Consider the following 47,825-nt stretch of genomic DNA (forward strand, 5'->3'; position numbering starts at 1 on the left):
TGCTAAAGTCAAAAGACCTTGAAAGGGCTGGCCGTAAGGGCGAAACCATAAGCCGCCGCTACCGCAGCAACGGATATGCCCACAAAGCCAAGATCAAAAGATCACAGCCTGCAGCCGCTCCCATTCGCCCATCGGCCCGCATCAATCAACGATACGGACTCTCCCGGGGCAGGCGCTGGGACAACTCATCGAGCAGCTTCTGCTCACGCTTGTCTTCCAGTTGCCGGGCCTCGTCGATGTAGCGCTGCACCAGCTTGCGCAAGCCTTCGACCCGGGCGTAGGCCTGTTGCCAGCCGTCGCGTGCCTGGTTGAGGTTGTTCTGATGCCAGGCCAGGCTTTGCCGCTGCTGGTCGATAGCCGTGCCCAGTTGCGCGAGGAAGCCCTGGTAACCCAGCAGCCATTGCCCAGACACCCCTTCGCGGCCGCGCTCGACCCAGCGCTCCAGGTACTCGAGGCGAAATCCGTCGAGGTCAGCCAGCTTGTTTTCGGCGAGCCTCACCTGGCCCTGGAAGTAGCCCAGGCGCTGGGCGGCGGTCTTCTCGGCCTTTTCCGCCATATCGACCACCGGCGCCAGGCGCGCTGCTCGGCTCTGGGCCATGGCCGCTTAGCCTCCGGCTGCCGGAGCGAAGATGGTTTCCAGGTGGGCGTGGCTTTCGCCCAGGCTGATGTTGTCGTTGAGGCCCTGGCGCAGGTAGCTGACCATGGTCGGCTGCAGGGCAATGGCCGTGTCGGTCTCGCGATCGCCCCCGGCCACATAGGCGCCGACGCTGATCAGGTCGCGACTCTGTTGATAACGCGACCAGAGCTGCTTGAAGTATTGGGCGCGGCGCATGTGCTCCGGCGAAACCACCGAGGGCATGACCCGGCTGATGGATGCTTCGATATCAATGGCCGGGTAGTGCCCCTCCTCAGCCAGGCGCCGGGACAACACGATGTGGCCGTCGAGCACACCCCGCGCCGAATCGGCGATCGGGTCCTGCTGGTCGTCGCCTTCCGACAGTACGGTATAGAACGCCGTGATCGAACCGCCGCCCGCCTCGGCATTGCCCGCGCGCTCCACCAGTTTCGGCAACTTGGCGAATACCGAGGGTGGATAACCCTTGGTCGCTGGCGGCTCGCCGATGGCCAGGGCGATTTCCCGCTGGGCCTGGGCAAAACGGGTCAGCGAGTCCATCAGCAACAGGACATTATTGCCCTTGTCGCGAAAATATTCGGCGATGCGCGTGCAGTACATTGCCGCGCGCATACGCATCAGCGGCGCATCATCGGCCGGCGACGCCACCACCACCGAGCGCTTGAGGCCCTCTTCACCGAGGATGTGCTCGATGAACTCCTTGACCTCCCGGCCCCGCTCCCCGATCAGCCCAACCACGATGATGTCGGCTTCGGTAAAGCGGGTCATCATGCCCAGCAGCACACTCTTACCCACCCCGGTACCGGCGAACAGGCCCAGGCGCTGGCCGCGGCCGACTGTGAGCAAGCCGTTGATCGAACGAATGCCGACGTCCAGCGGCACGCTGATGGGGTCGCGGTTGAGCGGGTTGATGGTCGGGCCGTCCATTGGCACCCAGTCTTCGGCCTTCATCCCGCCCTTGCCGTCCAGCGCCCGACCGGCACCGTCGAGCACCCGCCCGAGCATGCTCATGCCCATCGGCAGGCGGCCATTGTCCGCCAGCGGCACGACCCGCGCGCCCGGAGCGATCCCGGCGACGCTGCCCACCGGCATCAGGAATACTTTGTTGCCGGAAAAGCCCATGACCTCGGCTTCGACTTCGACCGGGTGGTAGCTGTCGTCGTTGATCACCCGACAGCGGCTGCCCATGGCTGCGCGCAAGCCTTCGGCCTCGAGCGTCAGGCCGACCATGCGCAACAGGCGCCCTTCGAGGACCGGCTGGCCCGGCAACTCCACCGCAGCGGCGTAGCTGCCCAGACGCTTGGCAAAGCTGGTGCGATCAAGGCGCATCAGGACTGACCGGCGGCGCAACGACAGACAGGTCCAGTTGTAAATCCGCTGGCGCCGGGTGCAGCGCCTGCTCGTGCAACTGGTCGAGCAACTGGGCCGTGGCCTGGGCGATGCGGGTTTCCACCGTCGCGTCGATCCGGCTGTGTTCGGTCTCGACCCGGCAACCACCGGGCAACAGCGCCTCGTCCTCGACGATGCGCCAGGTTTCCTCGTGGCGTTCGCGCAGGGCTTTGACCTGGGCAAAATCCTGCGGGTTGACGTACAGGCGTACGTTCGCAACCCCCAGCGGCAGCAGCTTGAGGGCTTCGCGCATGACGTGTTCGAGTTGGCTCGAGTCGATCGCCAGCTCGCGCTGGATCACCTGCCGGGTCACGTGCTGGACCAGCGCTACCAGGCTCTTTTCAATCTGCGTGTCCTGCTCGGCGATGGGCTCGAACAGGTTAACCATCAGCCGTTCCAGGCTGGCCAACTTGCCATTGAGGGCCACTTCGGCTTCCTGGCGAACCTTGAGCGTGGTGCTGTGAAAGCCTTCTTTTTCGCCGGTGGCAAACCCTTCGTTCCAGGCTTCCTGGCGAATGCTCTCGAGTTCTTCCAGGGTCAGTGGCTGGACTTCCTCCAGCGGCACTTCCTCCATCTCCGGCGGTTCTGGCTCGGGCTCAGGCTCGGGTTCCGGGACGTACGGGTCAAAACTGGGCAGCGCCCAGATATCGAGCCCGCTGACATCACGCGCACGAATCAGGTCGCTGGGCGACTCATCACTCTTGGCAGCCATAGGGTCAGATCATTTCTTCGCCGCCCTTCCCGCCGAGAACGATTTCTCCGGCTTCGGCCATACGGCGGGCAATGGTGAGGATTTCCTTTTGTGCCGTCTCGACATCACTGACGCGCACCGGGCCCTTGGCCTCGAGGTCGTCGCGCAGCAGTTCAGCAGCGCGCTTGGACATGTTCTTGAAGATCTTCTCCTTGACCCCTTCGTCCGAACCCTTGAGGGCCAGCACCAGCACGTCGGAGGAGACTTCGCGCAGCAACGCCTGGATCCCGCGGTCATCGACATCGGCCAGGTTGTTGAACACGAACATCAGGTCTTCGATCTGGCCGGACAGGTCTTCGTCGACTTCGCGGATCGAGTCCATGAGCTGGCCTTCGATCGAACTGTCGAGGAAGTTCATGATGTCGGCGGCACGCTTGATCCCACCCAGGGTGGTGCGCGAGGCGTTGGAATTGCCGGAGAACTGTTTCTCGAGAATCTGGTTGAGTTCCTTGAGCGCCGCCGGTTGCACGGTGTTCAACGACGACACGCGCAGGATGATGTCCAGGCGCACCTTGTGGTCGAAGTTGCCCAGCACTTCACCGGCCTGGTCGGGGTCCAGGTACGCCACCACAATGGCCTGGATCTGCGGGTGCTCATAGCGGATCACATCCGCTACCGCGCGCGGCTCCATCCACTTGAGGCTGTCCAGGCCGCTGGTGTTGCCGCCCAGCAGGATCCGGTCGATCAGGCCATTGGCCTTGTCTTCGCCCAGGGCCTGGGTGAGCATTTTGCGGATGTAGCCATCGGAGCCCACGCCCAGGCTGGTCTGGTCGCCGACGATGTCGACGAACTCGCTCATCACCTGCTCGACCTGCTCGCGGTGCACGTTGCCCATCTGCGCCATGGCCACGCCGACGCGCTGGACCTCTTTCGGGCCCATGTGGCGCAGCACTTGCGCGGCGTCGGTTTCGCCCAGAGACAGCAGCAGGATCGCGGCTTTGTCGACCCGGCTGAGTTTGGCGATCGAGGCTCGGTTATCACTCATCTGCGTTAATCCACTCTTTCACGACCTGAGCCACACGGCCCGGATCTTCGGCCACCAGGCTCTTGATTGCGTTCAACTGGGCGTCATAGCCTTCGCTCGGGCTTGGCAGCAGGATGCTTTGCGGGCCGCCGAGGCTGACCCGGTCATTGCCCAGCTCACCATCCAGCCCACCCATGCCGCCGAGCTCGGCATCGCTGCCGATCCCTGCCAGTTGCCGGCCTTTGCCACCACCGGTGATGTTGTTGAGTACCGGACGCAGCACGCCGAATACCAGCACCAGGATGAACAACACGCCGACCACTTGTTTCACCACATCCCAGAACCAGGGCTGGGAATAGAACGGAATCTCGGCAATCACTTCGCCGCGTTCGGCCGAGAACGGCACGTTGATCACGCTGACGCTGTCGCCACGGCTGGCGTCGAAGCCGACGGCGTCCTGCACCAGGCGGGTGAAGCGCGCCAACTCATCAGCGGTCCACGGCGCGCGGGAGGTTTCGCCATTGGCGGGATTGACCTTGACCTGGTCATCGACCACCACCGCCACCGACAACCGGTTCAAGCGGCCTTGCTGCTGCTTGGTGTGGCTGATGGAGCGGTCGAGTTCGAAGTTCCTGGTCGATTGCTGACGCTTGTCCGCCGGGTATGGGGCGAGCATCGGCTGGCCGGTGGCCGGGTCCATGATCTGCTGGCCGTTGGCATCCAGCAGAGGCTGGCCGGGCTGCACCATGCCGCCTGCAGCGGCAGCGCCACCGGTGGCTTGCGGCGCGGAAGCCGGTGCCGGCGGCTGGTTGCTCAGGGCCCCCGGTACGCCTTGCGGGCCATTGCTGGCGGTCCTCTGTTCGGAGGTCGATTGCTCGCTGCGCAGGGCCGGTTGATCCGGGTTGAACTGCTCGGAGGTCGACTCGACCGCACTGAAGTCGACGTCGGCGGACACTTCGGCCTTGTAGCGGTCATTGCCCAGCACCGGCTGCAGGATGTTGTGCACGCGCTGGGTGAGCATGCTTTCCATGCGGCGGCTGTAGTCGAACTGCTTGCCGGCCATGGTCAGTGCGGAGTTCTCCGCCTGATCGGACAGCAGGGTGCCCTTCTGGTCGACCACGGTAATCTGCGACTTGCTCAGTTCCGGGACGCTAGTCGCCACCAGGTTGACGATGGCCACCACCTGGCTCGGCTCCAGCGAACGGCCGGAGTACAGTTCCACCAGCACCGAGGCGCTAGGCTTGCGTTCGTCACGCACGAACACCGAGCTTTTCGGAATGGCCAGGTGCACGCGGGCACCCTTGACGTTGTTCAGGCTGGCAATGGTTCGCGCCAGCTCGCCTTCGAGGCCGCGACGGTACCGAGTCGCTTCCATGAACTGACTGGTGCCCAGGCCCTGGTCCTTGTCGAGAATCTCAAAACCGATGTTGCCGTCGGTCGGGGTTACCCCGGCGGCGGCCAGCTTGAGCCGCGCACGCGACAGGTCATCGGCCTTGACCAACAAGGCGCCGGAATTGGGTTCGACGGTGTAGGGAATGTCGGCGGTGGCCAGGGTCTCCATCACCTGCTTGGCGTCCATTCCGGCCAGGCTGCCGTACAACGGCCGGTAGTCCGGTTGCTGCGACCAGAGCACCACGGCAAAACCAATCGCCACACTCGCAGCCAGGCCAACCAGCAGGCCCACCTGCCGCAGCATGGTCATCTCGGAGAGGTTTTCCAGGAAGGACAGGCCGAACAGCGGCGGTTTGCCATCTGCAGCGGCGGCCTTGGCCGGAACGTTATTGGCGACTGCTTCTGCCATGACTCAATGTGTCCTTAAACCGGCATCTGCATGATGTCTTGGTAAGCCTGAACCAGCTTGTTGCGCACCTGGGTCAGTGCCTGGAAGGAGACGCCGGCTTTTTCCTTGGCGATCATCACGTCGGTCAGGTCGACTCCGCTTTTGCCGATTTCGAACGCGGTGGACAGCTGGGTCGACGCCTGCTGGGTGTCGTTGACCTTGTTCACGGCCTGGCCCAGCATGTCGGCAAAGCTGCTACCGGCTTCTTGCGGCGCGGCAACGGCCTTGGGTGCGGCCATGGCGTCCATTTGCATGGCGCGCATGTCCAGCATCAACCGGTTAAATTCAATTCCTTGGCTCATGACTGCTCTCTCTGACGACCCGCAATTTTTTGACGCTCACTCGGCGGATAGACTGGTGTTAGCAACAAGGGTGCCAGCTCCGCCCGGGCCCACTGATAAAAGCCCCCCGCAACAATTGCCGAGCAAGCATTGCTCAGGTGGCGAACAGGTGTCCTTCCACGTCCATCCCGGCATCGCGCATTTGCGCCAGTTTGTAACGCAGGGTGCGGGGGCTGATGCCCAGGCGTTCGGCGGCTTCCTTGCGGCGACCGCGTTCGGCGCGCAGGGTGTCGATGATCATCTGGAATTCCCGGCGACGCAGGTCGTCGCCCAGGGCGCCGGCCGACTCGCCGGGCGCAGTCTCGACCTCCACCGCGCGTGGCGTCGGGGCCTTTGGCGCCAGGCTCGGCAGCGGTGCGCAGGCCACTGGTCCCGACAAGCAGAAGTCCTGCGGCTCGATGACCCCACCTTGCTGCAGGATCAGCGCACGCTGGATCGCGTTGTCCAGCTCGCGCACGTTGCCCGGCCACGGATACCCCACCAGACAGGCCTGGGCCTGAGGCGATAACCGCGCAGCCGCGTGGTGCATTTTATTGACGTGCTTGGCCAGCAGGCGCTCGGCCAGCGGCAGAATATCGGCAGTGCGTTCGCGCAACGGACGCCAGGCCAGGGGGAATACCGACAGCCGATAGTACAAGTCTTCGCGAAACCGCCCCGCCGCCACTTCTGCGGCCAGGTCGCGGTTGGTGGTGGCTACCACCCGGATATCCAGCACGATCGGCTTGCGTGCGCCGACCCGCTCGACTTCACGTTCCTGCAGCACCCGCAGCAGCTTGGCCTGCAGCCCCAGGGGCATTTCGGAAATCTCGTCGAGCAGGATGGTGCCGCCATCCGCTTGCTCGAACTTGCCCGCCTGGGCGGCGATCGCTCCGGTGAAGGCGCCCTTCTCATGACCGAACAACGTGGCCTCGAGCATGTTGTCCGGGATCGCCGCGCAATTGATCGCAATGAACGGCTGACTGGCACGCCGCGAATGCTGATGGATGTAGCGCGCCAGCACTTCCTTGCCGGTGCCCGACTCACCAGAAATCAATACCGTCGAATCACTGCGCGCCACTCTTGCCGCCAGTTCCAGCAACTGGGCACTGGCCGGTTCGAACGCCACCGGCCCTTCGCCTTCGCCACCGCCCAGGCACCCCTGGGCATGGCGTGCCACCAGATCCAGCAGGGCCTTGGGCTCGAACGGCTTGACCAGATAGTCCGCCGCCCCCTGGCGCATCGCATCCACTGCGCGCTCCACCGCCCCGTGGGCCGTCATCAGCAACACCGGTAACTGGGGATGGCGCACCCGCAACAGACTCAACAACTGATGACCGTCCATGCCGGGCATGTTGACGTCGCTGACCACCAGGTTGAACGGCTCGCGCGCCGCCGCCTCCAGCGCCTCTTCGGCGCTACCGACGGCACGGTAGTCGTGACCGGCCAGCAGCAGCGTATCGGCCAACGCTTCGCGCAGCGCACGATCGTCTTCAACCAGCAGAACCTTGATTAGCATTGACCTCACTCCGTTTCCTGCGCGCTGCCAAACAACGGCAGCTCAAGCACCGCGCAGGTGCCACGGCCCGGGCGCGAGCGCAGTTGCAAGTGTCCCTGATGGGCCCGTGCCACCGCCTTGACCACGGTCAGGCCCAGGCCAGTGCCGTTGGTCTTGGTGGTGAAAAAAGGTTCGCCCAGGCGCTCCAGCACCGCGGCCTCGATCCCGGCACCGCTGTCACTGACGCACAGGCGCAAGGTGTTCTGCCGGGCATACAGGTGCACTTTCAGGCGCACTGCGCCGGCACTGGCCTGGATCGCGTTTTCAATCAGGTTCAGCAGCGCCCCCACCAGGGTGTCGCGGTTGCACAACAACTCACCGGCATGGGCATCGCACTGCCAACGGATCGGCACGCCCTGGACATGGGTCTGCGCCGCCGCTTGCAGCGATTGCAGCAGCAGCCTGGGGCTGACCCGATCGGTCAGCGGCAACTCGCCACGGGCGAACACCAGCATGTCGCGCACCTGATGCTCAAGCTCGTGCAGGCGCTCCTTCAGGCGTCCGGCAAATCGCTGCTGGGTCGCCACCGGCAACGCCTGCTCAGTCAGGTGACTGGCGTAGAGCAAGGCCGCGGACAAGGGCGTGCGGATCTGATGGGCCAGGGACGCGACCATCCGCCCCAGGGACGACAGGCGCTCGTGGCGCGCCAGTTGATCCTGCAGGTGGCGGGTTTCGGTCAGGTCGTTGAGCAGCACCAACTGCCCCGGCTCGGCATCCAGCGAACGGGTGGCAATCGACAGGCGCCGACCATCCTTCAGGGAAATTTCATGACCGTCGTCTTCACGGGGCGCAAAGCAGCGACCGATGACCTGGCGCCACAGCTCACCTTGCAGCGGCAGCCCCAGCAGCTCGCACGCCGCCGGGTTGGCTTCGCTGACGATGCCCTGGGCGTCGATCACGATGACACCGCCGGGCAACAGGTCGAGCAGGTTCTGCAGGCGATTGGCCAAGCGTTCTTTTTCCGCCAGCTCTTGCAGGCGCTGGGCACTGACCACTTCCAGCTCACCCTTGAGTTCACAGACCCGGGCTTCGAGACGGCTGTAGGAGTCAGTAAGTTGGCTCGACATCTGATTGAACAGGGCGAACGCCTGTTCCAGGCCAGGCCGGTTTGCCGGCTCTACGCCGGGCGCATCGGGGGCTGGAGACATCTGGGCGGCGTGGGGCATCGTGCACTCTCGCTTGGCTGACCGTCAGTTAAACGGAACGTTGCGAGGGATGTAGCAATACCCGTGCCTAAAAAAAACCGCCCATTATTCAAGGGCTTGAAAAACAGGCGTCAATCGTCCGCCTGTTCGTCGCCTTCGCGCCGGCTCATGCCGTACTTGCGCATCTTCTCCACCAGGGTGGTACGGCGAATGCGCAGGCGCTCGGCCGCACGGGCGACGATGCCGTTGGCATCATCCAGGGCCTGCTGGATCAAGCCCTGCTCCAGGCCACCGAGGTAGTCCTTGAGGTCCAGGCCTTCAGGCGGCAGCAAGGCATTGGCGGTGAAGTCCGGGGTATGGCCGTTGATGGCCACCCGCTCTTCGAGGTCACTGCGCAGGCTGTCGACCAGTTGTTCGTCTTCGTCGTCGACGTAGCGGAATTTCTTCGGCAGCTCGACCACGCCGATCACCCCGTACGGGTGCATGATCGCCATGCGCTCCACCAGGTTGGCCAGCTCGCGGACGTTGCCCGGCCAGCCGTGGCGACACAGCGACATGATCGCCGCCGAGTTGAAGCGGATCGAACCGCGTTTTTCGTGCTCCATGCGCGAGATCAGCTCGTTCATCAGCAACGGGATGTCTTCGACGCGCTCACGCAGCGGTGCCATTTCGATCGGGAAAACGTTCAAGCGGTAGTACAGGTCTTCGCGGAAGCTGCCGACCTCGATCATGCTTTCGAGATTCTTGTGGGTCGCGGCAATGATCCGCACGTCGACGCTCTGGGTCTTGTTGCTGCCCACGCGTTCGAAGGTGCGCTCCTGCAAAACCCGCAGCAGCTTGACCTGCATCGGCAGCGGCATGTCGCCGATCTCGTCGAGGAACAGGGTGCCGCCGTTGGCCAGCTCAAAACGCCCGGCACGGCTGGTGATCGCCCCGGTAAAGGCGCCCTTCTCGTGGCCGAACAATTCGCTTTCCAGCAACTCGGCCGGGATCGCGCCACAGTTGACCGGCACGAACGGCGCGTCACGGCGCTTGGAGTGATAGTGCAGGTTGCGCGCAACCACTTCCTTGCCGGTGCCCGACTCGCCGAGGATCAGTACGCTGGCGTCGGTGTCGGCCACTTGCTGCATCATCTGGCGCACGTGCTGGATCGCCCGGCTGGTGCCGACGAGGCTGCGGAACAGATTGGGTTCACGATGGCGACCGCGCTCGCGGGCCTGGTCGTACATCTCGCGATAGACCTGGGCACGGTGCAGCGAATCGAGCAATTTGCTGTAGCTGGGGGGCATTTCCAGGGTCGACAACACCCGGCGACGCTGGTCGTCGGGCAGATCCTGGGCACAATTATCGCCCATCAGCAAAACGGGAAGGAACTCATCCCAGGTTGCGAGTGTCTTTAACAGAGCCGACAACGAACCAGGTGCATTGACCGTCCCGATCAGGACACAGATGACTTCACGACTAGACGATAAAGAGCCGACAGCCTGCTGCCAGTCATAGCTTGCGCAGGGTAAGTTTTCTTCACCGAGAAAATTTAAAATCACCGCCAGGTCGCGGCGGCGGACGCTATCGTCATCAATCAGCAGAATTTTGGTTTCACGCCACATGCAATAGCAACTTCCCTAGTCAACTCAGTGCCCGAAAGAAAAAGGCAAGCTAGACGCCTGCAGGCACGTTAAGCCTGATAGACGTCTGAAATCTGCAAACAGCCACTAGTTAAGTCAAAAAACCGTGCATAGTCAAATTTATGGCGCATATACCCGGACAAGCTGATTAACCAAAGCGTCAACCGAACAGATGGTAAACCTTTGCCGCACCCTTCGCTTGCCTGATCTGAGCCATCTCGTTGACTATCGCCTGACGCTCGTCCATCGCCACGTCCAGCAGCCGCTTGTAGACCACCAGCAGGGCCTGCAGGTTCTCGCGCAGCGCCTGCTCATCCACCGGCACCTCACTGAGCACATCGTCGACACAGGTGCGGCAGGCGACGTCGAGCTCGCCGATGGCCTCCCAGTTGCGTTCAGCCAGCGCCTCGACCAGGGCCTCGCGGGTTTGCTCGATGCGTTGCAGGGCTTGGCTCATGACATCATCCTCAGGCCCACGGGCCTATTGCGCTAGCTCTTGTGAGGCGATCGCGTCCCAGCCGCTTTTCAGGGTGATCAGCAGGCGGGCGACTTCGTCGATCATCTCGACATCATTGGTACCGTTGGCCTCTACCAAGCGGTTACCCATGTACGCATACAAAGCATCCAGGCGTTGCACCGCAGCTGGATCCTCGGCCTTCTCTGGCTCCAAGCCATCTCGCAGACCGGAGATAATTTCAATCGCCTTGCCCAGCATCAACCCCTTCTGGGCAATATCACCCCGGCTCAATGCACCTTTGGCCTGCGCCATGCGATCAAGGCCGCCTTCCATCAGCATCTGCACCAGACGGTGCGGGCTGGCTTCGGAGATCTGCGCGTGGGAATTGACTTTCTGGTACGCACGCAGGGCTTTCATAGGATTCATGTTGCTACCTCGGTACAGGCCACAGGCGAATAGGTTTTATCTAACCAGTTTCTCGACTGCCACCAGGAAAACTTTAATCAGGCCCGCAGGCCCGGACCATCGCGCCCACCGTCACGGGGCGCTTGCGCGCCCCTGGCTATCAGTCCGACTTCGGATTGTTCAGCGAGTTGAGGGTGGTCATGATGCTGGCGCTGCTGGCGTTGATCTGGGCGATCATGGTGTCCATGGCCGTGTACTTGGCGCTCAGGGTTTTCTGCAGGCTCTCCATGCGCCGATCCAGGTCCGCCTGCTGGGTGGTGAGGTCGGTCAACTTGGTGTTGAGGTCGGTCACCCGGCTCGCCAGCGTCCCGGTGCTGCCCACGTAGGACTCGGTGGCCTTGGTCATGCGCGCCACCAGGCCGGTATCGCCGGTAAACATCTTGGCGATATCCCCCGCCCCCTTGACCACCGCCTTGTCCCAGGTCTTGTCATCCAGGCTGAGCAAACCGGTTTTCTGGTCAGTGGTGATACCCATCTGCGCCAGGCTGCTCATGGAGCCCGAGCCGGAACTGTTGACCAGTTCGTTGCGCAGGTTGTTGACCAGTTGCCGCATCGAAGCGTCGCCGGTCAGCGCGCCTGCGGTGGTGGTCGCCGAATCGCCAGTGGCGGTGACCTTGGTCTGGGTGTTGATGCTGGTCATCAGCGCGTTGTAGGCGGTGACGAAGGACTGCACCGAGGTCTTCAGGGTGTCGGTGTTGCTCGCCACATTGACAGTGATCGGCTTGTCCTTGTCCTTGGCCAGCAGCTCCAGGGTCACGCCACTGATGGCAGCAGTCACCTTGTTGCTGGTGGACTCCATCGCGATGCCATCGATGCTGTACTTGGCATTCTGCGCTGGCTGCCCCTTGTCATACCCCTGGACCAGGTCCGAATCGCCGCTGAGGGTGATATCGGTGTCGACACCGGTGGTGTTCGAGCCAATCACCAGGCGCCCACCATTGGCATCGGTCAAGACGTTGGCACTGATGCCCTGGGCCGACAGCTGGGTGTTGATCGACTCACGCACCTGTTGCAGGGTCGCGCCGCCCGGCACCAAGACGTCGTAACTCTTCTCTCCCTGGTTGATGGTCAGGGTCTGGACTTCGTCGGTGGCGTTGGCCTTGCCCGACGCCCCGCCCTCGAACACCTTGCTGGTGACTTTCGAGGCGGTTGCCAATTGGTCGACCACCACCAGGTACTTGCCGCTGGAGGCGCCATCACCGAGGGTGACCTTGATGTTTTTGTCTTCGGACGAGGTAGCAGCGAGGCCGTTGAACGCGGCCACGTTGTTCAACTTGGCGATTGCCGCCCGATAGGACTCCAGCGAGCTCTTCACCGTGCCGACCGCCGACAGCTTGATGGTCGTGTCTTTTTGCTGATCGGTGATCTGGGCTTGCTTGGGCGCCTTTTCGGCCCCCACCAGCGCCTTGACGATGGCCTGGGTGTCGTAGCCCGAACCCGGGCCGGAAATCGTTGAACTCGCCATTGCTATTCTCCTTGTCCTGTGGCTGCCGCTTTATTGGCGCAAATACCCCTAAGCAGCAGTCAGAAACACATTTCGTGCCAGCTCAAACCTGGGTCTGGAACAGCAGGCTGCCGGCATCGCTCAAATTCTGCGCCAGCTTCAGCGCGGTCTCCGATGGAATCTGTCGAATCACTTCACCACTGTCAGTGGCGATCACCTTGACCACTACCTGGCCGGTAGAGTCGTCGATGGAAAAATTCAGGTTGCGTTGGGTTGCCTGTACAAACTCGCGGATATCCGTGACGGCTTTTTCCAGCGCCACGCGCTGTGGCTCCTCGCTGGACTCCGGGGTAGCCGCTACCGCAGGTGCGGCCTGATGGGCAGGCCCACCACTGGCCTGGGCGAGACCATTGGGATAAGACGCGCTCAGCTTGATGCTCATGTCCATGTCGTCACCTCTAAACTGAAAAAACGGAAGGGCACGAATACGCGCCCTTCCGTTGATCAACCGCTAGCCGAGATTACTGAAGCAGCTTCAGTACAGCGGATGGCAGTTGGTTGGCCTGGGACAGGATCGCAGTGGAAGCCTGTTGCAGGGTTTGTTGCTTGGTCAGTTCAGCGGCTTCGGAAGCGAAGTCAGCGTCTTCTACGCGGCCTTTGGCAGCCGAGGAGTTCTGCGAAATGCTCTGCAGGTTGGCCACGGTGCTGGCGAAACGGTTTTGCACCGCACCCAGTTGCGAACGCTGGCTGTCGATCTGCTGCAGGGCGCCGTCCAGAGCCTGAACTGCTTGCTGCGAGGTGGAAGCCGACAGGATGCTCAGGTCGGAAACGGTGGTTTCCAAGGTTACCGAGTTGGTGGTGCCCTTGGTCAGACCCAGAGCGTCCAGACCGGTACCTGCGCTGCCATCGACGATTTCGATTTTCTTGTCGGAGAACAGGTTCAAGGTGCCGTCAGCGTTTTTGCTGGCGTTGACACCGGTGCTGGCGCTGTTGATCGAAGCCACGATCGCGTCAGAGGTATCACCTTTCTTGAACTTGACTTCAACGCCGTTCAGGTTGATCGACGTGTCGTCGGTCAGCTTGGCCTGGGAAGTGGCCGCCGACAGACCCAACTGCGACAACGAACCGCTAACGGTGTTGGACAGCTTGATGTCGCTACCATCTTCCGAAATCACCTGGATTCGGCCTTCAGGGCTGATGTCGGCGGACTTGATGCCGGTAGCACCTGCAATCTCAGACAGAACATCGGCGATGGTGTCAGTAGCACCCCAAGTGACGTCAGTACCGTTTACCGAGATCCCACCAGCGGAACCCAGAACAGTGGTAGGACCTTTGATCGAAGCAGGAGATACTGCGATTGGACCGGCACTCAGACCGATATCGGCGAAGTCAGCCCCACCTACATCGATAGCGGTAGCAGAAGACAAGCTGAGTGTGCCTGCGGTTTCGTCCCAAGTAGCGGTTACACCGGCAACGGCGTTGATCGCAGTAGCTACAGCTGCACCCTTGGCACCCGCTGCCAGGGTCAGCGCAGTACCGTTGATAGTGATATCAGTGGTACCGGTGATTGGCGATGTACCAGCCGCTTGCAGGTTTGCCTGTGCTGCAGTGGTGAACTTGGCAGCGGCTGGCGAACCCAGTACCGAACCGGTAGCCGTGGCGCTCAGGCCTTCCATCGCGGTGCCGTCAACAGTGGCTTCGGAGTAGTTACCCTTCAGGCCAGTAGCGCTGATGTCGGTCATGCCGAACGAGATGGTTTCGTTGGCGTTGGCGCCGACCTGGAAGCCGATGTTGTTGAACGAACCGTCCAGCAGGTTACGACCACCGAAGGTGGTGGTGTTGGAAATACGGGTCAGCTCGCCGACTTTCGCGGTGAATTCCTGCTGCAGGGATACACGGTCAGCGTCGCTTTTATCACCGTTCGCAGACTGCAGGGCCAGCTCACGCAGACGTTGCAGCAGGTTGGTGGATTCTTGCATCGCGCCTTCAGCGGTCTGTGCGATCGATACACCGTTGTTGGCGTTGGCGATGGCAACGTTCAGGCCTTTGACCTGGTTGTTCAGACGGTTGGCGATCTGCATGCCAGCGGCGTCGTCTTTGGCGCTGTTGATTTTCAGGCCGGAGGACAGGCGGCTCATCGAGGTGCTCAACGCGTCGGAAGCCCGGTTCAGGTTTTTCTGAACGCCCAGGGAGGTGATGTTGGTGTTTACAGATAAAGCCATGACGAATTCCTCGTTGGTTGGGTGCTGCGGCTTCCGGCCCTGGCAACCGCCGGGTGTGGCCTAGAGAACCTTCGTAATAGTTATCGTCGTCAATGCAGGTTGCTTGAGGGGTTTTTTCAAATTTTTTACTAGCAACGTGCCACCCCCTAATGTTTCAAGGCCTTAGGCCGCCTGGCGCCCGTCATGACTGGCACTGATCTCGGCCTCGACAGCGGCAAATCCCAAGCAATAAAAAACGCCCATGACCTCGCGGCCATGGGCGTTTTTACTAGCGGGCGCTAGCGGGTCACGGGCGGTGGATAATCGCCGAGCCCCACGATAGGCCTACGCCAAAACCACTGATCGCCACACGCTTCCAGGTGGAGTCGAGCATGTGTTTTTCCAGCAGCAGCGGGATGCTCGAAGACACGGTGTTGCCGGTCTCGACCATGTCCTTGATGAACTTCTCCGGCTCGCCTTCGAAACGGCGCGCCACGGCATCGACAATCGCCGCGCTGCCCTGGTGGATGCAGAAGGCGTCGATGTCTTCGGACTTGAGGCCCGAGTCATCCAGCAGTTCGTGCAAATGCGCCGGGACCTTGAGCAAGGCGAAGTTGAACACCTGGCGCCCGTTCATGTAGAACACGCCGTCGCTGACCTTCAGGTGCGGCGCGCCGGAACCGTCGGTGCCGAACTTGGCCTTGCCCAGTTGCCAGGCAGCGTCTTCGCCCATCCAGGTCGCGGTGGCCGCATCACCGAACAGCATGGTGGTGTTGCGGTCTTCCGGGTCAACAATCTTCGAGTAGGGATCAGCGGTGATCAGCAGGCCGTTCTTCAAGCCCGCCGCCTCCATGAAGCCCTTGATCGCGTACAGGCCATACACGTAGCCGGAGCAGCCCAGGGAGACGTCGAACGCGGCAACCCGGGTCGACAGGCCCAGCTTGTCCTGGACGATGGCAGAGGTGTGGGGCAAACCTTCTTCGTCGCCGTTCTGCGTGACCACAATCAGCACGTCGATGGCTTGACGGTCCAGTTGCGGGTTATTGGCGAACAACGCATTGGCAGCCTCCACGCACAGATCGGAGGTTTCCTGGCCGGCATCCATGCGCGGCAGAAAGGCCGAGCCAATCTTGCCCAAAATGAACTCTTCATCCTTGGCGAATTTCGCGCCCTGAGCGTAGTTATCAAGCCCGCTCACTGGCACGTAACTGGCGATGCTTTTTATGCCAATCATTGTGGCTTCCCAAAACAGAATAACTGGAGATCACCGCTCGCAGGATCGAGAGGCACTGATAACAAAGGGGTTTTGCCGACAAAACTGCGCCAGACGCGGGTGCCAAAATCATCAAAATAAACCCAGCGAACAGCGGGCACCCATCCCACCCTTTTCACACGATACAGTGAAGATGCGCTTTATGACTCATAGGTCACTCTATTTTGTGTGCATTGGCCAAAACAATCCGCCACGCAAAAAACCGGGCACAGCGCGTTAGCCAGGCGAACGCCGGCAAACAGGTGGGGATGAGGCGGGAAAAAGCGCGGAATTCAAGCTGCACCGGCCCACTCCCGGAATCAGGGTGGGCCGGTATTCAGGCGGGGATCAAAGCTTGTTGAACAGGCTCAACTGGGAGATTTTCACAAAGGCCAGCTGGGAAGCTTCGAGCATGGCTTTCTGGAAGCTCAGCTCAATCGAGGCGCTGGCCATGTCGGTGTTGCCAATGGCGGCCATGGTCGAGTCGTTGGCCAGGCCCATGCTGACGTTTTCGCCGGCCTGGATGTCGATCGCCTTCAGGCGTGCACCAATGGAACCACGGGCGTTGTCGATCCCGGCACTGGCGTTCTGCAGGTTGCCAATGGCCGAGTTGATCGCATTCTTCTGCTTCTGCTGGGCAACCAGGTCGCCATCGCTCGGAGTTGCCAAGGCCTGGCGCAACTGGCTGATGGTGTCCAGCGCGCTCTGGGTCTGATGGTTGTTGGCGCCGACCACGAACTGATCGCCGGACTTCACCGCACCACTGAGATCGAACTTGACCCCTACCGCCGTCAGGGAGTCGCCAGCGGCGTTCAGGCTGCCCTTGCCGATGGACTTGCTGTTGGCACTCAACGGCTGGGCATAGACCTCGTACTCGGTATCGCTGGTGAACTTGATCACTGCGCCATTGCCCGGAAAGCTGTCGCCATAGGCCTTGGCATCGGTCACGGTGGCGCCAGTGACCTGGGCCGTCGACGGGTTGCCGGGGCTGCGGGAGGCATTGAAGCTGTCCGGCTTGGCTTGCAGGGTGAACACGTGCCCCTTGACCGCCGCATCCAGGTCGGCCGCAGGTACGTCCGCCAGATTCAGGTTGATGTCGAACTTCACCCCGCGCAGGTTGACGCTGTGGGCGCCCTCCTTCGTCGAGTCGAATTGGCCATTGCCCGGCACTTCTGCAGTCACATCCTTGCCGGTTGCGTCCTTGAGGATGTACTGGGTGCTGCTGGTGAACTCCAGCGTGTACGGCTGGCCGGCGGCGAAGCTCTTGTTGTAGGTCTGGTTGGAGCTGATCAGGCCATCGGAGACCGCAACCTTGCCATCGTTGACCGACGGTGGCTGCAGGACCGCCTGGGTGCGACCGGTATTCACCGACCCTTCCATGATGCTCTTGGCGGTGTTGCTGGCCGCCAGGCTCAGGGTGTCCGAGACCTGCAGGTTGAGCTGGGTATCGTCACCCTGGTAGGTGTAGGTGCCGTCGTTGTTGCGCACATAAGGCGGGACGTCGGTCTTGGAGCCGGAAAACATGTAGTTGCCCGACTCGTCCTTGCTGTTGAGCAGGCTGAACACCTGCTCTTCGATATTGCCCAGCTCGTCGGCGATCGACTTGCGGTCCGCGTCGCTGATAACCCCGCCACCCGACTGCAAGGCCAGCTCGCTGACTTTCTGCAAGGCCGTGTTGATGCTGTCGAGCACGCTTTCCTGGTTGGTCAGCGACGACTTGATGCTGTTCATGTTGCCGGCGTACTGCAGCAGCATGTCTTTCTGCTGCTGCAATTGCAGCAAGCGGCCAGCCCCGACAGGATCATCCGCGGCGGTCTGGATGCGCACACCGGAGTCGATCTGCTCCTGGGTCTTGACCACTGAGGTGAAGTTGTTCTGGTACTTGGCCGTGCTGGTCTCAAAGAACTGAGCGGTAGAAATACGCATCGTCAAGGACTCCCTTAAAGACTGTTGATCAGTGTCGAGAACGTGTCCTGCGCGACCTTGATGATCTGCGACGACGCGGTGTAGTACTGCTGGAACTTGATCAGATCACTGGCCTCTTCATCCAGGTTGACCTGCGAAACCGAACTGCGGCTGGACTTGGCGTAGGCCAGCGCGGCGTTGTTGGCCGTGCCGTCGACGCTGGCCTGGCTGGCCTTGCCCCCAACGGTGGAAACCAACTGGCTGTAGGCCTGCCCCATGCTGACGCCGGCATTGCCGCCCCCGACGCCAACGGTGGCCTTGGTCTGCAGGGCGAGCATTTCATTGGCGTTGCGGTTGTCCGCCTTGCCGTCCTGGTTGAACTTGATATCGAAGCTGTCGCCCTTGCCCGGCGAGCCGCTGACCGTGGTATTGAAACCAACGGTCTTGGCCGTGCCATCGGCGTTCTTCACAGGATTGCCGGCCGCATCGAGTACCGGCACGTTGATCGTCAGCTTGTTGTCCTGGCCCGGCACAATACTGCCCTTGCCGATTTCGGCGCCCGCCTCGTTCAGCACGCGATAGGTCTGGGTCCCGTCCTTGGCTTCGTCGAAGGCGATGCGCACCGGCATCGCGCCTTCGATCTGGCTCTGCAACTGGCCCAGTTCGGCGCCGCCGTAGATATCCAGCATCGATGACAGGTTCGGGCTGCTCAAGGCGCCCGTGCCGGAGTTGGAGCTGCCTTTGTCCGCGAGCAACGGCCCGGCGAACGCCAGTTTGTTGGGATCTTTCAACTGCACGCTGAGGTCGCTGGCGCCGGAGCGGGTCGGGCTGACCTTGAAGCTGTCGCCGGCACTCAGCCCACCACCGTTGAGCTTGAGGGTGAAGCCATCAATCATGTCCGGTGGAGTCTTGGTGACGTCGAACGGTCCCAGGGTGGTGCCGTCGGAACGCTTGACGCTGTAGTTCTTGTCGCTGGTGAACGTCACTTGATAGTCATACGCGGTCAACGCGCTGCTGTCGCCGATGGTCACGTCGAGGTTGCCGGAACCGGCGCTGTTACCGGTGGTGGCCAAGCTGCGCTGGCTGATGGCCTGCGGGCTGTTGATATTGTTGAACAACGACGAACCGAACTCGCCATTGGCATCCAGGCCCTGGCCCAGTTGCTTGTTGAACGCATCGGAGACCACCAGCGCGGTGCGCCCCAGGTCGTTGATGGCCGGCGCCAGCACGTCGTTGCGATAGCGGATCAGGCCGCCCATCTTGCCGCCCGTGACGACCGAGGTCACCTCGATGCTCGATTGCGGGTAGTCGATCTGCAGGCTGTACTGGCTTTTGTCGGTCTTGCCCGGGACTGCCGACAAAGTGTTGGAGGTGTTGCCCGTGACCAGCGTCTGGCCGGTGCCCAGCGAGATGTCGTAGACCCCGTCGTGCTCCTGCACCTTGACCCCCACCAGCTCGTTCAACGAGCGAACCGCTTCGTTGCGCGCATCCAGCAGGTTGTTCGGGGTGCTGCCGGAAGTGCTTGCCTGGGTAATTTGCTGGTTGAGCGAGGCGATGGTTGCGGTGTGCTGGTTGACCATCGAGGCCAGGGTGGTCAACTGGCTGTTGATCCCGTCATTCTGCTGCGTGAGCTGGCTGGAGATCGCATTGAAGCGATTGCTCAGGGTCTGCGCATTGGTCAGCAGCAGTTGCCGCGCCGACATGTCGCCGGGGGCACCGGCCGCGGTCTGCAGCGAGGCGAAGAAGCTGCCGAGGGCGGCCGAAACCCCGGTGTTTTTGTCCGACAGCAACTTGTCGACCGCACCGATCTGGTCGAGATAGGCCTGGGCATCACCATTGAGCGAGGTGGTGGTCTGCAACTGCGCATCGATGTAGGCGTTGTACACCCGGCGCACATCGGCCAGGGTGGTGCCGGACCCGATGAACACGCCACCGACCTGCTGCGAGCCTGCACTAGTCTGGATGAGTTGTTGACGCGAGTAGCCCGCAGCGTTGGCGTTGGCAATGTTATTGCCGACCGTGGCCAACGCCGCCTGGCTCGCATTCAGACCCGACATCCCGATATTGATCAAGCTCATGGTTCAGACCTTATAAATTCGTGGAAGAGCCCGCCGAGGCGTAGTTCTCATAGCTCTTCATTTGTTTGGCAATCTGCGAAATCTTGCTGGCGTAGTTGGGGTCGGTGGCGTACCCGGCCTTTTGCAGCTCACGCACAAACTGTTCGGGGTTATCGGCCGACTTCAACACTTCTTGATAACGATTGTTGCTCTGCAGCAAGGTCACCAGGTCATGGAAACTGTCCTGGTAGGACGCGTACGAACGGAACTCGGCCGTCTCCTTGACCATCTCGCCATTGCGGAATTCGCTGGTGATGGCGCGGGCCTGCGCACCCTTCCAGGTGCTGCCGGTCTTGATCCCGAACAGGTTGTGGCTGCTGCTGCCATCGGCGGCGCGCATCACCGACTTGCCGTAGCCAGTTTCCAGGGCGGCCTGGGCCACCAGGTAACGCGGATCGACGCCGATACGGTCGGCCGCCTGCTGCGCCATCGGCAGCATGGTGGTGATGAACTGGTCTGGCGAGTTGAAGGCTTTTGGCGCCGGCGCCAGGGGCGGCTGCGCCATCGCACGGCCATAGACCTGCAGGCGTCCGCGCTCGGCGGAATAGCTCTGCGCCGGCTGCCAGTCGCCCTTGACCAGCGCGTTGCCGTCACGGGTCGCACGGTTGGGCAAGGTGCTGGTAGCGGTGGTGGCCGCCGTCCCGCTGGCCGAAGGCACCAGGCCTGCCAACAAGCGGTCCGCCAGTTTCGGCGGTAGCGCCAGGCGCCGCTGGTTGATCAGCGCCATGTCATTGCCGTGCACGCCCTGCTCCGCTGCCTGCGGTGGATTGATCGAGCGCGAGGCCCACAACGGACGCTGGCCATTGAGGCGCGACAACGGCCCATCAGTGGCCACCGTGCCAGCGGCAATCGGTGTATGCACCGCTGCTTTCGCGGCCTCCTGCTTAGCCGCCGACAACGCGGCCGCCTCGCCGGGGGCCAGTGGTTTGTTCTTCGACATCTGGCGCATCAGCACATCGGCCAGGCCAATGCCGCCGCCCTCGCGGGACATGGAAACCGCCAGCTGCTGGTCGTACATTTCCTGGTACTGCTTGGCCGCCGCGGTGTTCAGCGGGTTGTCCTGGCCCAGCGCGTCGGTGGCCGAGCGCATCGACTTGAGCATTTCATTGAGGAACAGCGATTCGAACTCCTGCGCCACCTTGCGCATGTTGCCGTCGCTGTTCTTGTCGCCGACCTTGAGCTGGTTCAGCCGATTGAGGTCGGAGTAGGCCGCCGAATCGCTGCTGCTGACCAGGCCGCTCTTGCGCATGTCCATGTTCGTCACCTTAGATCACGATCAGGTCGGCTTGCAGGGCGCCGGCCTGTTTCAAGGCTTCGAGGATCGCCATCAGGTCACCCGGTGCCGCGCCGACCTGGTTCACCGCACGCACGATTTCGTCGAGGGTGGTGCCCGGGCCGAACTTGAACATCGGCTTGGCTTCCTGCTGTGCGTTGACATTGGAGCGCGGCACCACCGCCGTCTGGCCGTTGGAGAAAGCCCCTGGCTGGCTGACGATCGGGTCTTCGGTAATGGTCACGGTCAGGCTGCCGTGGGTCACCGCCGCCGGCGACACCTTGACGTTCTGGCCGATCACGATGGTGCCGGTGCGCGAGTTGATGATGACCTTGGCCACCGCCTGGCCGGGGTCGACTTCGAGGTTTTCGAGGATCGACAGGTAGTCGACCCGCTGGCTCGGATCCAGTGGCGCGCTGACGCGAACCGAACCGCCATCGATCGCCTGGGCGACACCCGGGCCGAGCAGGCTGTTGATCTTGTCGACGATGCGCTTGGCCGTGGTGAAGTCCGAACGGTTGAGGTTGAGGGTCAGGCTGTTGCCTTGGTTGAACCCGCTCGGGACCGCGCGCTCCACCGAGGCGCCGCCAGGGATGCGACCAGCCGACGGCACGTTGACGGTGATCTTCGAACCGTCACGACCTTCGGCGTCAAAACCACCCACCACCAGGTTGCCCTGGGCCACCGCATAGACGTTGCCATCGATGCCCTTGAGCGGGGTCAGCAGCAAGGTGCCGCCACGCAGGCTCTTGGAGTTGCCGATAGAAGACACGGTGATGTCGACCTGCTGCCCCGGCTTGGCAAACGCCGGCAAATCGGCACTGATCGACACGGCAGCGACGTTCTTCAACTGCACGTTGCCCGAGCCCGGCGGCACCTTGATGCCGAACTGCGAGAGCATGTTGTTGAAGGTCTGCAGGGTGAACGGGGTCTGGGTGGTCTGGTCACCCGTGCCATTGAGGCCGACGACCAGGCCATAGCCGATCAACTGGTTGGAACGCACGCCGGAGATACTGGCGATGTCCTTCAACCGCTCGGCCTGCACGCCCAGGGAGGTGCCCAGCAACAACGCGGCCGCCAGCAGGTGCTTGAAGTTCAGCATGGAGAGGGTCATCACCTAGAAAGGGAACAGCGGGCTTAGGAAAAAACGGTCGAACCAGCCTGGCTGACTCGCATCGGCAAACGAGCCGGTGCCCGAGTAGGTAATGCGCGCGTCGGCGACCCGGGTCGAAGACACGGTGTTGTCGGTGGATATGTCGTCGGCGCGCACCAGGCCGGCAATGCGCACCAATTCGTCACCGGTGTTGAGGGTCATCCACTTCTCGCCGCGCACGGCGATGATGCCGTTGGGCAACACGTCGGCCACGGTCACCGTGATCGAGCCGGTCAGGCTGTTGCCCTGCCCGGCCTTGCTGTCACCCTTGGTCGCGCGGTCACCGCTGTAGCCGGCGTCCAAACTCAGGTCGCCACTGCCGAACGGGTTATTGGTGTTGGGCACCGCGCCGAACAACGAGGTCAGGCCGATGTTGGCCTTGCTGGTCTTGCCCACTTGCGAGTTGGCGTTCTTGCTGGCCTGGGTTTTTTCGTTGAGGGTGATGGTGATGATGTCACCGACCCGGAACGCCTTGCGGTCGCTGTACAGGTTCTGCTCGAAACCGGCCTGGTAGATCGAGCCATTGTTGGCTGCCGCCGGCAAGGGCGTGCGTGGCAACACCGGGGCGTAGTAAGGGTCATTGGGTTTTGGCGTCGGCCCGACGCAGCCCGCGAGCACGGCGATCCCACTCAATGCGAGAACAGATACAAAGCGATTCATGACCCTAACCTCACGGTGTTGCAGGCGGCCTCAAGCCGCCCCATAGACTTGATTACAGATTCTGCGTGACGAACGAAAGCATCTGGTCGGCGGTGGAGATGACTTTGGAGTTCATCTCGTAGGCACGTTGCGTGGTGATCATGTTGACCATCTCTTCCACGGTGCTGACGTTGGAGGTTTCCAGGGTGCTTTGCAGGGTGGTACCAAAACCGTTCAGGCCTGGGGTGCCGATCTGTGGCGCACCACTGGCGGCAGTTTCCAGGAACAGGTTGTTGCCGGTGGCCTGCAGGCCGGCCGGGTTGATGAAGTCGGCGGTTTGCAGGTTGCCGATCACCTGGGCGGCCGGGTTGCCGGCAATGGTGATCGACACGGTGCCATCGCGACCCACGGTGAAGGTCTGGGCTTCGGCGGGGATGACAATGGCCGGCTCCAGGGCATAACCACTGGCGGTCACGATCTGGCCGTTGGAGTCCAGGTGAAAGGTCCCGTCACGGGTGTAGGACGTAGTCCCGTCCGGCTGCAGGACCTGAAAAAAGCCACGACCGTCGATGGCCATGTCCAGCGGCTGCTCGGTGGTTTGCAGGCTGCCGGCGGTGAAGTTCTTCTGGGTGCCGACGATGCGCACACCGGTACCCAGTTGCAGGCCCGACGGCAGTTCGCTGTCCTGGGTCGACTGGGCGCCCGGCTGGCGCTTGATCTGGTAGAGCAGGTCCTGGAACTCGGCACGGTCACGCTTGAAACCCGTAGTCGAGACGTTGGCCAGGTTGTTGGAAATGGTCGTCAGGTTGGTGTCCTGGGCGGACAGGCCTGTTTTGGCAACCCATAGAGCCGGAAGCATTCGATTCTCCTCGTGCGCCTGTTTTACGGCGCGACGTTCTGATAATTAGCTGATCTGCAAGACCCGAGCCATGGCCTGGTCGTCTTCTTTGGCGGTGTTCATCATCTTGACGTGCAGCTCGAACTGCTTGGCCAGGGCCAGCACCGAGGTCATTTCTTCCACCGCGTTGACGTTGCTCGACTCGAGGAAACCCGAGACCAGTTGCACGTTGGCATCGGCCGGTGCGGGCTGGCCGTCCTTGGTGTGGATCGAACCGTCGAGGCCCTTGGTCATGTTCTTCAGGTCCGGGTTGACCAGCTTGATGCGGTCGACTTCCGCCATCACACGCGGGCCTTCACCCATGGCACGGATACTGATGGTGCCGTCCTGGCCGACTTCGATCTTCTGCTCGGGCGGCACGGCAATCGGCCCGCCATTGCCCATCACCGGCATGCCATTGCCGGCACGCAGCACACCCAGGGCGTCGACATTCAGGCTGCCGGTGCGCACGTAACTTTCCTTGCCGTCGGGGTTCTGCACGGCAATCCAGCCGTTGCCGCTGACCGCCACGTCGAGGTCACGCCCGGTTTCCACCAGCGAGCCCGGACTGAAGTCAGTGGCCGGACGTTCGGACAGGGCAAAGGCCCGCGCCGGAAAGCTGTCGCCAAACACCGGCATCGACCGCGCCTGCTCCAGGTCTTTCTGGAAACCGTTGGTGGAGATGTTGGCCAGGTTGTTGGCATGGGCCTTTTGCGCCAGCGCGTTCTGGCTGGCGCCGGTCATGGCCACATAAAGGTACTTGTCCACAGTCTTTCCTCTGCATGCCGGACGTTTGCCGCCCACTGCTGTACTGGCAAGGCTTTAGCAATTTGCAGACCAACTTGCGCGCAAAGGCCCCAGGTCCTTTAAACACAGGACTTGGGACAATTCAGAGGAGAGAGGTGGAGGATGGCAGAGACGAAAAACCGGCGCGCTTATGCCGCTTTACGGCAATCGGCCGGACAGCACGGCTACCAGCCCTTGACGCCGCTCATGTCGGGCAGCTTGTGGGCGATGCCTTTGTGGCAGTCGATGCAGGTCGCCTCGCCGTTGGCCAGGGAAGTCGAGTGCATGTTGGCGGCGCGCTTGCCCTGGCGGGTGAAATCCATGAACTCGAAGTTGTGACAATTACGGCACTCGCGAGAGTCGTTGGCCTTGAGCCGGGCCCACTCGTGCTCCGCCAGTTCACGGCGCATACCGAGAAACTTCTCGCGGGTATTGATGGTGCCGAACACCTTGCCCCAGACCTCTTTGGACGCCTGCATCTTGCGCGCGATCTTGTGGGTCCACTCATGCGGTACGTGGCAATCGGGACAGGTTGCGCGCACCCCCGAGCGGTTGGTGTAGTGGATGGTTTCCTGCAGCTCGACAAACACGTTGTCGCGCATTTCATGGCAGGAGATGCAGAACTTTTCGGTATTGGTCGCTTCCAGCGCCGTGTTGAATCCACCCCAGAAAATCACCCCGGCAATGAACCCGCCGAGCGTCAGGAAACCCAGGCTGTAGTGGACACTGGGGCGACGCAAGATCTGCCAGTAGTCTTTGAACACTACCCACAATGACTTCATGACCACTCCTCAGGGTTTCTGCTTGCGGTTGATTTCGTCTTGCAGCACCTGGTCAATATTCTTGAAGTCGTTGTTGACCAACGGCTTCACGTCTCGCTGCGGCACGTGGCACTGATTGCAGAAGTAGCGCCGTGGTGAAACGGCGGCCAGCGCCTGGCCGTCGCGGTCCATGTAGTGGGTGATGCTGATCATCGGCGCCTGGGTCAACGCGCTGTTGGCCCGACTGTGGCAGGACAGGCATTTGTTGCTGTTCTTGTCGATGTGATAACCGCGGATGCTGTGGGGAATGGTCGGCGGCTGTTCGGGATAATTGCGCTCGCGCTTGAGGTCCTTGTTCTCCTCCTCGGCGATGGGCGGCGCCGGCAGTTCCTGGGTCAGGGTGCCGCCGACACGCCTGCCATCGGGGGCGGGCGCATCCAGCGGATACCCAGGCTCTGCGGCAAAGGCCGCGGGCATGCCAAGCAGCAGTGCAAGCAGCAAGGACAGCGTACGAGCATTCATCACAGCTCTCCTCAGGCAGTCTTGATCAGCTCGATCCTGACCGCGCACTTTTTATAGTCCGTCTGCTTCGAGATCGGGTCCGTCGCATCGAGAGTGACCTTGTTGATCAAGCGGTTGGCGTCGAAGAACGGCACGAACACCAGCCCCTGGGGCGGCTTGTTGCGCCCACGGGTTTCGATACGTGCGCGCATTTCCCCGCGTCGGCTGATCACCTTGACCTCACTGCCGCGCCTGGCATTGAGCGCCTTGGCATCGGCCGGGTGCATGTACACCAGAGCATCGGGTACCGCCTTGTAGAGTTCTTCAACGCGCTGGGTCATGGTCCCGGTGTGCCAGTGCTCAAGCACCCGCCCGGTGCTCAGCCAGAACGGGAACTCCTGGTCAGGGGATTCCGCCGGCGGCTCGTAGGGCAGCGCGAAGATGATCGCTTTCTTGTCGGGGTAGCCATAGAACTGCACGCCACTGCCCTTCTCCACGTAGGGATCATGGCCTTCGCGGAAGCGCCAGCGGGTTTCCTTGCCGTCCACCACTGGCCAGCGCAGGCCGCGTTCGGTGTGATACCGATCGAACGGCGCCAGGTCATGACCGTGGCCCCGGCCGAACTGGGCGTACTCTTCGAACAGGCCTTTTTGCAGGTAGAACCCAAAGTCCTTGGCTTCGTCGTTTTCAAAGCCTGGCTCCATCTGCTCGATCGGGAACTGATCGACGTTGCCATTCTTGAACAGCACCTCGTACAGGGTCTTGCCTTTGTACTGCGGGGCACTGTCGAGCAACTGCGCGGACCAGGCCTCATCGGTGGTGAAGCGCTTGGAGAATTCCACCAGTTGCCAGAGATCGGACTTGGCATCCCCCGGGGCGGATACCAGTTGATGCCAGAACTGGGTACGCCGCTCGGCATTGCCATAGGCCCCCTCCTTTTCCACCCACATGGCCGTGGGCAGGATCAGGTCGGCGGCTTGCGCGGACACCGTGGGGTATACGTCGGAAACGATCACGAAGTTCTGCGGGTTACGCCAGCCCGGCAAGACTTCCTGCATGATGTTGGGCCCGGCCTGCATGTTGTTGCTGGCCATGGTCCAGTACACGTTGACCACGCTGTCCTTGAGCATGCGGCTCTGCTGCACCGCATGGAAACCGACCTTGGGATTGATGGTGCCGGCCGGCAGTTTCCAGATCTTCTCGGCGGTGGCGCGGTGTGCCGGATTGGTGACCAGCATGTCTGCCGGCAGGCGGTGGGAAAAGGTCCCCACTTCCCGCGCCGTGCCACAGGCCGAAGGCTGGCCGGTCAGGGAGAACGGGCTGTTGCCCGGCTCGCTGATCTTGCCGGTCAGCAAATGGATGTTGTAGATCAGGTTGTTGGCCCACACCCCGCGTGTGTGTTGGTTGAAACCCATGGTCCAGAAGGACACTACCTTGCGTTTCGGGTCGGCATACAACTGCGCCAGCGCCTTGAGCCGTTCGGCTGGAACCCCGGTCTCCTTGGCGGTGCGTTCCAGGGTGTAGGGTTTGACAAAGGCGGCAAACTGCTCGAAGTCGATGTCGGTCCAGGTGTTCGCCTTGTCGGCATTCTTGGCCTGTTGTTCCAGCGGATGATCGCTGCGCAAGCCGTAGCCGATGTCGTCGACCCCCTTGGCAAACCGCGTGTGCCGGCTGACAAACTCCTGGTTCACCGAGCCACTTTCAATGATGTAGTTGGCGATGTAGTTGAGGATCAACAAGTCAGTCTGCGGTTTGAACACCATGGGAATATCGGCCAATTCAAAGCTGCGATGCTCGAAGGTCGACAGCACCACAACTTTGACATCGGGTTGGCTCAAGCGACGATCCGTGACCCGACTCCAGAGAATCGGGTGCATCTCCGCCATGTTCGAGCCCCACAACACAAACGCGTCGGTGACTTCGATGTCGTCATAGCAACCCATGGGCTCATCGATACCGAAGGTGCGCATGAACCCCATGACCGCCGAGGCCATGCAATGTCGGGCATTGGGGTCGAGGTTGTTACTGCGAAACCCGGCCTTCATCAACTTGTTGGCGGCGTAGCCTTCCCACACCGTCCATTGTCCGGAGCCGAACATGGCGATCGAGTCTGCGCCTTTGTTTTTCAGTGCTTCCTTGAACTTCAACTCCATCACATCAAACGCCTGTTTCCAGGACACCGGCTGGAACTCACCCTGCTTGTCGTATTGCCCGTTGGTCATACGCAACAGCGGTTGGGTCAGGCGGTCCACGCCATACATGATCTTGGACAGGAAGTAGCCCTTGACGCAGTTCAGGCCGCGATTGACCTCGGCTTTGACATCGCCGTGGGTCGCTACCACCCGGTTGTCCTTGGTCGCCACCATCACGCTGCAACCGGTGCCACAAAACCGGCACGGCGCCTTGTTCCAGGTCAGGGCGACCATGTCCTGCTCGGTGATCAGGTTGCTGGCCGAGGTGAACACCGGCAGCCCGGCAGCCGCCGCAGCAATCCCGGCCGCCTGGGCCTTGACGAACTCACGACGGGTCATGGGCATGGGTGTTCTCCGCTCGGATCGAGGATCTCGTGGTAAACCAGGGAGGCGTTGAGCACGCCGGGCAGGCGGCCAATCTGTTCGATGCGCTGGAGGATCTGCGGTTCGCCGTGCATTTCCAGGACCACCACCAGTTTGCCCTCGGGGCTTTCCTGGTGCAGTTCAACACCCTGGAGCAGGCGCAGATTGGCTTTCACCGCGGCAAACATCTCGACACGGGCCTGCACGATCAAACTGGCGATATGTAGTTTTTGTTCCATGGCCAACACTCCCTGCCTGTTAACTCACCTGGACTGGCAATCAGTGTGGAGCCCCGGGAGGGCCGAGGAACATTTGCAGGAACCAGACGAAAAAGCCGTAGCCGCCGACTATCACCACCGATAGCAGGGGAAAAAGAAACACGATCAGGAACAGCAACAGCCGCCTTTCCTTGCGCGCACGTAGAGCGGACTCATCAACCGTCGTCATGGCCAGGGCTCCTGCCAGAAAGTGCACTGAGCCTAGATGGCCGCCCTGTAATTTTCCATGATTCAGATCAGCGAAAGGTCAAACAGGATTAATCCTCATTCAATAATGATTAGTATTAACAAAGCAGCAATTCGCCAACTAAGGCCCACGCATTCAAGGGCGACTTAGTTAGCGCTCAAGTTTGCCGATTTCATACTCGCGCAACTTGTTGGCAATGGTGGTGTGGGAAACACCCAGGCGTTTACCGAGCAATCGACTGCTGCTGTGTTCTGAATACAAGCGTTCCAGCACGGCCTTTTCAAACCGTCCGACAATTTCATCCAGCCCGCCGTCCAGGGAAAAATCCCCCAGCGGCTGGCGCACGCCGTAGTCCGGCAGGCGAATGTGTTCGGCCTTGACGGTGCCGCCCTCGCACAGTGACACCGCCTGGAACAGCACGTTCTCCAACTGCCGGACGTTGCCCGGCCAGTGGTAGTGGCTGAGCCGGTCCATGGCCGCCGGCGCCAGTTTCGGCAAGGGGCAGCCGATCTGCCGGCTGGCCTGATCGAGGAAGTGCTCGACCAGCGGCGTCAGGCCGTCGAGGCACTCGCGCAACGGCGGGATGTGCAGCGACAGCACATTCAAGCGGTGGTACAGGTCCTGGCGGAACTCACCGCTGGCACACAGCTCGGAGAGGTCGACCTGGGTCGCACAGATGACCCGCACATCCAGGTAGACCTCTTCATCGCTGCCCACTCGGCGGAAGCAACCGTCTTGCAGGAACCGCAGCAATTTCACCTGCAAGCGCGGGCTCATTTCGCCGACGCCATCGAGAAACAGCGTGCCGCCTGCCGTCAATTCCAGCAGCCCGAGCTTACCTTCGGCCCGCGCGCCTTCGAACGCGCCGGGGCCGTAGCCGAACAACTCGGTCTCGGCCATCGACTCCGGCAACCCGGCGCAGTTCAGCGCCATCAACGGCGACTGGCCGCGCGGGCTGGCCAGGTGGCAGGCGCGCGCCAGCAGTTCCTTGCCGGTGCCAGTCTCGCCCTCGATCAACAGCGGCGCATCCAGGGGCGCCATGCGTCGCGCTTCCCGGACCACCGCCGCCATCACCTTGGAGCTTTGGAAAATACTGTCAAAGCCGCGCAACTCCTGCTTGCGCACGTTGTAGATGCGCTCGCCAACCCGGTCGGCCCGGTGCAGGGTCAGCACTGCGCCCGCCATGGCCTCGCTGTCGTCGTGTTCCGACTGCAGGGGGGCGATGTCGGCCAGGAACACGTCACCCTTGACCTTGACCCGCAGGCCATTGATCCGCGACTTGTTGGCGCGCACCAGTTCCGGCAGGTCGAAATCCTCGGCGTAGCGTGACAGCGGGATCCCCGGCACTTCGTCGACCCGCACCCCGAGCAATTGCGCCGCCGCACGGTTGGCCGCGACGATCGAGCCGCCCATGTCGATCGACAGCACCGGGAACTCCAGCGCCCCGAGCAGGGCATTGAGTTCCATGTGCCGGCGCTCGCTGGGCATCAGCCCTACCCGCTTGACCCCGAATACCCCGGCAATCGCCTCGAATTTCGCCCGCAGCGCCTGGAACTGGATGTTGATCAGGTTCGGGCAATGCAGGTAGATCGCGTTGCCATGCTCACCGCCGACCTCCCCGCGAGCGACGTTGATCCCGTACTCCACCAGCAGGTTGAGGATGTCGCGCAGGATGCCGATGCGGTTCTGGCAATGGACTTTGATACGCATAAAAAGGCCCGGACAAGGAGATGGACAGCGGGTGGCGAGGATTTTTCTGCCGACACCCAAAGTTAGTCGTCAAGATTATGTGACAGCTTCAGGGCTTTTCAAACCGGGAAATCGCAATAGGTACGCCACAGGCCGCTTTGCGTAACGAAAACTTTACGAAAACTGGCGAATTTTCCTACCCGCTCGTCCCGCACCCTGCTGCGCGGTCGCACGCTTCGGGGTATTTCTAGGTCCATAGCAAGACATAACAAGAACGTATCCCTTTGCAGGAGAGCAGCATGAAGCAGACGCAATACGTGGCCCGCGAGCCCGATGCGCAAGGGTTTATCCACTACACCGCTGAAGAACACGCGGTGTGGAACACGCTGATCACTCGCCAATTGAAAGTGCTCGAGGGTCGTGCGTGCCCGGAATACATGGAAGGCATCGACAAGCTCGGCCTGCCCCATGACCGCATTCCCCAGCTCGACGAAATCAACAAGGTCCTGGGTGAAACCACCGGCTGGCAAGTTGCCCGGGTTCCGGCGCTGATTCCGTTCCAGACCTTTTTCGAATTGCTGGCCAGCAAGCAGTTTCCTGTCGCGACCTTTATTCGTACCCGCGAAGAACTGGATTACTTGCAAGAGCCGGACATTTTCCACGAGATTTTCGGCCACTGCCCACTGCTGACCAACCCGTGGTTCGCCGAATTCACCCACACCTACGGCAAGCTTGGCTTGCAGGCGGCCAAGGAAGAGCGGGTGTACCTGGCGCGCCTGTACTGGATGACCATCGAGTTCGGCCTGGTCGACACCCCTGAAGGCCAGCGCATCTACGGCGGCGGCATTCTCTCCTCGCCGAAGGAAACCGTGTACAGCCTGTCCGGCGAGCCCGAGCACCAGGCCTTCGATCCGCTGGAAGCGATGCGCACGCCGTACCGCATCGACATCCTGCAGCCCCTGTACTTTGTCCTGCCCAACCTCAAGCGCCTGTTCGACCTGGCCCACGAGGACATCATGGGTATGGTCCAGCAGGGCATGCAGCTGGGTCTGCACGCGCCGAAATTTCCGCCAAAACCCAAGGCGGCCTGAGGACGCCGCAGTCGCGGCGCCCCACAAAAAATAGTAACGTCTAACAAGAATCGAAATCAGGAAACCACCATGACCGCTCTCAACCAAGCCCATTGCGAAGCCTGCCGCGCCGATGCCCCACAAGTCAGCGACGAAGAACTGCCGGTATTGATCAAGCAGATCCCTGACTGGAACATCGAAGTTCGCGACGGCGTCATGCAGCTGGAAAAAGTTTTCCTGTTCAAGAACTTCAAGTTCGCCCTGGCGTTCACCAACACCATGGGTGAAATCTCCGAAGCCGAAGGTCACCACCCAGGCCTGCTCACCGAGTGGGGCAAAGTCACCGTGACCTGGTGGAGCCACTCGATCAAGGGCCTGCACCGCAATGACTTCATCATGGCCGCGCGCACTGACGAAGTGGCCAAGGACGCCGAGGGCCGCAAGTAATGTTTTTCGACGCCATCGGCCGGGTGCCCGGCGACCCGATCCTCGGCCTGATGGAGGCCTATGCGCAGGACCCCAATCCGCGCAAATTCGACCTCGGCGTGGGTGTCTATAAAGACGCCCAGGGCCTGACGCCGATCCCGCACTCAGTGAAACTCGCTGAACAGCGCCTGGTGGATGGCCAGGGCACCAAGACCTACATCGGTGGTCACGGTGACCCGGCGTTCGGCAAGGTGATCAACGAACTGGTGCTGGGCGCCGACTCGGCGCTGATCGCCGAACAGCGGGCCGGCGCCACCCAGACTCCGGGTGGCACCGGGGCCTTGCGCCTGAGTGCCGACTTCATCGCGCACTGCCTGCCTGGCCGTGGCATCTGGCTGAGCAACCCGACCTGGCCGATCCACGAAACCATCTACGCGACCGCCGGCCTCAAGGTCAGCCACTACCCTTACGTGGGCAGTGACAACCGCCTGGATGTCGAGGCCATGCTGGCCACCCTGAACCTGATCCCCAAGGGTGATGTGGTGCTGTTGCACGCCTGCTGCCATAACCCGACCGGTTTCGACCTGTCCCAGGATGACTGGCGCCGGGTGCTGGACGTGGTGCGCAGCCGCGAATTGTTGCCGCTGATCGACTTCGCCTACCAGGGCTTTGGCGATGGCCTGGAGCAGGATGCCTGGGCCGTGCGCTTGTTCGCCGAGGAGCTGCCTGAGCTGTTGATCACCAGTTCCTGCTCGAAGAACTTCGGCCTGTACCGCGATCGCACCGGGGCGCTGATTGTCTGCGCCAAGGATGCCGAGAAGCTGACCGATGTACGCAGCCAACTGGCCCACATCGCCCGTAACCTGTGGTCGACGCCACCGGATCACGGCGCGGCCGTGGTAGCGACCATCCTCGGCGACCCAGAGTTGAAACAGCGCTGGGCCGACGAAGTGGAAGCCATGCGCCAGCGTATCGCCCAACTGCGTTCGGGCCTGGTGGAAGCGCTGGAACCCCACGGTCTGCGCGAGCGTTTCGCCCATATCGGTGTACAGCGCGGGATGTTTTCCTACACAGGTTTGACGCCAGAACAGGTGAAAAAACTGCGCGAGCAACACAGCGTGTACATGGTCAGCTCGGGACGCGCCAACGTGGCCGGGATCGACGCCACGCGCCTGGACTTGCTGGCCGAGGCGATCGCTGACGTCTGCCGTGACTAAACGCTACCGCGTGTAGCAGCCCGTAGCAGCTGTCGAGCTTGCGAGGCTGCTGCTACGGGGGTTGTGCCGCTACAGTGCGGCCATCTGTCGCAGAAATCCGAGATAAAAGTCTATTTGTCATTTCTCCTGCTGTATCCTGCCAAGGCTTTTTGAAAGCGTGGTTCTACACAGCGATTTACAAACAGACTTTGCGAGGAGCAAGTAACATGCACGAGATTCCGAATCTCCCCTTCCCAAGCCTGCACGAAACTGAGCAGACAACCCCGCAACAAGCCGGTGCCCAACAGCCCGAGCCAAAGGAAGCCACTGGTAGCCGCAAGGCCGACAGCGAAGACTAAGCGCACTACCCAGACCGTGTGGAAAGCGCTGACTGATGCGCTTTCCACACAGCCTGAAACCCGAGCCCCCGCCATGACCGACACCTTCGACGAATCACAGGCCAGCGTGCTGATCGATGCCGCGCAACAGATGATCGACGTCTGGAACCGCCTGACGCCCGAGAAGCAAGCCCTGCTCCTGGACCGTTTCGGCAGCCAGGAAAACGCCCTCGCCGCCCTGGTCACCACCCAATTGGTCGCGCCCAGCAAAACCTGATCGAGCACCGCCGCCCAACCCGGCAAATTCTCCCCCTGCACTGCGCCAACCACCGGTATCATAAGCAGCCTATCTATCCTGCTGTCCCGTGGACTTTCCCCATGCCAGATCCCCAGCGCCCCATGGCGGTCACGCTGCAAGTCGTTTCCATCGTCCTGTTTACCTTCATCGGCTACCTGAACATCGGCATCCCCCTGGCCGTATTGCCCGGCTATGTGCACAGCGACCTGGGATTTGGCGCGGTCATCGCGGGCCTGGTGATCAGCGTGCAATACCTCGCCACCTTGCTCAGCCGCCCCTATGCCGGACGTATCATCGACAACAAGGGCAGCAAGCTGGCGGTGATCTATGGCTTGGCCGGCTGCGGCCTGAGCGGGGTGTTCATGCTGCTCTCGGCGTGGACCCAGAGCCTGCCGATGGTGAGCCTGATCAGCCTGTTGATCGGCCGCCTGGTCCTCGGCAGCGCGGAAAGCCTGGTGGGATCGGGCTCGATCGGCTGGGGCATCGGTCGAGTCGGCGCGCCGAACACCGCCAAGGTAATTTCCTGGAATGGCATCGCCAGCTACGGCGCGTTGGCGGTGGGTGCACCGCTTGGCGTCCTGCTGGTGCGCCAGTACGGGCTGTGGAGCATGGGCGTGAGCATCATTTTACTGGCGCTGGTCGGCTTGCTGCTGGCCTGGCCAAAAACCGCTGCGCCGATCGTCGCCGGCGAGCGCCTGCCCTTCCTGCATGTGCTGGGACGGGTGCTGCCCCACGGGTGCGGACTGGCGCTGGGGTCCATCGGATTTGGCACCATCGCCACCTTCATTACCCTGTATTACGCCACCCAGCACTGGGATAACGCCGTGCTGTGCCTGAGCCTGTTCGGCGCCAGCTTCATTGGCGCGCGCCTGCTGTTCGGCAACCTGATCAACCGCCTGGGCGGGTTTCGGGTGGCGATTGCCTGCCTGTCGGTGGAAACCCTCGGCCTGCTGCTGTTGTGGCTGGCCCCGGACGCGAACTGGGCATTGGCCGGGGCAGCGTTGAGCGGGTTCGGTTTTTCGCTGGTGTTCCCGGCCTTGGGCGTGGAAGCGGTCAACCTGGTACCCGCTTCCAGCCGTGGCGCAGCCGTGGGTGCCTATTCGCTGTTCATCGACTTGTCCCTGGGCATTACCGGCCCCTTGGCCGGCGCAATCGCCGCAGGCTTCGGCTTCGCCTCGATCTTCCTGTTCGCCGCCCTCGCGGCCCTCAGCGGCCTGGCACTGAGCATCTATCTATACCGCCAGGCACCGAGACTGCGGGAAAACCGCTAGAAATCCACCTTGCCACGCCCGGCCTTGATCGAGCCCCGCTTGGTCTTGGACTCCAGCCGACGTTTCTTCGAGCCGAGGGTCGGCTTGGTCGGGCGGCGCTTCTTTTCGACCTTGGTGGCGGCCAGGATCAACTCAGTCAATCGCTCCAGGGCATCCGCCCGATTCTGCTCCTGGGTGCGGTATTGCTGGGCCTTGATGATGATCACGCCATCGCTGGTGATCCGGCTGTCGCGCAGCGCGAGCAGGCGTTCCTTGTAGAACTCGGGCAAGGACGAGGCCGGAATGTCGAAGCGCAGGTGCACGGCACTGGAGACCTTGTTGACGTTCTGCCCACCGGCGCCTTGCGCCCGAATGGCAGTCAACTCGATCTCGGCATCCGGCAGATGCACGTTGTTGGAAATCACCAGCATGGAAAGCGGTCCGTAATCAGGGGGGTCAGGATACGCGATCGCTGGGTTTGATTGGGGGCATATCCATTTCTGCGGTCGGGCCGCTATGGGTTCCCGTGGGAGCGGGCTTGCCCGCGATGGGGCAGCACAGCCAACATCAATGGTGGCTGACATACCGCTATCGCTGGCAAGCCAGCTCCCACAAGTTCAGTGGGTGTATGCCGAATCTGCGAACAACCTGAATCCCCGTGGGAGCGAGCCTGCTGCGAAGGGATCGGCACAGCCAACATCAATGGAACCATTAGTAGCCACACCCCAAAAAACGGATATACACACAATCCCCCGCATTAAAAACAACAAACCCGGCACAAGGCCGGGTTCGCTGCAACATCAGCACCTACTTAATCAACAGCAGGCACCCCATTCAAAGCCCGTTGCGCACTGCGCTTGTTCTTGATGCCATAGCAGACCCACATGAACAGGATCCACACCGGAATCGCATACACCGAGATCTGAATGCCCGGGATCATCAACATGATGCCGAGGATAAACACCACGAACGCCAGGCACACATAGTTCCCGTACGGGTACCACAAAGCCTTGAACAGCGGCGTCTGCCGGGTGCGGTTCATGTGCTGGCGGAACTTGAAGTGCGAGAAGCTGATCATCGCCCAGTTGATCACCAGCGTGGCAACCACCAGCGACATCAGCAGTTCCAGCGCATGTTGCGGGATCAGATAGTTGAGCAGCACCGCCACCAGGGTCACCGCGGCCGAAGCGAGGATCGAACGCACCGGCACGCCGCGCTTGTCGATCTTGGCCAGGCCCTTGGGCGCATCGCCCTGCTCGGCCATGCCCAGCAACATGCGGCTGTTGCAGTAGGTACCGCTGTTGTACACCGACAAGGCCGCGGTCAGGACCACGAAGTTGAGGATGTGGGCGGCGGTGTTGCTGCCCAGCATCGAGAACACCTGGACAAACGGGCTACCGCTGTAGGAGTCGCCCGAGGCGTTCAGGGTGCTCAGCAGGCTGTCCCATGGAGTCAACGACAGCAGGATCACCAGGGCGCCGATGTAGAAAATCAGGATCCGGTAGATCACCTGGTTGATGGCCTTGGGGATCACGGTTTTTGGCTGGTCGGCTTCTGCGGCGGTGAAGCCGAGCATTTCCAGGCCGCCAAAGGAGAACATGATGATCGCCATCGCCATCACCAGACCGCTGACACCGTTAGGGAAGAAACCACCGTGTTCCCACAGGTTGCTCACCGAGGCTTGCGGGCCGCCGGTGCCGCTGACCAGCAGGTAGCTGCCCAGGGCAATCATGCCGACAATCGCCACCACCTTGATGATCGCGAACCAGAACTCGGCCTCGCCAAAGACTTTGACGTTGGCCAGGTTGATCGCGTTGATCATCAGGAAGAAGACGGCCGCCGAGGCCCAGGTCGGGATCTCCGGCCACCAGTAGTGCACGTATTTACCGACCGCGGTCAGCTCCGACATGCCCACCAGGATGTACAGGATCCAGCAGTTCCAGCCCGACAGGAAGCCGGCGAAGCCGCCCCAGTATTTGTGCGCGAAGTGACTGAAGGAGCCGGCCACCGGCTCTTCGACGATCATTTCGCCCAGCTGGCGCATGATCATGAAGGCGATGAAGCCGCAGATGGCGTAGCCGAGGATCATCGACGGGCCGGCCGACTTCAGTACGCCGGCAGAGCCCAGGAACAATCCGGTACCAATCGCGCCACCGAGGGCGATCAGTTGAATATGGCGATTTTTCAGGCCGCGTTTCAGCTCGCCTGAATGCGAGGTTTGTCCACTCATGAAAGGGTCTCACGCAAGGTTTGATGATATTCGTTAAGACGTTGCCGTCCGGATCAGGATCCGGCAGCGCCGATCAAACCCCAGCGCAAGCACCAGGAGTTCAGCGTATTTACAACGGTCATGCGTCACCTGTTTGTTTTTATCTGTGACGAAATCGAACCCGACACGCTCGTGACGCGGCGGAGTGAACAAGGCGGGTAGCCTTGAAATTGCGTGGTTACGCAGAGGGTCACAGGTAAAACGCGGCGCATTGTACACCGCTAACCCCCTGCTGCCAGACCTCGCTGGTTTAGCGTGTCGTTGGCCGGGATTGCCTGTGTCCGCCTCGAAGGTCGCGGGCGGCTGCAAAAATAGGTTCAGACCTTTGCGGGTCCGTGGCGGGGGTGACGGAAAAATCGCCCCACGAAGAGAGATGAAGATGACTCACGGCGTACATTGCGCCTCCTTCTTGTTATGCACCTGCACGACAGGCATGGGGCGCATGACACCGCGCTACGCCCCGTGAAACAAGCGGGCCAGAGCCTTGGAAGACAGTTGTGACGAGCGCTTGCGGAAAATTTTCCTTACAGTTTTGCGAGCGCGACGATTACACAGGGGTAATCCGGGGTTTTCGTCAGATTTTCGTTACACACCGTAACGCCAACTTTCCAGCTGGGACCCTCCCCCCACACAGCACAGCAGTTTCAAGCGGGCAAAAAAAACGCCAACCCGAAGGTTGGCGTTTTCACGTGCGGCTTAGCGCTTGAAGCTCAGCGCTGCTTCAAGCTCACTCCGGCTTGCGACGGCCAAAGCCAGGACGCTGGCCGGAACCGGCCGGTGCGCCGCGACGCTTGCCCGATGGCGCGTCACGGTCGACCAGGACAATGCCTGGACGCTTTTTCGGCGCAGGCTTGGCCGGGCGGTTGGTGTCGGCCGGGCGGTCTGCCACTGGCGTACCACGACCTGCCGGAGCGCCACGGCCTTCGCCGCGCTCTGTGCGACCGTTGGCCGGACGTGGCGAACGCGGACCGCGCTCGCCGTCCTGACGTCCTGCCGGCTTGCGGCTCGCACGCTCGCCTTCGATATGCGGCTCACGTGCTGGACGCGGAGCGGCAGCCGGGGCACCGGCGGCTGGACGCAAGGTGCGCACGCGCTCGGTCTTGCCCATCGGACGCGACGATTTACGCTGCATGCGATCGAGCTTGTCTTTGCTCTTGGCGTTCATCTGCGGCATGGCCACTGGGGTCAGGCCAACTTCAGCACTCAGAATGTCGACTTCGTACTGGCTCATTTCGCGCCAGCGGCCCATCGGCAGGTCGGAGTTGAGGAACACCGGACCAAAACGCACACGCTTCAGGCGGCTTACCACCAGGCCCTGGGATTCCCACAGGCGACGTACTTCGCGGTTGCGACCTTCCATCACCACGCAGTGGTACCAGTGGTTGAAACCTTCGCCACCTGGCGCCTGCTTGATGTCAGTGAACTTGGCCGGGCCGTCTTCGAGGACCACGCCCGCCTTCAGGCGCTCGATCATCTCGTCGTCGACTTCACCACGGACACGCACCGCGTATTCGCGGTCCATTTCGTAGGAAGGGTGCATCAGGCGGTTGGCCAGCTCACCGTCGGTGGTGAACATCAGCAGACCGGTGGTGTTGATGTCCAGGCGGCCGATGTTGATCCAGCGCCCTTCTTTGGGACGCGGCATCTTGTCGAACACGGTCGGACGGCCTTCCGGATCGACACGGGTGCAGATTTCGCCGTCGGGTTTGTTGTACATGATCACGCGGCGGACCGATTCGGCCGCTTCTTCACGCTTGATCACCTTGCCATCGATGGTGATGGCGTCGTGCATGTCGACACGCTGACCGAGCGTGGCGTCTTTGCCATTGACCTTGATTCGGCCGTGGCTGATCCAGGCTTCTACGTCACGGCGCGAGCCGACGCCGATACGGGCGAGGACTTTCTGCAGTTTTTCGCCTGCTGGGCCGATTTCCTGGTCGTCTTTCTGGTCGTTGATACTCATCTGGGCACCTCCCGGTGTGGTCTGTTCAGGCGTGGCCTGAAGTCGTAAAAGCGGGTCGTTTGGCGAAGGGATCGCCAAAGGGTCGCGAATCATACGCTCATGGCGCGGCTCGCGCATCAGAGACTAGCTGATAAACGGTCGACTATCGGTTTTTTCCGCTGATCGGTGTGGTTGCTCGCGATAGTGCTGCGTCAGTCACCTTGCTGGTGCATGGGCTGGCGTCATCGCGAGCAGGCTCGCTCCCACAAAAGGAGATTCGAACACCAGTAAAAACAGGCCGGCCGGCAGGCCGCCTCGCCCGCTCTTACCACTCAGGCCGACTGCCAGGTCGCCGTGCTCTGGCTTTTGATCTTGATCCACCCGCCCCTTCGGCAGGCTGAGCGAAGGTGTGCATCAGGGGGAGGCGCGTAGCGCCGTGCGGCGAAGCCGCATACATCGAGAGGAGGTGCAGCGAAGCAAACCGTAGGCGATGCCCCCTGATGGGCACCGTAGCGAAGGTACCCCGAGCCTCAGCGAGGGGCCGAACGCTGGGGCTAGACTTTTTGGGTACTTTGGGCTGGGCCGGCACTCCGGCGTTTGACAAAAGTGCCTCGCCGTAAGGGCGAAACCCTAAGCCGCCGTTACCGCAGCAACGGATATACCCCCAAAAACCAGGATCAAAAGATCGTAGCGAGATGTGTCAGTCGTCGAACTGACGGCGTTCGGCTTCGATGGCTTGGGCCAGCGCCAGGGCTTCGGCTTCTTCATCGCTCAGCTCGGGCGGCGGCGGTTCCAGGGCGGCGACCGCTGCCAGGAGTTTTTCCCGGGCCTCGGCAACACCGAGGATGTCGGGCTCTAGCTCTGGCTCTGGCTCTGGCTCGGCTTCAGGCGCGACCTCGACTTCAGGCGCGACCTCGTCCGTCACCGGCCCCTCGCCGGGCTCACCATCGCGCAGCAGGTCGTCGAAGTCGGTCTTGATCCCCTCCTCCATCGAGTCCAGTTCCAGCAACAGGCTATGGAAACTGGTTTCATCCTTCGGCTCTTCCGGCTCGGCACTGGCGTCGGCCAGCGCTTGCAGGCTGGGCGGAACCGGGGCGTCGTCGAACTCGAGCATCGGCTCGGGCTCCAGCTCACGCAGCTCGGCCAGGGGCGGCAGATCGTCGAGGTTCTGCAGGTTGAAATGGTCGAGGAAGGCCTTGGTGGTGGCGAACATCGCCGGTCGCCCGGGAACTTCGCGGTAGCCGACGATCCTGATCCACTCGCGCTCCAGCAGGGTCTTGACGATGTTGCTGTTGACCGCCACGCCCCGCACATCCTCGATCTCGCCACGGGTGATCGGCTGGCGATAGGCAATCAGCGCCATGGTCTCCAGCATGGCCCGCGAGTAGCGCTGCGGGCGCTCTTCCCACAGGCGTCCGACCCAGGGCGAGAACTTTTCGCGAATTTGCAGGCGGTAGCCCGAGGCGACTTCCTTCAACTCAAAGGCGCGGCCCTCGCAGGACTTGCCCAGGATCGCCAGGGCCTTCTTGAAGACCGGCGGTTCCGGACGCTCGCCTTCTTCGAAGAGCTCGAACAGGCGCTCCATCGATTGCGGTTTTCCCGAGGCCAACAGAAAGGCTTCAAGCAGTGGCGCCAGCTCGCGGGGTTCACTCAGATTCATGGATTTTGCTCGTTATTCGGCTCGCGCCCGCACATGGATAGCCGCAAAGGGCTCATTCTGCACCAGCTCGACCAGGGATTCCTTGACCAGTTCGAGGATCGCCATAAAGGTCACGACCACACCCAGGCGTCCTTCTTCAGCGGTGAACAGCTCGACAAAGGGCACAAAACCGCCACCTTTGAGCCGCTCCAGCACATCGCTCATACGCTCGCGGGTAGACAGGGCCTCGCGGCTGACTTGATGGCTTTCAAACATGTCGCCACGGCGCAGTACTTCGGCCATGGACAGCAACAGTTCGCTGAGCCGGACCTCCGGCAACAGCTTGCGTGCCCGCGCCTCGGGGGCGTCCAGCTTGGGCACTACCACGTCACGACCGACCCGACTCAGGCCATCGATGCCTTCGGCGGCAGCCTTGAAACGTTCGTATTCCTGCAGGCGGCGGATCAGTTCGGCGCGCGGATCGTCTTCTTCCGCTTCGATCTCTGCCGACCGCGGGAGCAGCATGCGCGACTTGATCTCGGCCAGCATGGCCGCCATCACCAGGTATTCGGCAGCCAGTTCCAGGCGCACCGACTGCATCAACTCGACGTAGCCCATGTACTGCCGGGTGATTTCCGCCACCGGAATGTCGAGGATGTTGATGTTCTGTTTGCGGATCAGGTACAGCAACAGGTCGAGCGGACCTTCGAAGGCCTCGAGAAAAACCTCAAGGGCGTCCGGCGGAATGTACAGGTCCTGCGGCATTTCCATGACCGCCTGGCCATAGACCATGGCAAATGGCAGTTCCTGCTGCGCGCCCGCCTGGCTGTCGACGGTTTCCACCACCGACATTCAGGCCTCGGCCATGAACGGGGCCGGGTCGCCGCAGCCGACGCGGATCACTTCTGGCTCGCCATCGGCCAGGTTGATCACCGTGGAGGCCTTGATGCCGCCAAAGCCGCCGTCGATGATCAGGTCGACCTGATGCTCGAGCAACTGGCGCATTTCGTAGGGATCGCTCAAGGGATCGGTGTCGCCGGGCATGATCAGGGTCACGCTCATCAGCGGCTCGCCCAGTTGTTCAAGCAGGGCCAGGGCAATCGGATGACTCGGCACCCGCAGGCCGATGGTGCGTTTTTTCGGGTGCAGCAACAGGCGCGGCACCTCGCGGGTGGCGTTGAGAATGAAGGTGTACGGGCCTGGCAGGTGCGCCTTGAGGATGCGGAAGGTGCCGGTGTCGATCTTGGCGAACACCCCCAATTGCGACAGGTCGCTGCAGATCAGCGCAAAGTTGTGCTTGTCGTCCAGCTGGCGCAGGCGCCGCACGCGTTCCACGGCGTTCTTGTCGCCGATCTGGCAGCCAATGGCGTAGGACGAGTCGGTGGGATAGATCACCACCCCGCCGGCGCGGATGATTTCGACAGCCTGTTTGATCAGGCGCGCTTGCGGGTTTTCCGGATGAATCTGGAAAAATTGACTCACATTTTCTACCTGTTCAGACGGCGGCAATAATTGGGTCATGTTTGAATCGACACCAAAGCGGTGGCAGATCCTCCGGGAGCGGGCGGTACTCGCCGATCTCGGACCAGCCTCCGGGGCCATGGAAATCACTGCCGGCACTGACCAGCAGACCGAACTCACGCGCCAGAATGGCCAGGCTGCCGACCTGCTCGGCCGGTTGGTGCCCGTTGACCACTTCGATAGCGTGACCACCCGCTTGAATATAGTCGCCAATCAGGCGCCGGCGTTTACTGCGGGTGAAATCGTAGTGCCATGGATGGGCCAGACTGACCCAGGCACCCGCGGCGCGCAGGGTAGCGACGGTTTCCTCGAGGGTCGGCCAGTGTTGCTTGACGTCCCCCAGCTTGCCCGCGCCCAACCATTTGCGGAACGCTTCGGCGCGGTCCTTGACGTAGCCGGCGCGCACCAGATAGTCGGCGAAGTGCGGGCGGGCCGGGGCATTGCCGCTGTCGCCGAGTTCCTGCTGGATCGCCCGTGCACCTTCCAGCGCCCCGGGCATGCCCTTGAGCTCCAGCTTGCGGCTGATTTCTTCCGAGCGCAGCCAGCGCCCGTCATGCAGCCGGGCGATGGCCTCGACCAGCGCCGGGGCATTGACATCGAAGCCGTAGCCCAGCACATGAATGGTGGCGCCGCCCCAGGTGCAGGACAACTCGACACCGTTGACCAGCTGCATGCCCAGCGCCTGTGCGGCAGCGCGGGCCTCGTCGAGGCCTTCGAGGGTATCGTGGTCGGTCAGGGCCAGGACTCGCACGCCTTTCTCGAACGCCCGCGCCACCAGTACCGCAGGCGCCAGGGCGCCATCGGAGGCCGTGCTATGGCAGTGCAAATCAACATTCACAGGATGTGTAACCTCAAATCAGCTGGCGCTATCGCGACCCAATATGTTTGTTATTATGCCGCCACATCCTGCTTCTGGCTGCCACTGTGAAACAATTCATCGACTTCATCCCGCTCCTGCTGTTTTTCATCGTCTTCAAAATTGACCCCCGGGTCGTCGACATTGCCGGCTATCCATTGACTGTAGGCGGTATTTACAGCGCCACCGCGATGCTCATCGTCAGTTCCCTGGTGGTCTATGGCACCTTGTTCATCACCCAGCGCAAACTGGAAAAAAGCCAGTGGCTGACCCTCGTCGCCTGCCTGGTGTTCGGTAGCCTGACCCTGGCCTTCCACAGTGAAACCTTCCTCAAGTGGAAGGCGCCGGTGGTCAACTGGTTGTTTGCCCTGGGGTTTATCGGCAGTCACTTCATCGGCGAGCAACTGCTGATCAAGCGCATCATGGGCCACGCACTGACCCTGCCGGATGCGGTGTGGACCCGCCTGAACATCGCCTGGATCGGCTTTTTCCTGTTCTGCGGGGCCGCCAACCTGTTCGTCGCGTTTACCTTCCAGAGCATCTGGGTCGACTTCAAGGTCTTCGGCAGCCTGGGCATGACCCTGCTGTTCCTGGTGGCGCAAGGTATCTACCTGTCCCGCCACCTGCACGACGCCGATCCCACTACGCCAAAAACCGAGGACTGACATGCTATACGCAATTATTGCCACAGACGTCGCCAACTCCCTGGAAGCTCGCCTGGCCACCCGCCCTGCGCACATTGAGCGTCTGCAACAACTCAAGGCCGAAGGCCGCGTGGTCCTGGCCGGTCCGCACCCGGCAGTGGACAGCAATGACCCAGGCGCCGCAGGTTTCACCGGCAGCCTGATCGTCGCCGAATTCGCCTCCCTCGAAGCCGCCCAGGCCTGGGCCGATGCCGACCCGTACATCGACGCCGGTATCTACGCCAACGTCCTGGTCAAGCCGTTCAAGCAAGTCCTGCCTTAAGAAGCCTGGCGGCGCGGTGAACCTTGTGTTCATCGCGCACTCCATAGTGCTCGCAATGTTTGTTTCAACCCACCCGCCTCAGGTTTTTCACCCCGCCCTGTCCAGCTGACCACTCAGCCGCACGGGTTCGTCGTGGCATGCCAGTCGCGCGCGCCGCCCTGCATTGCGATATCGTTGCCAGGAATGGACACCCCCCACATCGACAATGGCTAAATTGAGTAAGTCATGAGCGAGCTGTTACTGATTGATGATGACCAGGAGCTGTGCGAGCTCCTCGGTAGCTGGCTGAGCCAGGAAGGCTTTGTCGTGCGCGCCTGCCACGACGGACTGAGCGCCCGCCGCGCCCTGGCCGAGTCCGCGCCGGCGGCCGTGGTGCTGGACGTGATGCTACCCGACGGCAGCGGCCTGGAACTGCTCAAGCAATTGCGCAACGACCACCCCGAGCTGCCAGTGCTGATGCTTTCGGCCCGTGGCGAACCGCTGGACCGGATCCTCGGCCTGGAGCTGGGGGCCGACGATTACCTGGCCAAGCCCTGCGACCCTCGGGAATTGACCGCCCGCCTGCGCGCCGTACTGCGCCGCAGTCACCCGACGGCCGTGTCCAGCCAGGTGGAACTCGGCGACCTGTGCTTCAGCCCAGCGCGGGGCGTGGTCAGCATCGACCAGCAGGAATACACCCTGACCGTCTCCGAAAGCCGCCTGCTCGAAGCCCTCCTCAAGCAGCCTGGCGAGCCGCTGGACAAGCAGGAACTGGCGCAGATCGCCCTCGGCCGCAAGCTGACCCTCTACGACCGCAGCCTGGACATGCACGTCAGCAACCTGCGCAAGAAGATCGGCCCGCACCCCGATGGCCGCCCGCGCATCGTGGCACTGCGCAGCCGCGGTTATTACTACAGCCTCTGAGTTCAGTAGGCCGGCGCCAATGTCAGGACCGCGTGCGAGCGTCTTTACCCAAGCTTTACGCTTCGCTGACCGCCGCTGACCTTGATCTGCGTAATCTGCACTCATCCGGAACACACCGGGAACGAGACAAGGAGATACACCATGCGCAAGACCCTTATCGCTGTGCTGTTCGCTGCCGCCCTGCCCACCGTTGCCATGGCCATGCCAGAAGGCCAGGGGCCGATGGGCCCGATGGACAGCCCACGTCACGGCGCTCAGATGCACGATCACGGCAAGGGCCCTTACAGCCAGCTGGACCTGAGCCGCGAACAACGCGAGCAGATCCGCAAGATCATGGGCGAGCAGATGCACGAGCGTAAGCAACTGGTCGACAAATACCTGGAAAAACTGTCGCCAGCCGACCAGAAAGCCATGAAGGACGAAATCGCCGCCCGTCACCAGAAAGCCGAAACCGAGGTCCGGGCGCTGCTCAAGCCTGACCAGCAGCAGAAGTTCGACGCCATCCAGAAAAAGCGCGCCGAACGCAAGGCCGAATGGGCACAGTTCCAGGCGTGGAAAGCGCAACAACCGCAAAAAGCGCAATAATGCTCTAGCGCTCCTCCCCCAGCCCAATGGTCCCCGCCATTGGGCTTTCCTTGTTTGAGGGTTTCCCGTGCGTTCATTGTTCTGGCGCATTCTCGCCAGTTTCTGGCTGGCCATCGCCCTGGTTGCAGGGCTGTCGATACTGCTTGGGCACATGCTGAATCAGGACGCCTGGATTCTCAGTCGGCATCCGGGCCTCAATACCCTGGCGCAGCAGTGGACCCAGCTGTATGAGGAAAACGGCGAGGACGCCGCACAAACACTGCTGGAAAAACGTAAGCGGCGTTATCACATCGACGTCCAGGTGCTCAACGAAAGCGGTGACCCGGTGGTGCGCGGGACCTTCCCGCGTCGTGCGGCGGCCTTCGAGGCTCGGCAGAACGACAATAACGACCGGCACCTGCCGTGGCGGCGCCTGACCGCCGAGTACACCAGCCCAAAAACCGGTGAAACCTACCTGCTGATCTACCGCATCCCCCACCCGGAGCTCGATAGCTGGCATCGCGAAAGCCTGCTTTGGCCCTTGAGCGCGCTGGGTATTGCGCTGGTAGTGCTGACCCTCTTCAGCCTGCTGGTGACGCTGTCCATCACCCGCCCCCTGAGCCGCTTGCGCGGCGCGGTGCATGACCTGGGCCAGACCACGTACCAGCAGAACAGCCTGGCGCGCCTGGCCAACCGGCGCGATGAATTCGGCGTATTGGCCAATGACTTCAACCGCATGGGCGCACGTTTGCAGAGCCTGATTGGCAGCCAGCGGCAATTGCTGCGCGACGTGTCCCACGAACTGCGCTCGCCCCTGGCGCGCTTGCGCATCGCCCTGGCCCTGGCCGAACGAGCCGGCCCCGAAGAGCGGGAAAAACTCTGGCCGCGCCTGACGCGCGAATGCGACCGCCTGGAGGCCTTGATCAGTGAAATCCTGGTTTTGGCACGGGTCGATGCCGATAACGCCAGCGCCGAGGCGGTGGACCTCAACCTGCTGCTGGGCAGCGTGCAGCGCGATGCCAAGCTCGCTGCGCCGGATCAGCAGATCCGGGTCGAAGCCGAACCAAGCCTGCAGCTCAAGGGCTGGCCGACCATGATTGAGCGGGCCCTGGACAACCTGTTGCGTAACGCCCAGCGCTTCAACCCGAGCGGACGGCCGATCGAAGTCCTGGCCCGGCACCAGGGTGAACGTATCGTGCTCAGCGTGCGCGACCACGGTCCCGGGGTCGACGCCGAGCATCTGGCGCAGTTGGGTGAACCCTTCTACCGCGCGCCCGGCCAGACTGCCCCCGGCCATGGCCTGGGCCTGGCCATCGCCCGCCGCGCCGCCGAGCGTCACGGTGGCAGCCTGACCCTGGCCAATCACCCAGAAGGCGGATTCATCGCCAGCCTGGAGTTGCCACTGGAGCCGGGAGCCAGCACCTGAGCCCGGCTCCGCCTTTTTGGGGAGCTGACGCCCGCTTTTGGCTCGCCAGCGATGGGCATAGGTATCTACACAACTGTGGTGCGACGTTGCACCTGTGGAGAGAGAACCTGCTTGGGTCGTGACCTCTGGGCCTCTGGGGTGTTGGATTAGACCGAGTACATATCCATTTCTTCGGTAACGGCCTCCTATGGTTCCGCCTGACGGCGGCTCACTTTTGAACAGCGCAAAAGTAAGCAAAACGCTCTTTCCCCACCACTTGGTGCCTCGCTTAGGCTCGGCATGCCCGTACTCCGACATTGATTTGGGGGGCCGCCGCAATGGGCCCTCCCTGGCCCAGTGCGGCTAAACCGGCGTCCTGCCGGGTTACCCCCCAAATCAATATCGAAGTACGGCCAGCG

46 protein-coding genes are annotated in these 47,825 nt (G+C 61.9%); 11 read left to right on the forward strand and 35 right to left on the reverse strand.

What is annotated here, in order from left to right; translation table 11 throughout:
* Nucleotides 1–145 precede the first annotated feature (145 nt).
* The 28 genes from fliJ to ACM6IP_RS15795 all read right to left on the reverse strand — a co-directional run bounded on the left by fliJ (nucleotide 146) and on the right by ACM6IP_RS15795 (nucleotide 30,784).
* Complete coding sequence (gene fliJ / locus ACM6IP_RS15660) at nucleotides 146–598, reverse strand: flagellar export protein FliJ (protein WP_095169982.1); 453 nt, start codon at nucleotides 596–598, stop codon at nucleotides 146–148.
* A gap of 6 nt (nucleotides 599–604) precedes the next feature.
* Complete coding sequence (gene fliI, locus ACM6IP_RS15665; RefSeq protein ID WP_414861829.1) at nucleotides 605–1,963, reverse strand: flagellar protein export ATPase FliI; 1,359 nt, start codon at nucleotides 1,961–1,963, stop codon at nucleotides 605–607.
* Nucleotides 1,953–2,735, reverse strand: a complete 783-nt coding sequence (fliH, locus tag ACM6IP_RS15670) for a flagellar assembly protein FliH (RefSeq protein ID WP_320333904.1) — start codon at nucleotides 2,733–2,735, stop codon at nucleotides 1,953–1,955. The genes fliI and fliH overlap by 11 nt, the downstream gene beginning before the upstream one ends.
* Nucleotides 2,736–2,739: 4 nt before the next feature.
* Nucleotides 2,740–3,759 (reverse strand): flagellar motor switch protein FliG, encoded by a 1,020-nt coding sequence (gene fliG, locus ACM6IP_RS15675; protein ID WP_095169985.1) that lies wholly within the window; start codon nucleotides 3,757–3,759, stop codon nucleotides 2,740–2,742.
* A complete protein-coding gene (fliF, locus tag ACM6IP_RS15680) occupies nucleotides 3,752–5,539 on the reverse strand; it encodes a flagellar basal-body MS-ring/collar protein FliF (RefSeq protein ID WP_414861830.1) in 1,788 nt (595 codons plus the stop codon). Before fliF ends, fliG begins: the two co-directional genes overlap by 8 nt.
* 14 nt (nucleotides 5,540–5,553) lie before the next feature.
* A complete protein-coding gene (gene fliE / locus ACM6IP_RS15685; protein ID WP_095169987.1) occupies nucleotides 5,554–5,880 on the reverse strand; it encodes a flagellar hook-basal body complex protein FliE in 327 nt (108 codons plus the stop codon).
* A 133-nt stretch (nucleotides 5,881–6,013) separates the two neighbouring features.
* Nucleotides 6,014–7,414, reverse strand: a complete 1,401-nt coding sequence (locus ACM6IP_RS15690; RefSeq protein ID WP_401129111.1) for a sigma-54-dependent transcriptional regulator — start codon at nucleotides 7,412–7,414, stop codon at nucleotides 6,014–6,016.
* Nucleotides 7,415–7,419: 5 nt separating this feature from the next.
* Entirely contained in the window at nucleotides 7,420–8,619 is a 1,200-nt protein-coding gene (locus ACM6IP_RS15695; RefSeq protein WP_414861831.1) for a sensor histidine kinase, read from the reverse strand.
* 110 nt (nucleotides 8,620–8,729) lie between these two features.
* Nucleotides 8,730–10,205: a sigma-54 dependent transcriptional regulator gene (locus ACM6IP_RS15700; protein ID WP_095169990.1), complete on the reverse strand. Its 1,476-nt coding sequence runs from the start codon at nucleotides 10,203–10,205 to the stop codon at nucleotides 8,730–8,732.
* 178 nt (nucleotides 10,206–10,383) lie between these two features.
* The gene (gene fliT, locus ACM6IP_RS15705) at nucleotides 10,384–10,680 is read right to left on the reverse strand and encodes a flagellar protein FliT (protein WP_095169991.1); all 297 of its coding nucleotides are present in this window, start codon (nucleotides 10,678–10,680) and stop codon (nucleotides 10,384–10,386) included.
* A 24-nt stretch (nucleotides 10,681–10,704) separates the two neighbouring features.
* Nucleotides 10,705–11,106 (reverse strand): flagellar export chaperone FliS, encoded by a 402-nt coding sequence (gene fliS / locus ACM6IP_RS15710; protein ID WP_320333901.1) that lies wholly within the window; start codon nucleotides 11,104–11,106, stop codon nucleotides 10,705–10,707.
* A gap of 139 nt (nucleotides 11,107–11,245) precedes the next feature.
* A complete protein-coding gene (gene fliD, locus ACM6IP_RS15715; protein WP_414861832.1) occupies nucleotides 11,246–12,610 on the reverse strand; it encodes a flagellar filament capping protein FliD in 1,365 nt (454 codons plus the stop codon).
* 82 nt (nucleotides 12,611–12,692) lie between these two features.
* The gene (locus ACM6IP_RS15720; RefSeq protein WP_401129105.1) at nucleotides 12,693–13,037 is read right to left on the reverse strand and encodes a flagellar protein FlaG; all 345 of its coding nucleotides are present in this window, start codon (nucleotides 13,035–13,037) and stop codon (nucleotides 12,693–12,695) included.
* 73 nt (nucleotides 13,038–13,110) lie between these two features.
* Nucleotides 13,111–14,811, reverse strand: coding sequence for a flagellin (locus tag ACM6IP_RS15725; RefSeq protein WP_414861833.1), 1,701 nt, complete (start codon nucleotides 14,809–14,811; stop codon nucleotides 13,111–13,113).
* Between the two features lie 286 nt (nucleotides 14,812–15,097).
* Nucleotides 15,098–16,024 (reverse strand): ketoacyl-ACP synthase III, encoded by a 927-nt coding sequence (locus ACM6IP_RS15730; RefSeq protein ID WP_095169996.1) that lies wholly within the window; start codon nucleotides 16,022–16,024, stop codon nucleotides 15,098–15,100.
* A 366-nt stretch (nucleotides 16,025–16,390) separates the two neighbouring features.
* Nucleotides 16,391–17,968: a flagellar hook-associated protein 3 gene (locus ACM6IP_RS15735; RefSeq protein ID WP_159994372.1), complete on the reverse strand. Its 1,578-nt coding sequence runs from the start codon at nucleotides 17,966–17,968 to the stop codon at nucleotides 16,391–16,393.
* A 14-nt stretch (nucleotides 17,969–17,982) separates the two neighbouring features.
* Complete coding sequence (gene flgK, locus ACM6IP_RS15740) at nucleotides 17,983–20,025, reverse strand: flagellar hook-associated protein FlgK (protein ID WP_401129100.1); 2,043 nt, start codon at nucleotides 20,023–20,025, stop codon at nucleotides 17,983–17,985.
* 10 nt (nucleotides 20,026–20,035) lie between these two features.
* Nucleotides 20,036–21,319, reverse strand: coding sequence for a flagellar assembly peptidoglycan hydrolase FlgJ (flgJ, locus tag ACM6IP_RS15745; RefSeq protein WP_414861834.1), 1,284 nt, complete (start codon nucleotides 21,317–21,319; stop codon nucleotides 20,036–20,038).
* A gap of 10 nt (nucleotides 21,320–21,329) precedes the next feature.
* The gene (locus tag ACM6IP_RS15750; protein WP_095170000.1) at nucleotides 21,330–22,439 is read right to left on the reverse strand and encodes a flagellar basal body P-ring protein FlgI; all 1,110 of its coding nucleotides are present in this window, start codon (nucleotides 22,437–22,439) and stop codon (nucleotides 21,330–21,332) included.
* Between the two features lie 15 nt (nucleotides 22,440–22,454).
* A complete protein-coding gene (flgH, locus tag ACM6IP_RS15755; protein ID WP_095170001.1) occupies nucleotides 22,455–23,150 on the reverse strand; it encodes a flagellar basal body L-ring protein FlgH in 696 nt (231 codons plus the stop codon).
* Nucleotides 23,151–23,202: 52 nt separating this feature from the next.
* Nucleotides 23,203–23,988 (reverse strand): flagellar basal-body rod protein FlgG, encoded by a 786-nt coding sequence (gene flgG, locus ACM6IP_RS15760; protein ID WP_027620992.1) that lies wholly within the window; start codon nucleotides 23,986–23,988, stop codon nucleotides 23,203–23,205.
* Between the two features lie 45 nt (nucleotides 23,989–24,033).
* The gene (locus ACM6IP_RS15765) at nucleotides 24,034–24,774 is read right to left on the reverse strand and encodes a flagellar basal body rod protein FlgF (protein WP_095170002.1); all 741 of its coding nucleotides are present in this window, start codon (nucleotides 24,772–24,774) and stop codon (nucleotides 24,034–24,036) included.
* A gap of 203 nt (nucleotides 24,775–24,977) precedes the next feature.
* Nucleotides 24,978–25,574: a cytochrome c3 family protein gene (locus tag ACM6IP_RS15770; protein ID WP_095170003.1), complete on the reverse strand. Its 597-nt coding sequence runs from the start codon at nucleotides 25,572–25,574 to the stop codon at nucleotides 24,978–24,980.
* Nucleotides 25,575–25,583: 9 nt separating this feature from the next.
* Nucleotides 25,584–26,075, reverse strand: a complete 492-nt coding sequence (locus ACM6IP_RS15775; RefSeq protein WP_414861835.1) for a nitrate reductase cytochrome c-type subunit — start codon at nucleotides 26,073–26,075, stop codon at nucleotides 25,584–25,586.
* Between the two features lie 11 nt (nucleotides 26,076–26,086).
* Nucleotides 26,087–28,591 carry a nitrate reductase catalytic subunit NapA gene (napA, locus tag ACM6IP_RS15780; protein ID WP_320333895.1) on the reverse strand — a complete coding sequence of 835 codons (2,505 nt, stop codon included), beginning with the start codon at nucleotides 28,589–28,591 and terminating at the stop codon, nucleotides 26,087–26,089.
* Nucleotides 28,582–28,848, reverse strand: a complete 267-nt coding sequence (locus ACM6IP_RS15785; protein ID WP_159994364.1) for a chaperone NapD — start codon at nucleotides 28,846–28,848, stop codon at nucleotides 28,582–28,584. The genes napA and ACM6IP_RS15785 overlap by 10 nt, the downstream gene beginning before the upstream one ends.
* A 40-nt stretch (nucleotides 28,849–28,888) precedes the next feature.
* Nucleotides 28,889–29,056, reverse strand: a complete 168-nt coding sequence (locus ACM6IP_RS15790) for a periplasmic nitrate reductase, NapE protein (protein ID WP_414861836.1) — start codon at nucleotides 29,054–29,056, stop codon at nucleotides 28,889–28,891.
* Nucleotides 29,057–29,224: 168 nt separating this feature from the next.
* Nucleotides 29,225–30,784: a sigma-54-dependent transcriptional regulator gene (locus ACM6IP_RS15795; protein WP_095170008.1), complete on the reverse strand. Its 1,560-nt coding sequence runs from the start codon at nucleotides 30,782–30,784 to the stop codon at nucleotides 29,225–29,227.
* Nucleotides 30,785–31,062: 278 nt separating this feature from the next.
* Here ACM6IP_RS15795 and phhA point away from each other — a divergent pair, with 278 nt between their 5' ends.
* The 6 genes from phhA to ACM6IP_RS15825 all read left to right on the forward strand — a co-directional run bounded on the left by phhA (nucleotide 31,063) and on the right by ACM6IP_RS15825 (nucleotide 35,362).
* Nucleotides 31,063–31,854 (forward strand): phenylalanine 4-monooxygenase, encoded by a 792-nt coding sequence (gene phhA, locus ACM6IP_RS15800; protein WP_414861837.1) that lies wholly within the window; start codon nucleotides 31,063–31,065, stop codon nucleotides 31,852–31,854.
* A gap of 69 nt (nucleotides 31,855–31,923) precedes the next feature.
* Complete coding sequence (locus tag ACM6IP_RS15805) at nucleotides 31,924–32,280, forward strand: 4a-hydroxytetrahydrobiopterin dehydratase (protein WP_095080175.1); 357 nt, start codon at nucleotides 31,924–31,926, stop codon at nucleotides 32,278–32,280.
* Nucleotides 32,280–33,476, forward strand: a complete 1,197-nt coding sequence (locus tag ACM6IP_RS15810; protein ID WP_414861838.1) for an amino acid aminotransferase — start codon at nucleotides 32,280–32,282, stop codon at nucleotides 33,474–33,476. Before ACM6IP_RS15805 ends, ACM6IP_RS15810 begins: the two co-directional genes overlap by 1 nt.
* A 206-nt stretch (nucleotides 33,477–33,682) precedes the next feature.
* Nucleotides 33,683–33,814 (forward strand): hypothetical protein, encoded by a 132-nt coding sequence (locus ACM6IP_RS15815; RefSeq protein WP_256585517.1) that lies wholly within the window; start codon nucleotides 33,683–33,685, stop codon nucleotides 33,812–33,814.
* A 73-nt stretch (nucleotides 33,815–33,887) separates the two neighbouring features.
* Entirely contained in the window at nucleotides 33,888–34,070 is a 183-nt protein-coding gene (locus ACM6IP_RS15820; protein ID WP_095170011.1) for a hypothetical protein, read from the forward strand.
* A 101-nt stretch (nucleotides 34,071–34,171) separates the two neighbouring features.
* Nucleotides 34,172–35,362 carry an MFS transporter gene (locus ACM6IP_RS15825; RefSeq protein ID WP_414861839.1) on the forward strand — a complete coding sequence of 397 codons (1,191 nt, stop codon included), beginning with the start codon at nucleotides 34,172–34,174 and terminating at the stop codon, nucleotides 35,360–35,362.
* On the opposite strand, the gene arfB is transcribed toward ACM6IP_RS15825, so the two are convergent.
* The 7 genes from arfB to ACM6IP_RS15860 all read right to left on the reverse strand — a co-directional run bounded on the left by arfB (nucleotide 35,359) and on the right by ACM6IP_RS15860 (nucleotide 43,550).
* Complete coding sequence (arfB, locus tag ACM6IP_RS15830; protein ID WP_095170013.1) at nucleotides 35,359–35,772, reverse strand: alternative ribosome rescue aminoacyl-tRNA hydrolase ArfB; 414 nt, start codon at nucleotides 35,770–35,772, stop codon at nucleotides 35,359–35,361. The genes ACM6IP_RS15825 and arfB overlap by 4 nt on opposite strands.
* Nucleotides 35,773–36,152: 380 nt before the next feature.
* Nucleotides 36,153–37,571, reverse strand: coding sequence for an amino acid permease (locus ACM6IP_RS15835; protein ID WP_095170014.1), 1,419 nt, complete (start codon nucleotides 37,569–37,571; stop codon nucleotides 36,153–36,155).
* A gap of 766 nt (nucleotides 37,572–38,337) precedes the next feature.
* Nucleotides 38,338–39,573 carry a 23S rRNA pseudouridine(2605) synthase RluB gene (gene rluB / locus ACM6IP_RS15840; protein ID WP_095170015.1) on the reverse strand — a complete coding sequence of 412 codons (1,236 nt, stop codon included), beginning with the start codon at nucleotides 39,571–39,573 and terminating at the stop codon, nucleotides 38,338–38,340.
* Between the two features lie 679 nt (nucleotides 39,574–40,252).
* Nucleotides 40,253–41,212 (reverse strand): SMC-Scp complex subunit ScpB, encoded by a 960-nt coding sequence (gene scpB / locus ACM6IP_RS15845; protein WP_414861840.1) that lies wholly within the window; start codon nucleotides 41,210–41,212, stop codon nucleotides 40,253–40,255.
* A gap of 12 nt (nucleotides 41,213–41,224) precedes the next feature.
* The gene (locus tag ACM6IP_RS15850; RefSeq protein ID WP_174244613.1) at nucleotides 41,225–41,983 is read right to left on the reverse strand and encodes a segregation and condensation protein A; all 759 of its coding nucleotides are present in this window, start codon (nucleotides 41,981–41,983) and stop codon (nucleotides 41,225–41,227) included.
* A 60-nt stretch (nucleotides 41,984–42,043) separates the two neighbouring features.
* Nucleotides 42,044–42,673: an L-threonylcarbamoyladenylate synthase gene (locus tag ACM6IP_RS15855; RefSeq protein ID WP_159994348.1), complete on the reverse strand. Its 630-nt coding sequence runs from the start codon at nucleotides 42,671–42,673 to the stop codon at nucleotides 42,044–42,046.
* Between the two features lie 13 nt (nucleotides 42,674–42,686).
* Complete coding sequence (locus ACM6IP_RS15860; RefSeq protein ID WP_095170018.1) at nucleotides 42,687–43,550, reverse strand: PHP domain-containing protein; 864 nt, start codon at nucleotides 43,548–43,550, stop codon at nucleotides 42,687–42,689.
* Nucleotides 43,551–43,636: 86 nt separating this feature from the next.
* Here ACM6IP_RS15860 and ACM6IP_RS15865 point away from each other — a divergent pair, with 86 nt between their 5' ends.
* From ACM6IP_RS15865 to ACM6IP_RS15885, 5 genes are all read left to right on the forward strand, one after another.
* Nucleotides 43,637–44,233 (forward strand): septation protein A, encoded by a 597-nt coding sequence (locus ACM6IP_RS15865; RefSeq protein ID WP_095170019.1) that lies wholly within the window; start codon nucleotides 43,637–43,639, stop codon nucleotides 44,231–44,233.
* 1 nt (nucleotide 44,234) lies between these two features.
* Nucleotides 44,235–44,534 carry a YciI family protein gene (locus tag ACM6IP_RS15870; protein ID WP_414861841.1) on the forward strand — a complete coding sequence of 100 codons (300 nt, stop codon included), beginning with the start codon at nucleotides 44,235–44,237 and terminating at the stop codon, nucleotides 44,532–44,534.
* 225 nt (nucleotides 44,535–44,759) lie between these two features.
* On the forward strand, nucleotides 44,760–45,437 hold the full coding sequence (locus ACM6IP_RS15875) for a response regulator transcription factor (RefSeq protein ID WP_095170021.1): 678 nt from the start codon (nucleotides 44,760–44,762) through the stop codon (nucleotides 45,435–45,437).
* 141 nt (nucleotides 45,438–45,578) lie between these two features.
* The gene (locus ACM6IP_RS15880; protein ID WP_159994342.1) at nucleotides 45,579–46,022 is read left to right on the forward strand and encodes an LTXXQ domain protein; all 444 of its coding nucleotides are present in this window, start codon (nucleotides 45,579–45,581) and stop codon (nucleotides 46,020–46,022) included.
* Nucleotides 46,023–46,089: 67 nt separating this feature from the next.
* On the forward strand, nucleotides 46,090–47,427 hold the full coding sequence (locus ACM6IP_RS15885; protein ID WP_095170023.1) for a sensor histidine kinase: 1,338 nt from the start codon (nucleotides 46,090–46,092) through the stop codon (nucleotides 47,425–47,427).
* The last annotated feature ends 398 nt before the right edge of the window (nucleotides 47,428–47,825 follow it).

The sequence above is a fragment of the Pseudomonas sp. IT-P176 genome (assembly GCF_949767245.1).
In the GTDB taxonomy this organism is placed as follows: domain Bacteria; phylum Pseudomonadota; class Gammaproteobacteria; order Pseudomonadales; family Pseudomonadaceae; genus Aquipseudomonas.

Coding starts and splice junctions, on each gene's coding strand:
- fliJ (WP_095169982.1), bottom strand. CDS start 598: ATGGCCCAGAGCCGAGCAGCGCGCCTGGCGCCGGTGGTCGATATGGCG.
- fliI (WP_414861829.1), bottom strand. CDS start 1,963: ATGCGCCTTGATCGCACCAGCTTTGCCAAGCGTCTGGGCAGCTACGCC.
- fliH (WP_320333904.1), bottom strand. CDS start 2,735: ATGGCTGCCAAGAGTGATGAGTCGCCCAGCGACCTGATTCGTGCGCGT.
- fliG (WP_095169985.1), bottom strand. CDS start 3,759: ATGAGTGATAACCGAGCCTCGATCGCCAAACTCAGCCGGGTCGACAAA.
- fliF (WP_414861830.1), bottom strand. CDS start 5,539: ATGGCAGAAGCAGTCGCCAATAACGTTCCGGCCAAGGCCGCCGCTGCA.
- fliE (WP_095169987.1), bottom strand. CDS start 5,880: ATGAGCCAAGGAATTGAATTTAACCGGTTGATGCTGGACATGCGCGCC.
- ACM6IP_RS15690 (WP_401129111.1), bottom strand. CDS start 7,414: ATGCTAATCAAGGTTCTGCTGGTTGAAGACGATCGTGCGCTGCGCGAA.
- ACM6IP_RS15695 (WP_414861831.1), bottom strand. CDS start 8,619: ATGCCCCACGCCGCCCAGATGTCTCCAGCCCCCGATGCGCCCGGCGTA.
- ACM6IP_RS15700 (WP_095169990.1), bottom strand. CDS start 10,205: ATGTGGCGTGAAACCAAAATTCTGCTGATTGATGACGATAGCGTCCGC.
- fliT (WP_095169991.1), bottom strand. CDS start 10,680: ATGAGCCAAGCCCTGCAACGCATCGAGCAAACCCGCGAGGCCCTGGTC.
- fliS (WP_320333901.1), bottom strand. CDS start 11,106: ATGAATCCTATGAAAGCCCTGCGTGCGTACCAGAAAGTCAATTCCCAC.
- fliD (WP_414861832.1), bottom strand. CDS start 12,610: ATGGCGAGTTCAACGATTTCCGGCCCGGGTTCGGGCTACGACACCCAG.
- ACM6IP_RS15720 (WP_401129105.1), bottom strand. CDS start 13,037: ATGGACATGAGCATCAAGCTGAGCGCGTCTTATCCCAATGGTCTCGCC.
- ACM6IP_RS15725 (WP_414861833.1), bottom strand. CDS start 14,811: ATGGCTTTATCTGTAAACACCAACATCACCTCCCTGGGCGTTCAGAAA.
- ACM6IP_RS15730 (WP_095169996.1), bottom strand. CDS start 16,024: ATGATTGGCATAAAAAGCATCGCCAGTTACGTGCCAGTGAGCGGGCTT.
- ACM6IP_RS15735 (WP_159994372.1), bottom strand. CDS start 17,968: ATGCGTATTTCTACCGCTCAGTTCTTTGAGACCAGCACGGCCAAGTAC.
- flgK (WP_401129100.1), bottom strand. CDS start 20,025: ATGAGCTTGATCAATATCGGGATGTCGGGTCTGAATGCGAGCCAGGCG.
- flgJ (WP_414861834.1), bottom strand. CDS start 21,319: ATGGACATGCGCAAGAGCGGCCTGGTCAGCAGCAGCGATTCGGCGGCC.
- ACM6IP_RS15750 (WP_095170000.1), bottom strand. CDS start 22,439: ATGCTGAACTTCAAGCACCTGCTGGCGGCCGCGTTGTTGCTGGGCACC.
- flgH (WP_095170001.1), bottom strand. CDS start 23,150: ATGAATCGCTTTGTATCTGTTCTCGCATTGAGTGGGATCGCCGTGCTC.
- flgG (WP_027620992.1), bottom strand. CDS start 23,988: ATGCTTCCGGCTCTATGGGTTGCCAAAACAGGCCTGTCCGCCCAGGAC.
- ACM6IP_RS15770 (WP_095170003.1), bottom strand. CDS start 25,574: ATGAAGTCATTGTGGGTAGTGTTCAAAGACTACTGGCAGATCTTGCGT.
- ACM6IP_RS15775 (WP_414861835.1), bottom strand. CDS start 26,075: ATGAATGCTCGTACGCTGTCCTTGCTGCTTGCACTGCTGCTTGGCATG.
- napA (WP_320333895.1), bottom strand. CDS start 28,591: ATGCCCATGACCCGTCGTGAGTTCGTCAAGGCCCAGGCGGCCGGGATT.
- ACM6IP_RS15785 (WP_159994364.1), bottom strand. CDS start 28,848: ATGGAACAAAAACTACATATCGCCAGTTTGATCGTGCAGGCCCGTGTC.
- ACM6IP_RS15790 (WP_414861836.1), bottom strand. CDS start 29,056: ATGACGACGGTTGATGAGTCCGCTCTACGTGCGCGCAAGGAAAGGCGG.
- ACM6IP_RS15795 (WP_095170008.1), bottom strand. CDS start 30,784: ATGCGTATCAAAGTCCATTGCCAGAACCGCATCGGCATCCTGCGCGAC.
- phhA (WP_414861837.1), top strand. CDS start 31,063: ATGAAGCAGACGCAATACGTGGCCCGCGAGCCCGATGCGCAAGGGTTT.
- ACM6IP_RS15805 (WP_095080175.1), top strand. CDS start 31,924: ATGACCGCTCTCAACCAAGCCCATTGCGAAGCCTGCCGCGCCGATGCC.
- ACM6IP_RS15810 (WP_414861838.1), top strand. CDS start 32,280: ATGTTTTTCGACGCCATCGGCCGGGTGCCCGGCGACCCGATCCTCGGC.
- ACM6IP_RS15815 (WP_256585517.1), top strand. CDS start 33,683: ATGCACGAGATTCCGAATCTCCCCTTCCCAAGCCTGCACGAAACTGAG.
- ACM6IP_RS15820 (WP_095170011.1), top strand. CDS start 33,888: ATGACCGACACCTTCGACGAATCACAGGCCAGCGTGCTGATCGATGCC.
- ACM6IP_RS15825 (WP_414861839.1), top strand. CDS start 34,172: ATGCCAGATCCCCAGCGCCCCATGGCGGTCACGCTGCAAGTCGTTTCC.
- arfB (WP_095170013.1), bottom strand. CDS start 35,772: ATGCTGGTGATTTCCAACAACGTGCATCTGCCGGATGCCGAGATCGAG.
- ACM6IP_RS15835 (WP_095170014.1), bottom strand. CDS start 37,571: ATGAGTGGACAAACCTCGCATTCAGGCGAGCTGAAACGCGGCCTGAAA.
- rluB (WP_095170015.1), bottom strand. CDS start 39,573: ATGAGTATCAACGACCAGAAAGACGACCAGGAAATCGGCCCAGCAGGC.
- scpB (WP_414861840.1), bottom strand. CDS start 41,212: ATGAATCTGAGTGAACCCCGCGAGCTGGCGCCACTGCTTGAAGCCTTT.
- ACM6IP_RS15850 (WP_174244613.1), bottom strand. CDS start 41,983: ATGGTCTATGGCCAGGCGGTCATGGAAATGCCGCAGGACCTGTACATT.
- ACM6IP_RS15870 (WP_414861841.1), top strand. CDS start 44,235: ATGCTATACGCAATTATTGCCACAGACGTCGCCAACTCCCTGGAAGCT.
- ACM6IP_RS15875 (WP_095170021.1), top strand. CDS start 44,760: ATGAGCGAGCTGTTACTGATTGATGATGACCAGGAGCTGTGCGAGCTC.
- ACM6IP_RS15880 (WP_159994342.1), top strand. CDS start 45,579: ATGCGCAAGACCCTTATCGCTGTGCTGTTCGCTGCCGCCCTGCCCACC.